This window comes from Streptomyces sp. NPDC091209, from assembly GCF_044757755.1.
GTDB lineage: Bacteria > Actinomycetota > Actinomycetes > Streptomycetales > Streptomycetaceae > Streptomyces.
The window spans coordinates 287,964-343,260 of the sequence record NZ_JBIVVR010000007.1 but is presented as its reverse complement, the minus strand read 5'-3'; the positions used below and the strand labels follow the sequence as shown (position 1 = coordinate 343,260).

The 55,297-nt window shown below is 71.7% G+C and carries 54 protein-coding genes and 6 tRNA genes (1 of these 60 running past the window's edge); 22 read left to right on the top strand and 38 right to left on the bottom strand.

The window, feature by feature from the left end; genetic code table 11:
• Positions 1-864: 864 nt before the first annotated feature.
• Positions 865-936: transfer RNA gene (locus ACIQRL_RS22490), tRNA-Val, on the bottom strand.
• Between the two features lie 81 nt (positions 937-1,017).
• Positions 1,018-1,452, bottom strand: a complete 435-nt coding sequence (locus ACIQRL_RS22485; protein WP_401334070.1) for a TIGR02611 family protein — start codon at positions 1,450-1,452, stop codon at positions 1,018-1,020.
• Between the two features lie 191 nt (positions 1,453-1,643).
• On the opposite strand from ACIQRL_RS22485, the gene ACIQRL_RS22480 reads away from it, so the two are divergent.
• Together ACIQRL_RS22480 and ACIQRL_RS22475 are read left to right on the top strand one after the other, a co-directional pair.
• Complete coding sequence (locus ACIQRL_RS22480) at positions 1,644-2,057, top strand: SsgA family sporulation/cell division regulator (RefSeq protein ID WP_003959770.1); 414 nt, start codon at positions 1,644-1,646, stop codon at positions 2,055-2,057.
• A gap of 547 nt (positions 2,058-2,604) precedes the next feature.
• On the top strand, positions 2,605-3,162 hold the full coding sequence (locus tag ACIQRL_RS22475) for a CGNR zinc finger domain-containing protein (RefSeq protein WP_401334067.1): 558 nt from the start codon (positions 2,605-2,607) through the stop codon (positions 3,160-3,162).
• A 143-nt stretch (positions 3,163-3,305) separates the two neighbouring features.
• On the opposite strand, the gene ACIQRL_RS22470 is transcribed toward ACIQRL_RS22475, so the two are convergent.
• On the bottom strand, positions 3,306-3,458 hold the full coding sequence (locus tag ACIQRL_RS22470; protein ID WP_167455603.1) for a hypothetical protein: 153 nt from the start codon (positions 3,456-3,458) through the stop codon (positions 3,306-3,308).
• Between the two features lie 155 nt (positions 3,459-3,613).
• A complete protein-coding gene (locus ACIQRL_RS22465; RefSeq protein ID WP_401334064.1) occupies positions 3,614-4,054 on the bottom strand; it encodes a hypothetical protein in 441 nt (146 codons plus the stop codon).
• 174 nt (positions 4,055-4,228) lie between these two features.
• On the opposite strand from ACIQRL_RS22465, the gene ACIQRL_RS22460 reads away from it, so the two are divergent.
• The gene (locus ACIQRL_RS22460; protein ID WP_401334062.1) at positions 4,229-4,768 is read left to right on the top strand and encodes a DsbA family protein; all 540 of its coding nucleotides are present in this window, start codon (positions 4,229-4,231) and stop codon (positions 4,766-4,768) included.
• A 90-nt stretch (positions 4,769-4,858) separates the two neighbouring features.
• Here ACIQRL_RS22460 and ACIQRL_RS22455 read toward each other — a convergent pair whose 3' ends face one another.
• From ACIQRL_RS22455 to ACIQRL_RS22445, 3 genes are all read right to left on the bottom strand, one after another.
• On the bottom strand, positions 4,859-5,683 hold the full coding sequence (locus tag ACIQRL_RS22455) for a GNAT family N-acetyltransferase (RefSeq protein WP_401334059.1): 825 nt from the start codon (positions 5,681-5,683) through the stop codon (positions 4,859-4,861).
• Positions 5,684-5,762: 79 nt separating this feature from the next.
• The gene (locus tag ACIQRL_RS22450; RefSeq protein ID WP_401334056.1) at positions 5,763-6,584 is read right to left on the bottom strand and encodes an aminotransferase class IV; all 822 of its coding nucleotides are present in this window, start codon (positions 6,582-6,584) and stop codon (positions 5,763-5,765) included.
• Positions 6,585-6,718: 134 nt separating this feature from the next.
• Positions 6,719-7,765: a chorismate-binding protein gene (locus tag ACIQRL_RS22445; protein ID WP_401334054.1), complete on the bottom strand. Its 1,047-nt coding sequence runs from the start codon at positions 7,763-7,765 to the stop codon at positions 6,719-6,721.
• 156 nt (positions 7,766-7,921) lie between these two features.
• On the opposite strand from ACIQRL_RS22445, the gene ACIQRL_RS22440 reads away from it, so the two are divergent.
• The 5 genes from ACIQRL_RS22440 (at position 7,922) to ACIQRL_RS22420 (ending at position 8,400) form a co-directional block, all read left to right on the top strand.
• A tRNA-Gly gene (locus tag ACIQRL_RS22440) sits at positions 7,922-7,994 on the top strand.
• A 38-nt stretch (positions 7,995-8,032) separates the two neighbouring features.
• A tRNA-Cys gene (locus tag ACIQRL_RS22435) sits at positions 8,033-8,106 on the top strand.
• Between the two features lies 1 nt (position 8,107).
• Positions 8,108-8,179: transfer RNA gene (locus ACIQRL_RS22430), tRNA-Val, on the top strand.
• 34 nt (positions 8,180-8,213) lie between these two features.
• A tRNA-Val gene (locus tag ACIQRL_RS22425) sits at positions 8,214-8,285 on the top strand.
• Between the two features lie 40 nt (positions 8,286-8,325).
• A tRNA-Val gene (locus ACIQRL_RS22420) sits at positions 8,326-8,400 on the top strand.
• Positions 8,401-8,566: 166 nt separating this feature from the next.
• Here the strand turns inward: ACIQRL_RS22420 and ACIQRL_RS22415 are convergent.
• From ACIQRL_RS22415 to ACIQRL_RS22400, 4 genes are all read right to left on the bottom strand, one after another.
• Entirely contained in the window at positions 8,567-8,875 is a 309-nt protein-coding gene (locus ACIQRL_RS22415; RefSeq protein ID WP_401334051.1) for a zf-TFIIB domain-containing protein, read from the bottom strand.
• A gap of 74 nt (positions 8,876-8,949) precedes the next feature.
• Entirely contained in the window at positions 8,950-9,909 is a 960-nt protein-coding gene (locus tag ACIQRL_RS22410; protein WP_401334048.1) for a phosphotransferase, read from the bottom strand.
• Positions 9,910-10,274: 365 nt separating this feature from the next.
• The gene (locus ACIQRL_RS22405) at positions 10,275-10,481 is read right to left on the bottom strand and encodes a hypothetical protein (protein WP_401334045.1); all 207 of its coding nucleotides are present in this window, start codon (positions 10,479-10,481) and stop codon (positions 10,275-10,277) included.
• Between the two features lie 241 nt (positions 10,482-10,722).
• Entirely contained in the window at positions 10,723-10,956 is a 234-nt protein-coding gene (locus tag ACIQRL_RS22400) for a hypothetical protein (protein ID WP_261702819.1), read from the bottom strand.
• A gap of 196 nt (positions 10,957-11,152) precedes the next feature.
• On the opposite strand from ACIQRL_RS22400, the gene ACIQRL_RS22395 reads away from it, so the two are divergent.
• The gene (locus ACIQRL_RS22395) at positions 11,153-12,418 is read left to right on the top strand and encodes a serine/threonine-protein kinase (protein ID WP_401334477.1); all 1,266 of its coding nucleotides are present in this window, start codon (positions 11,153-11,155) and stop codon (positions 12,416-12,418) included.
• 64 nt (positions 12,419-12,482) lie between these two features.
• Here the strand turns inward: ACIQRL_RS22395 and ACIQRL_RS22390 are convergent, their stop codons facing one another.
• From ACIQRL_RS22390 to ACIQRL_RS22350, 9 genes are all read right to left on the bottom strand, one after another.
• Positions 12,483-13,301: a TrmH family RNA methyltransferase gene (locus ACIQRL_RS22390; RefSeq protein ID WP_401334042.1), complete on the bottom strand. Its 819-nt coding sequence runs from the start codon at positions 13,299-13,301 to the stop codon at positions 12,483-12,485.
• Positions 13,302-13,365: 64 nt separating this feature from the next.
• Positions 13,366-14,598, bottom strand: a complete 1,233-nt coding sequence (cobA, locus tag ACIQRL_RS22385) for a uroporphyrinogen-III C-methyltransferase (RefSeq protein WP_401334040.1) — start codon at positions 14,596-14,598, stop codon at positions 13,366-13,368.
• Between the two features lie 164 nt (positions 14,599-14,762).
• The gene (cobT, locus tag ACIQRL_RS22380) at positions 14,763-18,467 is read right to left on the bottom strand and encodes a nicotinate-nucleotide--dimethylbenzimidazole phosphoribosyltransferase (protein ID WP_401334037.1); all 3,705 of its coding nucleotides are present in this window, start codon (positions 18,465-18,467) and stop codon (positions 14,763-14,765) included.
• 345 nt (positions 18,468-18,812) lie between these two features.
• On the bottom strand, positions 18,813-20,024 hold the full coding sequence (gene cbiE, locus ACIQRL_RS22375) for a precorrin-6y C5,15-methyltransferase (decarboxylating) subunit CbiE (protein ID WP_401334034.1): 1,212 nt from the start codon (positions 20,022-20,024) through the stop codon (positions 18,813-18,815).
• A gap of 279 nt (positions 20,025-20,303) precedes the next feature.
• Complete coding sequence (locus tag ACIQRL_RS22370; protein WP_401334032.1) at positions 20,304-20,942, bottom strand: GNAT family N-acetyltransferase; 639 nt, start codon at positions 20,940-20,942, stop codon at positions 20,304-20,306.
• A 175-nt stretch (positions 20,943-21,117) separates the two neighbouring features.
• Entirely contained in the window at positions 21,118-21,948 is an 831-nt protein-coding gene (locus ACIQRL_RS22365; RefSeq protein ID WP_401334029.1) for a MetQ/NlpA family ABC transporter substrate-binding protein, read from the bottom strand.
• 101 nt (positions 21,949-22,049) lie between these two features.
• Positions 22,050-22,787, bottom strand: a complete 738-nt coding sequence (locus ACIQRL_RS22360; RefSeq protein ID WP_401334026.1) for a methionine ABC transporter permease — start codon at positions 22,785-22,787, stop codon at positions 22,050-22,052.
• The gene (locus ACIQRL_RS22355) at positions 22,784-23,875 is read right to left on the bottom strand and encodes a methionine ABC transporter ATP-binding protein (RefSeq protein ID WP_401334474.1); all 1,092 of its coding nucleotides are present in this window, start codon (positions 23,873-23,875) and stop codon (positions 22,784-22,786) included. Before ACIQRL_RS22355 ends, ACIQRL_RS22360 begins: the two co-directional genes overlap by 4 nt.
• Positions 23,876-24,184: 309 nt before the next feature.
• Positions 24,185-24,832: an HAD family hydrolase gene (locus ACIQRL_RS22350; protein WP_401334023.1), complete on the bottom strand. Its 648-nt coding sequence runs from the start codon at positions 24,830-24,832 to the stop codon at positions 24,185-24,187.
• A gap of 69 nt (positions 24,833-24,901) precedes the next feature.
• Here ACIQRL_RS22350 and ACIQRL_RS22345 point away from each other — a divergent pair, with 69 nt between their 5' ends.
• Both ACIQRL_RS22345 and ACIQRL_RS22340 read left to right on the top strand, forming a co-directional pair.
• Positions 24,902-25,261, top strand: a complete 360-nt coding sequence (locus tag ACIQRL_RS22345; RefSeq protein ID WP_401334020.1) for a hypothetical protein — start codon at positions 24,902-24,904, stop codon at positions 25,259-25,261.
• Position 25,262: 1 nt separating this feature from the next.
• Positions 25,263-25,793 carry a hypothetical protein gene (locus ACIQRL_RS22340; protein WP_401334017.1) on the top strand — a complete coding sequence of 177 codons (531 nt, stop codon included), beginning with the start codon at positions 25,263-25,265 and terminating at the stop codon, positions 25,791-25,793.
• A 55-nt stretch (positions 25,794-25,848) separates the two neighbouring features.
• Here ACIQRL_RS22340 and ACIQRL_RS22335 read toward each other — a convergent pair whose 3' ends face one another.
• The 3 genes from ACIQRL_RS22335 to ACIQRL_RS22325 form a co-directional block, all read right to left on the bottom strand.
• Complete coding sequence (locus ACIQRL_RS22335) at positions 25,849-26,352, bottom strand: GNAT family N-acetyltransferase (RefSeq protein ID WP_401334014.1); 504 nt, start codon at positions 26,350-26,352, stop codon at positions 25,849-25,851.
• Positions 26,353-26,410: 58 nt separating this feature from the next.
• A complete protein-coding gene (locus ACIQRL_RS22330; protein ID WP_401334011.1) occupies positions 26,411-26,905 on the bottom strand; it encodes a sigma-70 family RNA polymerase sigma factor in 495 nt (164 codons plus the stop codon).
• A 145-nt stretch (positions 26,906-27,050) separates the two neighbouring features.
• Positions 27,051-28,214, bottom strand: a complete 1,164-nt coding sequence (locus ACIQRL_RS22325) for a glycerophosphodiester phosphodiesterase (protein ID WP_401334008.1) — start codon at positions 28,212-28,214, stop codon at positions 27,051-27,053.
• Positions 28,215-28,622: 408 nt separating this feature from the next.
• Between ACIQRL_RS22325 and ACIQRL_RS22320 the strand changes: the two genes are divergently transcribed.
• On the top strand, positions 28,623-29,294 hold the full coding sequence (locus tag ACIQRL_RS22320) for a lysophospholipid acyltransferase family protein (RefSeq protein WP_401334005.1): 672 nt from the start codon (positions 28,623-28,625) through the stop codon (positions 29,292-29,294).
• A gap of 467 nt (positions 29,295-29,761) precedes the next feature.
• Here ACIQRL_RS22320 and ACIQRL_RS22315 read toward each other — a convergent pair whose 3' ends face one another.
• The 5 genes from ACIQRL_RS22315 to ACIQRL_RS22295 all read right to left on the bottom strand — a co-directional run bounded on the left by ACIQRL_RS22315 (position 29,762) and on the right by ACIQRL_RS22295 (position 35,786).
• Entirely contained in the window at positions 29,762-31,279 is a 1,518-nt protein-coding gene (locus tag ACIQRL_RS22315) for an MFS transporter (protein ID WP_401334003.1), read from the bottom strand.
• Positions 31,276-31,827 carry a TetR/AcrR family transcriptional regulator gene (locus ACIQRL_RS22310; RefSeq protein ID WP_401334000.1) on the bottom strand — a complete coding sequence of 184 codons (552 nt, stop codon included), beginning with the start codon at positions 31,825-31,827 and terminating at the stop codon, positions 31,276-31,278. Before ACIQRL_RS22310 ends, ACIQRL_RS22315 begins: the two co-directional genes overlap by 4 nt.
• A 112-nt stretch (positions 31,828-31,939) precedes the next feature.
• Positions 31,940-32,911: an aldo/keto reductase gene (locus tag ACIQRL_RS22305; protein ID WP_401333997.1), complete on the bottom strand. Its 972-nt coding sequence runs from the start codon at positions 32,909-32,911 to the stop codon at positions 31,940-31,942.
• 112 nt (positions 32,912-33,023) lie between these two features.
• A complete protein-coding gene (argH, locus tag ACIQRL_RS22300) occupies positions 33,024-34,457 on the bottom strand; it encodes an argininosuccinate lyase (RefSeq protein ID WP_401333995.1) in 1,434 nt (477 codons plus the stop codon).
• Between the two features lie 135 nt (positions 34,458-34,592).
• A complete protein-coding gene (locus ACIQRL_RS22295; RefSeq protein ID WP_401333992.1) occupies positions 34,593-35,786 on the bottom strand; it encodes an argininosuccinate synthase in 1,194 nt (397 codons plus the stop codon).
• Between the two features lie 246 nt (positions 35,787-36,032).
• Between ACIQRL_RS22295 and ACIQRL_RS22290 the strand changes: the two genes are divergently transcribed.
• The 3 genes from ACIQRL_RS22290 to ACIQRL_RS22280 all read left to right on the top strand — a co-directional run bounded on the left by ACIQRL_RS22290 (position 36,033) and on the right by ACIQRL_RS22280 (position 38,298).
• Positions 36,033-36,881 (top strand): hypothetical protein, encoded by an 849-nt coding sequence (locus tag ACIQRL_RS22290; protein WP_401333989.1) that lies wholly within the window; start codon positions 36,033-36,035, stop codon positions 36,879-36,881.
• 127 nt (positions 36,882-37,008) lie between these two features.
• On the top strand, positions 37,009-37,596 hold the full coding sequence (locus tag ACIQRL_RS22285) for a pyridoxamine 5'-phosphate oxidase family protein (RefSeq protein ID WP_401333987.1): 588 nt from the start codon (positions 37,009-37,011) through the stop codon (positions 37,594-37,596).
• A gap of 3 nt (positions 37,597-37,599) precedes the next feature.
• On the top strand, positions 37,600-38,298 hold the full coding sequence (locus ACIQRL_RS22280; protein WP_401333984.1) for a L,D-transpeptidase: 699 nt from the start codon (positions 37,600-37,602) through the stop codon (positions 38,296-38,298).
• 103 nt (positions 38,299-38,401) lie between these two features.
• Here ACIQRL_RS22280 and ACIQRL_RS22275 read toward each other — a convergent pair whose 3' ends face one another.
• Complete coding sequence (locus ACIQRL_RS22275) at positions 38,402-39,832, bottom strand: sensor histidine kinase (protein ID WP_401334471.1); 1,431 nt, start codon at positions 39,830-39,832, stop codon at positions 38,402-38,404.
• Positions 39,833-39,948: 116 nt separating this feature from the next.
• Positions 39,949-40,755, bottom strand: a complete 807-nt coding sequence (locus ACIQRL_RS22270; RefSeq protein ID WP_401333981.1) for a response regulator transcription factor — start codon at positions 40,753-40,755, stop codon at positions 39,949-39,951.
• A gap of 234 nt (positions 40,756-40,989) precedes the next feature.
• Here ACIQRL_RS22270 and ACIQRL_RS22265 point away from each other — a divergent pair, with 234 nt between their 5' ends.
• The 5 genes from ACIQRL_RS22265 (at position 40,990) to ACIQRL_RS22245 (ending at position 45,953) form a co-directional block, all read left to right on the top strand.
• The gene (locus tag ACIQRL_RS22265) at positions 40,990-42,351 is read left to right on the top strand and encodes a ferric reductase-like transmembrane domain-containing protein (protein ID WP_401333979.1); all 1,362 of its coding nucleotides are present in this window, start codon (positions 40,990-40,992) and stop codon (positions 42,349-42,351) included.
• Between the two features lie 7 nt (positions 42,352-42,358).
• Positions 42,359-42,868 (top strand): FMN-binding protein, encoded by a 510-nt coding sequence (locus ACIQRL_RS22260; protein WP_401333975.1) that lies wholly within the window; start codon positions 42,359-42,361, stop codon positions 42,866-42,868.
• Between the two features lie 125 nt (positions 42,869-42,993).
• Complete coding sequence (locus ACIQRL_RS22255) at positions 42,994-44,331, top strand: ferric reductase-like transmembrane domain-containing protein (RefSeq protein ID WP_401334468.1); 1,338 nt, start codon at positions 42,994-42,996, stop codon at positions 44,329-44,331.
• Positions 44,332-44,350: 19 nt separating this feature from the next.
• Positions 44,351-45,169 carry an FMN-binding protein gene (locus tag ACIQRL_RS22250; protein WP_401333972.1) on the top strand — a complete coding sequence of 273 codons (819 nt, stop codon included), beginning with the start codon at positions 44,351-44,353 and terminating at the stop codon, positions 45,167-45,169.
• On the top strand, positions 45,162-45,953 hold the full coding sequence (locus tag ACIQRL_RS22245; protein WP_401333971.1) for an FAD:protein FMN transferase: 792 nt from the start codon (positions 45,162-45,164) through the stop codon (positions 45,951-45,953). The genes ACIQRL_RS22250 and ACIQRL_RS22245 overlap by 8 nt, the downstream gene beginning before the upstream one ends.
• A gap of 178 nt (positions 45,954-46,131) precedes the next feature.
• On the opposite strand, the gene ACIQRL_RS22240 is transcribed toward ACIQRL_RS22245, so the two are convergent.
• From ACIQRL_RS22240 to ACIQRL_RS22215, 6 genes are all read right to left on the bottom strand, one after another.
• Positions 46,132-46,668, bottom strand: coding sequence for an arginine repressor (locus ACIQRL_RS22240; RefSeq protein ID WP_401333968.1), 537 nt, complete (start codon positions 46,666-46,668; stop codon positions 46,132-46,134).
• A gap of 23 nt (positions 46,669-46,691) precedes the next feature.
• Positions 46,692-47,897 (bottom strand): acetylornithine transaminase, encoded by a 1,206-nt coding sequence (locus ACIQRL_RS22235; protein ID WP_401333966.1) that lies wholly within the window; start codon positions 47,895-47,897, stop codon positions 46,692-46,694.
• Positions 47,894-48,832: an acetylglutamate kinase gene (gene argB / locus ACIQRL_RS22230; protein ID WP_401333965.1), complete on the bottom strand. Its 939-nt coding sequence runs from the start codon at positions 48,830-48,832 to the stop codon at positions 47,894-47,896. Before argB ends, ACIQRL_RS22235 begins: the two co-directional genes overlap by 4 nt.
• Positions 48,833-48,994: 162 nt before the next feature.
• The gene (argJ, locus tag ACIQRL_RS22225; RefSeq protein WP_401333962.1) at positions 48,995-50,149 is read right to left on the bottom strand and encodes a bifunctional glutamate N-acetyltransferase/amino-acid acetyltransferase ArgJ; all 1,155 of its coding nucleotides are present in this window, start codon (positions 50,147-50,149) and stop codon (positions 48,995-48,997) included.
• On the bottom strand, positions 50,146-51,174 hold the full coding sequence (argC, locus tag ACIQRL_RS22220) for an N-acetyl-gamma-glutamyl-phosphate reductase (RefSeq protein WP_401333961.1): 1,029 nt from the start codon (positions 51,172-51,174) through the stop codon (positions 50,146-50,148). The genes argJ and argC overlap by 4 nt, the downstream gene beginning before the upstream one ends.
• A 989-nt stretch (positions 51,175-52,163) precedes the next feature.
• Positions 52,164-52,556: a DUF5997 family protein gene (locus tag ACIQRL_RS22215; protein ID WP_401333958.1), complete on the bottom strand. Its 393-nt coding sequence runs from the start codon at positions 52,554-52,556 to the stop codon at positions 52,164-52,166.
• An 81-nt stretch (positions 52,557-52,637) separates the two neighbouring features.
• On the opposite strand from ACIQRL_RS22215, the gene ACIQRL_RS22210 reads away from it, so the two are divergent.
• Positions 52,638-53,462, top strand: a complete 825-nt coding sequence (locus ACIQRL_RS22210; protein ID WP_401333956.1) for a LysR family transcriptional regulator substrate-binding protein — start codon at positions 52,638-52,640, stop codon at positions 53,460-53,462.
• Between the two features lie 130 nt (positions 53,463-53,592).
• Positions 53,593-54,072 (top strand): DUF6314 family protein, encoded by a 480-nt coding sequence (locus ACIQRL_RS22205; RefSeq protein WP_401333953.1) that lies wholly within the window; start codon positions 53,593-53,595, stop codon positions 54,070-54,072.
• Here the strand turns inward: ACIQRL_RS22205 and ACIQRL_RS22200 are convergent.
• Both ACIQRL_RS22200 and ACIQRL_RS22195 read right to left on the bottom strand, forming a co-directional pair.
• The gene (locus ACIQRL_RS22200) at positions 54,054-54,647 is read right to left on the bottom strand and encodes a histidine phosphatase family protein (RefSeq protein WP_401333950.1); all 594 of its coding nucleotides are present in this window, start codon (positions 54,645-54,647) and stop codon (positions 54,054-54,056) included. The two genes, ACIQRL_RS22205 and ACIQRL_RS22200, sit on opposite strands and share 19 nt — an antisense overlap.
• Before the next feature lie 464 nt (positions 54,648-55,111).
• Positions 55,112-55,297 carry the 3' portion of a PLP-dependent aminotransferase family protein gene (locus ACIQRL_RS22195; RefSeq protein ID WP_401333947.1) on the bottom strand. 1,251 nt of this gene lie beyond the right edge of the window, so 186 of the gene's 1,437 nt are visible here — the last part of the coding sequence; its start codon lies off the right edge, out of view; it ends in the stop codon at positions 55,112-55,114.

Genomic DNA, 55,297 nt, shown 5'->3' with positions numbered 1-55,297 from the left:
ACTGGCGGCACAGACCGGTTCGGCTCAAGCGCCATGCGCCAGAGCGGTGTTCGCCGACATGCCGACGGCAACGGGACGCCCGTCGGAGCGCCCCGCGGTCGAGGCGAAGGACCCAGGGGCGGGCGTCGAGGCATCGTTCGGCGATGGTGGCGCGACCTGACGGGCCGTCCGATGTGCGTCGAACGTCGAGACGTCCGTACGAGCCCGAGCCGGCCCGTGGGGCATCCCGCCCTCTGGATCAACGCAGCTCAGGCGGCCGACCTGGGCGCCCGGCGGATCCGAGCGCCACCGTACGGCGGCGCTCGTACGCCGTCCCCGAACGCCCGGCCGCCGCACCGAGGTGCCCTCGCGCCGGGCCACTGCCTGGTGACGCCCCCATGATCTACCGAGGCACCCACACCCTCAGACCGCCCGCGCGCGGCATACGCCTCCGGCTTACGGAGGCACCGCCCCCGCGCCAATCCCTGTGGGCCGGACGACGCGATCGGCGCTCTCGGCCCGAAGCGGCACCGTCGATCGCGGCGCTCCCGACGGGTCCACACCACCCCGCCGGCCGCTCCCGCACTCGGGACCCCGGAGCGGGCACAGGGCACCGGGCACCGGGCACCAACAGCGGCGAGGCGGTCGCGATCCGTCGCGCCCTGGGCCCGGAGGTCCGGGCCGCGGACCGGGGCCGCGCGCCTCGTGAGCAGGTCCGGTGGCACCGGGCGGCGCGCGTCGCCGTCGAGGCCGCGCCGCGGTACCGGCCCTCGATCAGGCCGCACCGGCCCGGAGCCGGGCCTTCGGCCAGTCCACCCCGGCCGCGTGACAACGAAGACGGCTCCGGTCCACGGTGTCGTGGGCCGGAGCCGTCTGTCGTATGTGTGGGCGATACTGGGTTCGAACCAGTGACCTCTTCGGTGTGAACGAAGCGCTCTCCCGCTGAGCTAATCGCCCGGGCGCAGGGAGAACATTACCCCATGTCAGGGGTGGCTTCGACCAGCGGAGACGGCTCGCAGGAGGCCCGGGCCGGCCTCGTCACTGCTTGACGTTCCACGGCATCACGAGGCCGAACTTCCAGAGGTACACGCCGACCAGGACGGCGACGATCACGAGGCCGATCGTGGTGAGGATGATGTTGCGGCGCCGGACCTTGGGGTCGAGCGCCCGCTGCGTCGCCTCCGTGACCTTGCGCTTCGTCCAGCGGAGCACCAGCTGGGCCCAGACGAACTCGGTCGCCCAGATCGCCATGCCGCCGAAGATCACCAGCCAGCCGGGGCCGGGCAGCGGAAGCATGATCACGCCCGCCACGACCACCGCGAGCCCGACGACGAAAACGCCCACCTGCCAGCTGACGTGCAGCGCGCGGCGCGCCTTGATGAATTCGGGCGCCCGCGAACCCAGCGCCCGCTCATTCTTCGCCCTGTCGTCCACCCTGGCGACCTCGCCCGGCTCGTCACTCCCCGTATTCATACGACCAAACCCTACCCGAGAGAAACCAGTCACCGGAATGGCCCTATCCGGAGAACGCGCCCTCGGCCGGATGAGTTACATAAAGACACGCAAAACACTCAGAGGGGTTTACAACGGCACCGTAGGTGGCATGTCGATTTCGCCGACGTGCGAATCCCCGAGCGCACACTGAGCGAAAGGCCCTGGCGCTTATGAACACCACGGTCAGCTGCGAGCTGCACCTGCGCCTCGTTGTGTCGAGCGAGTCCTCACTGCCTGTACCCGCAGGACTGCGGTATGACACGGCCGATCCCTACGCCGTGCACGCCACCTTCCACACCGGAGCCGAGGAAACCGTCGAGTGGGTGTTCGCCCGCGACCTCCTCGCCGAGGGCCTGCACCGGCCCACCGGTACCGGCGACGTCCGAGTCTGGCCGTCCCGAAGCCACGGCCAGGGCGTCGTATGCATCGCCCTGAGCTCTCCGGAGGGTGAAGCCCTGCTCGAAGCCCCCGCAAGGGCCCTGGAGTCATTCCTGAAGCGAACGGACGCAGCCGTGCCGCCCGGCACGGAACACCGGCACTTCGATCTCGACACGGAGCTCTCACACATCCTGGCCGAGAGCTGACGCGTCACCACAGAGCCGCCCGGCGCCGTCCACTCGGGGAGACGGCTCGGGCCCAGACAACCGCATAGGGAAGGCATGGCGCCGGCGTCGCGGAAAGTCCGCGGCGGCGGCGCCGCTGCGCGTCCACCGCCCGCCCTTGGGCCGACGCCGTCGGCCCACCCGGCCGACGGCCGGACACCTCCGCCCGCCGGGTTGCCCACAGCCCGGAAGCCCATCCACCCGACCTGCCCCACGATCAGCACCCCTCCGCAGACCTGCCCCACAGCCCGGCACCCCCGCCGACACGCCCCCGCCCGGCTGCACAGAACCCCGCTCCCCGTGAGCATCGCCTCGCTCACGCGCAGAGAGCGCTCCCTCCCCTCCCGCACCGGGGGGCACCTGGCTGCGGGCCGCCCCGCGAACTCTGCCGCCGGCCCCGGCAGGCCCTTCAGGGCACGGGCTCCGCGGTCGGTGCTACCGCGCCCGTCTCCGCCGCGCCGGGAAGCCACTACCATCGGCCAGCATCGGGCGGGCGCCCTCGCCCGACCCCCAGGCCAGGGAGCGAAACGTGCTGATCACCCACGACACCCGGTGCGCACTCGACGCCGTGGTGGATCTGGTCAACACCGCGCCGGAGGACGCGACGGCGGACGGACTCGCCGATGTGCCGTCCCTCGCCGATTTCGTACGAAAGCACGAGATCAGCGATGTCGGTGTGCTGTCGGAGCGTGATCTCGCGGCCGTACGCGCTGTCCGCGGCCTGTTCGCGGGGATCTTCGCCGCGGACGATCCGCGGGTCGCCGCCTCGCTGATCAACGAACTGGTCGCCGCCGCCGGCACCACGCCCCGGCTGACCGACCACGACGGCTACGACTGGCATGTCCACTACTTCGCGCCGGGCGCCTCGGTCGCCGACCACCTCGCGGCCGACTGCGGGATGGCGCTGGCCTTCTTCGTCGTCGCCGGAGAGCAGGAGCGGCTCCGCCGCTGTGAGGCCCCGGACTGCCGACGGGCCTTCGTCGATCTCTCCCGCAACCGCTCCCGCCGCTACTGCGACAGCCGCACCTGCGGGAACCGGCTCCACGTCGCCGCCTACCGTGCGCGCCGCAAGGAAGCCGCCGGCTGACAGGGCTGACAGGGCTGACGAGGATCGCGTGCCCCCGGCCATGGGGGTCGTACACCGTGGGGAAAGAGATGGCCGGCCGACGCCCCGGAGGGGCCGGACTGACGGAGCCCTCGGCGGGTGGCGCCAGGGGCTCCGTGTACAGCTCAGAGCAGCAGCAGGTCGTGCAGCGAAGCCATGAGCAGCAGACAGCCGATCACCGCAAGAAAGATCATCAGCGGCGGCTGGGAGAGCGCGAAGAGACAACCGCGCCGCTCCTCGGGCGGAGCAGCGGTGTCGCTCGTTGTTGTGTCCAGCATCTCGCGGGCGATGATGACGCAGAGGGCACCGGCTCCGCGATCAACACGCCCGGAATATACGGGAGTTCGCTGGATCATGTGACGGGCGCGCTCGAACGTGAACGGTTCCGCGCGTTCCCTGCGACACGCGTGCGATCTTGTGTCGCCTCAGACGGTCATATGCCGTGCTTCTTCAGGATCGCCTCGATGTCGCTGAAGTCGTCCCCGGAGCCCTTCGCCCGAGGTGTCGCGGCCGGCCGCGCGGCGACGCCCTGGCCAAGCGAGGGGGCCGAAGCCGCGGGGGCCACCGCTTCGCGCTCGGCGGCGGCCTTCGCGGCCTTGCGTTCCTTCCGCGTCCCGCCGCCCCGACGCTCGACAGCGCGGGTGATCATGAACAGCGCCCAGGCGCCGCCGAGCACCACGAAGCCGGCCCACGCCGTCGGGCTGAACGCGGTGTCGGCCAGCCAGCCGACCACTCCGGTCATGACCAGCCCGATCGGCACCAGGGAGTAGGCGGCTATGCGAGCGGCCTTCAGGAAACGCTTGCGGTAGGCCGTCACCGCGGCGATGCCCAGGCCGGCGACGGAAACGGCGGAGCAGACGGTCTCTGCGATCATTCCGGTCCTCCAGGCAGGGCTCGGTGGGACGGCGTCTCGTGCGTCCCTTCCATCCTGCACCGCCCCATGCCCGATATGCCATGGTCCGGGCAGACCTCAGGGACATCTCGGGGTCGCCGTCCTCCCCAGGTCCCGGTTGAGCCGCCCCCTCACGGGGCTGGAAGACTGGATCCCATGAACGACTCCTCCGGCTCCTCCGACTCCTCCACCGCGCGCCCGGCCCCCGTCGTCCTGGACGTCTGGTGCGAGCTCCAGTGCCCCGACTGCCGTGGCGCCCTCGCCGACCTGCGCGCGCTGCGTGCCCGCTACGGCGACCGTCTGGAACTGCGGCTGCGGCACTTCCCGCTGGAGAAGCACAAGCACGCCTTCGCCGCGGCGCAGGCCGCCGAGGAGGCCGCCGAGCAGGGCATGGCCTGGCCGTACATCGAGGCCGTGCTGGGTCGCGTCGAGGAACTGGACCGCGAGGGCGAGGCCGTCCTGGTCGAGGTCGCGCAGGAACTCGGCCTGGACGCCGAGGAGTTCGACACAGCCCTCATCGACGGCCGGCACATCCTGATCGTCGACGCCGACCAGGCCGAGGGCAAGGCGATCGGCGTCACCGGCACCCCGACGTACGTCATCGGCGATGAGCGTCTGGACGGTGGCAAGAGCCAGGAGGGCCTGCGCGAGCGGATCGAGGAGATCGCCGACCGACTGCTCGCCGAACAGGCCTGACCCACGCGCGGCCCCGCCCGGCCGACCCGCCCCAAGGGCTCCTTGAGGGCAGAACCGAGGTGCCTCGCGAAGCCTGGGCCCGGGCCCGGGCTAGAGCAGCGTCTTGTACAGGCAGTACTCGGCCGTCTCGTAACCGAGCGACTCGTAGAGCCGCTCGGCGGGGGTGTTCCCCGCGAAGACGTTGAGAGCGATGCGGTTCAGTCCGGCGGCCGTCGCCTGGGCCTCGGCCAGCCGCATGAGCGTCCGGCCGTGGCCGTGGCCGCGCTGTTCGGCGCGGACCCCGACGTCGTAGACGAAGGCGTGCCCGCCCCGGCGCCCCAGCCAGAGTTCGCCCACGGGGACGCCCTCGTGTTCCAGGACGCTCAGCCACATGTCCGCGGTGTCCGGGCCCTGCGGCAGCGCACCGCCGTAATCACGGCTCGCCTTGGCGAGCGCGTCGGCCTCCGGCACACCGCGCCGGATCCATTCCTCGGCGTACCCCTGTCTGCCCGTCCGGTCCCAGATCTCGTACTCGTCCCGGGTCATGGGCCGGTCGGCGCCGCCCGGGGGCAGTACGGGCGCGGGGCCGTCGAGCGCCTTCTCCATGACGCGGTTGCGCAGGACGTAGCCGAGCGCCCGGGTGAGTTCCAGGGCCGCGGCGGCGTCGCCGGGAACGGTCACCTCGATCTGCCGGCAGCCCCAGCCCCGCGCCACCTCCTCCGCCGCCAGCGCGGCCACCGTGCCCCGGCCACGGCCGCGGTCCGGCTCCTCGATGCGGAGCTCGTGGATCCTGGCGACGGACGGGCCCGAGCCGGGATCCGTCGTGAGGTGCACCCGGCCGACGGGACGGCTGTTCACGCACACGTGGTAGCGGCGTGAACGCGTCCCGTCGGCGGCGCGCTGAAGCGGCTCGGTCGGCCGCAGGGTCGTGGTCATCAGGGGTGTTGTACCCGCTGACGCGCGCGCGGTCAGCCGAATTACCGTGCGTCCAGGGGCCGACGGCCCCGGGGACCGGTCAGGGGTCGAGGTCGTCCCCGGCCCGCTCGTCGAAGACACGCATCGCCTTGGCGGTCACCGGGCCCGGCGCGCCCGGCAGTTCACGGCCGTCGACCCGGTGCACCGCCTGCACATCGCGCAGCGTCGAGGTCAGGAAGATCTCGTCGGCGCGCTCCAGGACGTCCATCGGGAGGTCGGTCTCCTTAGCCCCGGTCCATTCGACCGTGAGGGCCCGGGTGATGCCGGCGAGGCAGCCGGAGGCGACCGGCGGGGTGTGGATCTCGCCGTCGAGGACGACGAAGACGTTCGACCCGGTGCCCTCGCAGAGTTGGCCCACCGTGTTGGCGAACAGCGCCTCGGAGGCGCCGTGTTCCCGCGCGCGGGCCAGGGCGACGACGTTCTCGGCGTACGAGGTGGTCTTGAGGCCGGTCAGGGCGCCGCGCTCGTTGCGGGTCCAGGGGACGGTGACGACGGCCGTGGAGTCGGGGCGCGGGGCGGAGGTGCCGAGCGCGACGACGAGCGTCGGACCGTGCTCTCCGCGGTCGGAGCCGAGCGGTCCGTGCCCGCCGGTGTACGTGATGCGGAGCCGGCCGAGCGGCATCGGATTGGCGTCGAGGACGGCGGCGCAGGCGCGGCGCACCTCGCCGGCGTCGGGCTCGGGCAGACCCAGACCGCGCGCCGAGCGGGCCAGCCGGTCGAGGTGACGGGTCAGCGCGAAGGGCCGGCCCTCGACCGCCTTCACGGTCTCGAAGATGCCGTCACCCACGGTCAGTCCGTGGTCGAAGACGGAGACGCGGGCGGCCTCGATGTCCTGCAGCCCGCCGTCGAGCCAAAGCTTCACTGGTCCCTACCTCGCATGCGTGAATGCGCCGGACGCGTCGTCCGGCGTGGCGTTGCGGCCCGGGTTCCCGGCATCGCCCCGGAAGGTTCCCGGTGTCGTCCCGAGAACCGGGTGGGTCCGTGGTCGATCCGTGGTCAGTCCGTGGGAGTCCCGTCACCCGCGTCGTACGTTCCCGACGCTACCGCGAGCAGCCGGGACGCCTTCAGCTCGGTCTCCCGCCACTCCCCCTCGGGGTCGGACCCCCAGGTGATGCCCGCCCCCGTGCCGAAGCGCAGGACACCGTCGGCGCGGTCGATCCAGAACGTACGGATGCCCACGGCCAGCTCGCCGGTGCCGCGGTCGGCGTCGACCCAGCCGATGCCTCCGCAGTACGGGCCGCGCGGCGCGGTCTCCAGGGCGTCGATGATCCGCAGCGCGCTGGATTTCGGGGCGCCGGTGACCGAGCCGGGCGGGAAGGCGGCGTCGAGGAGTGCCGGCCAGCCGACGCCCTCGCGGAGCTCGCCGCTGACGGTGGAGACGAGGTGTACGAGCCCGGGGTGCTTCTCGACGACGCACAGGTCGGGCACGGTCACGGTGCCGGTGGCGCAGACCTGGCCGATGTCGTTGCGGACGAGGTCCACGATCATCACGTTCTCGGCGTAGTCCTTGTCCAGGAGGTCGGCCTCGGTGCGTCCGGTGCCCTTGATCGGGCCGGACTCGACGGACCGGCCCGCGCGGCGCACGAAGAGTTCCGGGGAGGCGGTGGCTATCTCCACACCGTGATCCGGCAGCCGAATCGTTCCCGCGTACGGCGCCGGGTTGCCGCGCGCCAGCAGGGCGGTCAGCGCGTCGACGTCCGCGTCGGGCGGCACGGGCGCGGAGAGGACACGGCAGAGGTTCGCCTGGTAGACCTCGCCGGCCGCGATGTGCTCGCGGATACGTCGCACCCCGGCCGTGTACGCGGCGCGGTCGAGGGACGACTTCCAGTCACCGGACGCCGGGCCGTGCCACCGTCCGGGCACCGGCGCCGGCACCGGCTCCTCTCGTACGTCCTGGAAGCGGGCGCAGGTCAGACGCCCTTCGAAGTCGGCAGAGACGGCCCAGAAGCCGGTCGAGTCCAGGGCCGCGGGATCGCTGGTGACATCGAGGAGACCGGTCGCGACGAGGCCACCGAAACGGGCGAGAGGAGGGAGGTCGAGCACGCAGACGAGTCTAGGGCGGGTGTCCTGCGGGTGCCCTGACCATGTCCTCGGGCGGACAGACCGCAGCACGCTGCACAAACGCGTTTTTGTGCTGGCCCGGGAATCCGCTAGAGTTCAACTCGTCGCCGGGACGCGCAAGCGCCACGGAAACGACAAGCGGACGTAGCTCAGTTGGTAGAGCGCAACCTTGCCAAGGTTGAGGTCGCCAGTTCGAACCTGGTCGTCCGCTCGCAGGAAGTGGGGGATCTTTCCCGAACCCGCACTCCTGGTGGAGTGGCCGAGAGGCGAGGCAACGGCCTGCAAAGCCGTCTACACGGGTTCAAATCCCGTCTCCACCTCCAAGGACGATTAGCTCAGCGGGAGAGCGCTTCCCTGACACGGAAGAGGTCACTGGTTCAATCCCAGTATCGTCCACTGGTCCGCAAGGACTTGATCCGCGAGGATCCCCGCGCGATTAGCTCAGCGGGAGAGCGCTTCCCTGACACGGAAGAGGTCACTGGTTCAATCCCAGTATCGCGCACGCAGTACCAGCAGCAAGCGTGGCTCCGGCCGCGTGACCCGCGCGATTAGCTCAGCGGGAGAGCGCTTCCCTGACACGGAAGAGGTCACTGGTTCAATCCCAGTATCGCGCACCAGCAAAGCCCCCGGCCGTCTCGTACGGCCGGGGGCTTCGTCGTGTCCCGGGCGCGCCGGCCGTGTCCGCTGACGGGACACGCGGGTCCCCCGACGACTGTCCGGACAACGACGGTCCGGACACGCAGAAGGGGGCCCCTCCGCCCGGGAGGAGCCCCCTTCGTTCGTTCAGGACGAGAAGAGCATGTGGCCGAAGCTCTTGTGCCGGTGATGGCTGTCGTGGCCGCCGTAGTGACCACCGTGACCGCCGTGGCCGCCGTGCTGCGGGGCGCCCCAGGCGGGCGCCGGGGCGGACGGGTAGCCCTGCGGGACGCTCGGGGGCGGCGGCGCGGGCTGGGACCACTGCGACTCCACCCGGGTCAGTGCCTCCAGCTCGCCGTAGTCGAGAAATATCCCGCGGCAGCCGCTGCACTGCTCGATCTGGACGCCATTGCGGTTGTACGTGTGCATCGGCGCATGGCATTTCGGACACTGCATGCTCGGCTCAACTCCTCGCCGGTCGGTACTGCTTCCGCCAGGACAGACACTGCCCGGCTTCGGTCGGTTGCACCCTACGTCGCGAAACCTCGGGTCAACTCGGGCGGGACCGCGCTCATTCGGTCACAGGCGTCGACCACGGCCTGCTGCACCTCGTCCAACGGCCGCTCCGCGGCGACGGACTTGGCGACGGCCAGGGCCGCGGTCTGCACGGTGAGGGCGCGGGCCGCGACGTCCAGGGCGGCCCACGGATCGCCGTCGGCGGGAACGGCCGGGCCGCCCGCGCTCCGGTAGGCGGTCAGGAAGCGGAGCCACTCGTCGGTCGGCAGCAGCCCGCAGGCGTACCAGGCCGCCGGACGGGCCAGGTCCCAGGCCGGGACGCCGACGCCCAGGTCGTCGACGTCGATGAGGAGCCAGGGACCGTCCGGCGCTGGGTGGCGTACGAGCTGGCCGAGGTGCAGGTCGCCGTGGCACAGGGTCGTGGTGTGCGGCATCGGGGCCTCTCCGCGCGCCCAGCCGGGCAGGGTCGCCCAGGCGCGCAGGACCGGGCCGGCGCCCGGGTGCGGGCCGGCGGCGCGCAGCCGGGCCGTCGCGCGGGCCGCCTTGACGGGCCCCCGCATGGGCGGCAGCCCGTCCGGGGCGGGAGCCCGGTGCAGTCGGGCCAGCAGGGTCCCGGCCGCCTCCCAGGGAGCCGCGTCGGGGGTGTCGGGGTCGACGGGACCGCCGTACGGCCAGAGGGTCACCCGGCGGCCGAGGAGGTCGGCGGGGGTGGGGTTCAGCGGCGGCAGCAGGACACCGGGGAGGTTCGCGGCCGCGGAGAGCCGGAGGGCGAGCGCGGCGGGGTCCGTGTCCGGGGCGTGGGCCTTGGCGACGAGGTCGGCGTGGCGGACCACGGCGCCGTCGTCCCGGTCCGCGAGGAGCGCGTCCTCGGCACCGCAGGGGCAGGTGCCGCGGGGGCCGGGCACCCTCCTCGCCGGGTGAGCGGCGTGGCGCACCGCGGCGGTGAGCGCGGGCACCAGGCTGTCAGCGGTCACGGATCCCCCTGGGGCTGTACGACGAACCTGTACGACATCTGCCGTGAGGGTACGCAGCCTGGTGCGGAACCCCGGCACCTCGACACCCCTGTGTCCCGGCTCCGCGGCACAACCTGGGGCTCTGGACCCCGGGCCCCGCGACGCCCCCGCACCCCCTGGAGACCCGCACCCCGGAGACCCTCGTCCTGGGGCCTGGAGCGGGCATCGGGACGCAGACAGCGAGAGACCGGCAGCAGGCAAAAAAGATGCCCGCGCAGCTCCCCAGCTGCGCGGGCATCTTGTGCCGTCCGCCGCACCCCCGTCCCCACGGGGTTTCATGGCCGGATGTCCCCGCCCGGACCGCTCTTCCGGGCCTGGGGCGCCGCTCAGCGCCCCAGCATCACGCCCACGGACGACGCCTGTGTGACCACCGCGTCCCAGCCGCCGAAGACGACTACGAGCAGGGCCGCCAGGGGAAGGACCATCGCCGTCGCCACCAAGGGGTGGCGCTGGCCCTGGCGCGTGCCGAACGCGGCGGTGTACGCCCTGCGTCCCTGCGTGCGGAGCTCTGTCCGCGGTGCCGTCTGGGCCATGGTCCCTCTCCTGACCGAGATTCTGTTGTGCCTGGCAGCGGCGGGTGTCTGACCTCGGGGGACGAGTGCTGCACCCGCCGCTTGACCTCAAATCTAGGCGTACGGCGACGTCGGGTCGTCATGCCCTCGTACCGATTGCCGGGCCTCCCGGAGGATGAGCGATGACCTGCGGAGTACTACCGTGGGTGGAGACGCGGACCCAGGTCTCAGGGTCTTCCCGGAGGGGGTGCCCGTTGTGCCCCTACTGTTCTGAGCTGTCCTCCCGGGGAACGGGCTGCTCGACGAGCGCCAGCACCCGAGTCGCCATGAAGCGGGCGGTCCGTACCACTGTTCCGTTTCGAGTGACTTCGCTCACTTCCACGACACCTCGGCGTACCGCCGTCTCCACCCGGCGACCCGCCCTGCTCGCCACCACCTCGTACGTACGCGTCGTGTCCCCCGCGTCCACGACTATCTCCACGCGGTCACCCTTCACGGGCTCAATCCCCCTTCTGTGATGGATGGTTGAGATCACAGGCGGTCCAAAGAGGCCCTGTTCGCAAGCTCCCTGACCACCTCTCAAGTTTCCCACCCGGCACTGACAATCGATCGGGGCGAGAGGGCGCGGCCTCTGCGCGCACCCGGCCGCGGAAACGTAAGCTGTGGCTCGTCAAACGGACCGGGCAGCGGGGATGGACATGGCGATGATGCGCCTGAGGCGCGAGGACCCGCGTGTCGTCGGCTCGTTCAGGCTTCACCGACGGCTCGGCGCGGGCGGTATGGGTGTGGTCTACCTGGGCTCCGACCGGCGTGGCCAGCGGGTCGCACTGAAGGTGATCCGGCCGGATCTGGCGGAGGATCAGGAGTTCCGCTCACGGTTCGCGCGGGAGGTCTCGGCGGCACGGCGGATCAGGGGCGGCTGCACGGCCCGGCTCGTCGCCGCGGACCTGGAGGCGGACCGGCCGTGGTTCGCCACGCAGTACGTGCCCGGCCCCTCGCTGCACGACAAGGTCGCCGAGGAGGGGCCGCTGTCGGCCGCCGACGTGGCCGCCGTCGGTGCCGCGCTCTCCGAGGGTCTGGTCGCGGTGCACGAGGCCGGGGTGGTCCACCGGGACCTCAAGCCGTCCAACATCCTGCTGTCCCCCAAGGGGCCGCGGATCATCGACTTCGGCATCGCGTGGGCGACCGGGGCGAGCACGCTCACGCACGTCGGCACCGCGGTCGGTTCCCCCGGCTTCCTGGCGCCGGAGCAGGTGCGCGGTGCCGCCGTCACCCCGGCCACGGACGTGTTCGCGCTCGGGGCCACGCTCGCGTACGCGGCGACCCAGGACTCGCCCTTCGGACAGGGCAGTTCCGAAGTGATGCTCTACCGGGTGGTGCACGAGGAGCCGCATCTGCACGGGGTTCCGGACGCGCTCGCGCCGCTCGTCCGGGCCTGTCTGGCGAAGGACCCCGAGGAACGGCCCAGCACCCTCCAACTGTCCTTGCGGCTCAAGGAGATCGCGGCCCGCGAGGCCCAGGGCATGGCGGACGCGCGGCCGCCCGCGCCGCGCACGGATCCGGACCGTCCGACGGGCCGCCTGGCCGAGCAGTACGCCGAGCAGCGCACCCAGCGGCGTCCGGGGACCACTCCCCCGCCGCGCACCGGCGGGACGAACGGCGGATCGCGGTCGGGATCGCGGCCGGCACCCGTCCGCAACACCGGCCGCACCGGGAACCGGCCCGCGCCCCGCAGCGGCGCCGGACGGCCGGGTCCGCGCACCACCGGAACCGGCAGGCGGCCCGCCAATCCGCGACTGCTGCGCCAGCGGCTGTTCGTGTTCGTGGTGGTGACGCTGCTGGTCGCGCTCGGTATCGCCGCGGCCCAGGGGTGCCAGGGTCCGTCCCGCGGGCTCGATGACGGCCCGCGCGGCGGCACGCACCAGGAACAGAGAGCTCAGGGGCGCCTGGGGACGTGACGGTCCGTAAGGGCACTGGAGAAGCGGTGTCGGACCGGAGACCGGGCCGTGCCGCGGGTGACCCTCAGCTCTCGGGGCGGCCCGTCGCCACCGCGTAGAAGGCGACCGCGGCCGCCGCGCCGACGTTCAGGGAGTCGACGCCGTGGGCCATCGGGATGCGGACCCATTCGTCGGCCGCCATCAGGGCCCGGGTGGACAGACCGTCGCCCTCCGCGCCGAGCATCAGCGCGACCCGGTCCATCTTGTGCGGGGCGGCCTCGTCGAGGGACCTGGCCTTCTCGTCCGGGGTGAGGGCGAGCAGGTTGAACCCGGCGTCGCGCACCGATTCCAGGCCCTTGGGCCAGGTGTCGAGACGGGCGTAGGGGACCGAGAAGACCGCGCCCATCGAGACCTTCACCGAGCGGCGGTAGAGGGGGTCGGCGCAGTCCGGGGAGAGCAGTACCGCGTCCATGCCGAGGGCGGCGGCGGAGCGGAAGATGGCGCCGATGTTGGTGTGGTCGTTGACCGACTCCATGACGACGACCCGGCGCGTGGACCGGAGCAGTTCGTCGGCGGTCGGCAGCGGCTTGCGCTGCATCGAGGCGAGCGCTCCCCGGTGCACGTGATAGCCGGTGACCTGCTCGGCGAGCTCCGGGCTGACCGCGTAGACGGGTGCCGGGAGCTCGTCGATGACGTCGCGCATGACGTCGACCCACTTGGCGGACAGCAGCATCGAGCGCATCTCGTAGCCGGCGTCCTTGGCCCGTCTGATGACCTTCTCGCCCTCGGCGATGAACAGGCCCTCGGCGGGTTCGCGCTTGCGGCGCAGTTCCACGTCGGTCAGGCCCGTGTAGTCGCGCAGACGCGGGTCGTCGGGGTTCTCGACGGTGATGAGATCGGCCACAGGGTGATACTGCCTTGTCCTGGGTGCGGTGCCAACGGCTGGGAACGGGTTGGGTTACCCGGGGTTACTCGGGAAGTCCGGGGCCGACGTTCACGACCTCGCCGATGACGATGACCGCGGGCGGCCGCACGTCCTCGGTACGAACGGTCTCGGCGACGGTGGCCAGGGTGGCGTCGACCCGGCGCTGTGCCGCGGTCGTGCCCTCCTGGACGAGGGCGACGGGGGTGTCGGCCGGCTTGCCGTGGGCCACGAGGGTGTCGGCGATCCTGCCGATCTTGTCGACGCCCATGAGGACGACGAGGGTGCCGCGCAGCTTGGCGAGGGCCGGCCAGTCGACGAGGGAGCGCTCGTCGTCGGGGGCGACATGACCGCTGACCACGGTGAACTCGTGGGCGACACCCCGGTGGGTGACCGGGATGCCCGCCGCGCCCGGCACCGAGATCGAGCTGGAGATGCCGGGGACGATCGTGCAGGCGATGCCCGCCTCGGCGAGCGCCTGGGCCTCCTCCATGCCCCGGCCGAAGACGAACGGGTCGCCGCCCTTCAGCCGGACGACGGACTTGCCCTGCTTCGCGTGCTCGATGAGGGCGTTGTTGATGGCCTCCTGGGCCATGAACCGGCCGTACGGGATCTTCGCCGCGTCGATCACCTCGACGTGCGGCGGCAGTTCGGCGAGCAGGTCGCGGGGGCCGAGGCGGTCGGCGATGACCACGTCGGCCTCGGCGAGCAGCCGACGGCCGCGCACCGTGATCAGGTCGGGGTCACCGGGACCTCCGCCGACCAGGGCGACGCCGGGGGTACGGGTGCGGTGGTGCGGGGCGACGAGGGTGCCGTCGCGCAGGCCCTCGACCACGGCGTCGCGGATGGCGGCGGTGTGGCGGGGGTCGCGGCCCTTGGCGTTCGTGGTGAGGACGGCGACGGTCACGCCCTCGCTGTGGCCGGTGGCCGGGGTCCACGCGGTCGCCGCGTCGGCGTCGTCCGAGCGGACGCACCAGACGCGGTTGCGCTCCGCCTCGGCCGAGGCGTCGGCACTGGCCGTCGGGTCGCTGGTGGCGATCAGCGCGTACCAGGCGTCGGCGAGATCGCCCTCCTCGTACGGGCGCCTCGTCCAGGTGATCTCGCCCGCGTCCGCCATCGCCTCGACGGACGGGGTCGCCTCGGGTGACACGAGGTGGACGTCCGCGCCCGCCGCGATGAGCGCGGGGAGCCGGCGCTGGGCCACCTGGCCACCGCCGAGGACGACGACGCGACGGCCGGCGAGGCGGAGGCCCACGGGGTAGGCGGGGTGTTCGGCCATGGAGGTGCGGCTCCTCGTACGGGCAGGCGGTGCGGTGGGCGCGCTGCGGCTCTGGAGCGGCCCTGACGTGGGGTGTTCAGTAGGGGTCCGGCCCGGGGGTCCAGACTACGGCGGGGCCGGGTGGGCAGCTCGGAACGCCTGCCCACCCCACCGGTGCCGTCGGACTACTTCTCGGTCACCCCGGCCGAGTCGAACGTCGCGACCTCGTGCATCGCACGCGCCGCGCTCTGGACGATGGGCAGGGCGAGCAGGGCGCCGGTGCCCTCGCCGAGGCGCAGGTCGAGGTCGATCAGGGGGCGCAGGCCCAGCTTGTTCAGGGCGGCCACATGACCGGGCTCCGCGCTGCGGTGACCCGCGATGCAGGCGGCCAGGACCTCGGGCGCGATGGCGCGGGCCACCAGTGCGGCGGCGCCGGCGCTGACGCCGTCCAGGATCACGGGCGTACGCAGGGACGCGCCGCCGAGGAGGAGTCCGACCATGGCGGCGTGTTCGAGGCCGCCGATCGCCGCGAGGACGCCGATCGGGTCGGCCGGGTCCGGCTGGTGGAAGTCGATGGCACGGCGGACGACCTCGGTCTTGCGGGCCAGGGTCTCGTCGTTGATGCCCGTACCGCGGCCCGTCACCTCGGCGGGGTCGGCGCCGGTGAAGACGGAGATCAGGGCCGCCGACGCGGTCGTGTTGGCGATGCCCATCTCACCGGTCAGCAGCGCCTTGTTGCCCGCGGCCACCAGGTCGCGGGCCGTCTCGATGCCCACCTCCAGCGCCGCGATGGCCTCTTCGCGGGTCATGGCGGGGCCCGTCGTCATGTCGGCGGTGCCCGCGCGGACCTTGCGCGGCAGCAGACCCGGCGTGGCCGGCAGGTCGGAGGCGACGCCCACGTCGACGACGCAGACCTCGGCGCCCACCTGGTTGGCGAACGCGTTGCAGACCGCGCCGCCGCCCAGGAAGTTGGCCACCATCTGCCCGGTGACCTCCTGCGGCCAGGGGGTGACGCCCTGCGCGTGGACGCCGTGGTCGCCCGCGAAGATCGCGACGGCGGCGGGCTCCGGGATCGGCGGCGGGCACATCCGGGACAGGCCCGAGAGCTGCGCGGAGATGATCTCCAGCATGCCGAGGGCGCCCGCGGGCTTGGTCATCCGCTTCTGGCGCTCCCACGCCTCACCGAGCGCCTTGGCGTCCAGGGGGCGGATGTTGGAGACCGTCTCGGCGAGCAGGTCGTGCGGCTCCTCGCCGGGCAGGGCACGGCGGCCGTACGTCTCCTCGTGGACGACCCAGGACAGGGGGCGGCGCTTGGACCAGCCGGCCTGCATCAGCTCGGGCTCCTCCGGGAACTCGTCGACGTACCCGACGCACAGGTAGGCGACGACCTCCAGGTGGTCGGGCAGGCCCAGGGCGCGGACCATCTCCCGCTCGTCGAAGAAGCTGACCCAGCCGACGCCGAGCCCCTCGGCGCGGGCGGCGAGCCAGAAGTTCTCCACGGCGAGCGCGGCGGAGTACGGGGCCATCTGCGGCTGGGTGTGCCGGCCGAGGGTGTGGCGTCCGCCGCGGGTCGGGTCAGCGGTGACGACGACGTTCACCGGGGTGTCGAGGATGGCCTCGATCTTCATTTCCTTGAACTGCTTGGCCCGGCCCTTGGGAAGCGACTGGGCGTAGGCCTCGCGCTGGCGCTGGGCGAGCTCGTGCATGCTGCGCCGGGTCTCGGCGGAGCGGATGACGACGAAGTCCCAGGGCTGGGAGTGGCCCACGGAAGGAGCGGTGTGCGCGGCCTCCAGGACGCGCAGGAGCACGTCGTGCGGGATCGGGTCGCTGCGGAAGCCGTTGCGGATGTCACGGCGCTCGCGGATCACACGCAGGACGGCCTCGCGCTCGGCGTCGTCGTAGCCGGGGGCCGCCGGACCGGTGGACTCTCGTACGTCTTCCACCACGGCCGTGCTCTCTTCCTGGTCGGCGACCTGGGTGTGCAGGTCCTCCGCTTGCTGTGCGACTACGGGTTCCGGCTCCGCGGTGAGCGGTTCCGGTACGGGGGCGGGCTCGGGCACGGCCTCCGCTTCCCGGGGGGCGGGCACGGGCGCCTGGGCGACCGGCTCGGCCGCCGCCCCGGAGGTCTCCTCGACCGGGTCGGGCGCCATGACGACCACGGCCTGCGCGGGTTCCTGGGCCGGCTGCTCCTCCTCGACGGGCAGCGGCGGCACGGTCAGGGCGTGCGGCGGGGTCGGGGCCAGGTGCGGAGTCGTCGGCACCTGGCCGTCCACGGGCACGAACCGGCCGAGGCTCTGGTCGGCCTGGGGCACCAGGGGCGCGCCGGGGAAGCCGGGGGCGCCCGCCGTGTCCAGGGCGCTCGCGTAGTACGGGTCGCCGTGGACCGGGGGGTGCTGGTCGCCGTGGGAGTGTCCCGCGGCGGGGTGGGAGGCGTCGGCGTGCGCGGCCACGCCCACCGGTACGGCGTGCGGGGCCTCCGTCGTGCCGGGTCCGGAGAAGGCGACGCCGTCGTGGGGCAGGGCCGCGTCCTCGGAGAGCGCGGCGCCGTTCTCGGCGAACGCGGGCCGGTCCGTGGACGGCTCGGCCTGGAACTCGTCGAGGCCGATGCCGTGTCCGCCCGGCGAGGCCTCCGCCGAGCGCGCGGAGAGCGCCGACAGCGCGGACTCCGGGACCTCGAAGACGTGCGGGGCCCCGGCACCGACGGACTGCTCGGTCCCCGGCAGCGAAGCCTCGTCCGCGAATCGGACCGCCGGTTCCGGCAGGTGGACGGGGGCGTCCGTGAACCCGGCCCCGTGGGCTCCGGGCTCGGCCGGGTCGTCGTACATGTCCTGGCCGAGGGGCTGCGCCGGGAGCTGAGCGGCGGCGAGGTCCTCCTCGGCGGGGGCGCGGTGCTGCCCGGGCACGACATCGCCGGCGTCCTCGGGGACCGGCACCGGTGCGGCCTCGTGCGCGAACGCCTCGACGTCGCCGGGGGCCTGCCCGGCGGCGACGTCGGTGTCGGCGGTGTCCGGCGTACCGAGGGTCATCGGGGCGTCCGGGAACTCCGGAGCGTCGAGAACGTGCGGGGCGGGCGTGCCGTCCGTGGCGGGCACGGGCCCGGGAGCCTGTCCGTCCGCCTGGTCCTCGAGGTCGAGCGACATCCCGTCGGCCCCCGGCATCGGCGCCTGGGCGGCGTCGGGTGCCGTGGCCGGGTCGTGCGGAACGGGCGCCGCCGCGAAGCCGGGCGCCTGCTCGGCCTCGGCGGCCTGCGGCGCCTCGGCGACCGGTCCGGCCGCCACGCTCAGCCCGGACCCGGGCAGCGGTCCCGTCTCCGGGACGGCCGTTTCCGCCGCCGTGGCCGGGCCGCCCACCGGCGGAGTCCCCCACGCCACCGCGCCCTGCGGGAGCGCCTCGCCCAACTGGGGCACGTCCAGGTACTCGGGACCGACGGTCGGCGGGCCCGCGTGCCGCAGCGGGGTGACCGGGCTGGCCATGGAGCCGGTGCGGGAGCCCGCGGGTCCACGGTCGGCCAGCGAGCGCACCGGGCTGGAGGAACCGTCCGGCGTGGGCGGGCCGAGGTGCAGCGGACGGCGCGGCGGCACAGGCTGCGGGACGGGCGCCGAGCTCGGCGCGCGGACGGCGCCGAGGTCGATCGCACCGCTGTCCCGTCCGTCCGTCTCGTGCGGACCGGGCTCGTCGGTGAAGGGCATCGGGGCCGGCGGCGGCACCTCGTTGCCCCAGGCGCCCTGCGCACCGGGCGCGCCCGGCATCAGAAGCAGGTCGTCGTCCTCGACGGGGTTCTCGGAGGGGTCGAGGAAGGTGTACGCGCCCGGCGAGGTGACGCCCGGCTGCTCCACCATGCCTGCGCTCTCCGGCAATCCCTCGCCCGGGACCTGGCCGGTGTCGGTCATGCGTACCCCTCGCCCATCGGTTAGTGCTTCCAAGTCCAGCTCGCCCGGAACGGCGCACCGACCGCCCCACAGTGAAGAACGAGCGTGCGTGCCCAGCGGCACGAACGACCGGCCAACAAAGACGACAAAGCCATTAACTGGCATTGTCCCGGTCATCCCGCCCTCGCGACAGCGTGATCCGCGAGTGCCCGCTGTGGACTGCGCCACGTTGCGCGTCCTCCGGTTCTGCCGTACCACACACGCCTCAAAACGGGCGGGTTTTCCGGACATTGGCCTACGAAAGGCCGACCCCCCGGGAGCGGTACAACGATCGGCCAGCCTACCGCGCGCAGTACGACAACAGGATCACGGGGCGCGATCCGGCAGACGGCCGCTGAGCAGGAACGCGACGCTCCGCTCCTTCTCCGTCCAGGCCCTCGTATCGAGTTCGACGGACTGAATGAGAGCGCACTCGACGTCATAGCCGTGCTCGCTCAGATCGCGGCCGATGAGTTCGGCGGCGTCCCGGGTGGCGGCGTGCGCGACGATCCGCTGCGGCCGGCGGTCGGCGACGGCGGAGACGACCGCCGCTCCCCCGCCGCCGACGCGGACGACATCGGGTTCGGGCAGGTCTTCCAGGATGTGCGGGGCGCTGCCGTGCACGATCTGCATCTGGACGCCGTACCGGCGGGCCGAGTGCTCGGTGCGGGCGCAGGAGCCCGGACTGCGGTCGACCGCGATGACGGCCGCTCCGGTGCGGGCGGCCTCGATGGCGAAGGCGCCGCTGCCGGCGCCGATGTCCCAGACGAGGTCGCCGACGCGCGGTCCCAGCCGGGCGAGTTGGGCGGCCCGCAGCAGATCCGTCTCGCCTTCGCCGAGCGCGCCGCCGTACGCCCCGGCGGGCAGCGCCCAGCCGCGCGGCCCGCCGGCGGGCTCCCGGCCGGCGATCCAGCCGCCGCCCTCGACGGCGGCGACGAAGCCGCCGATGACGATCACGACGTTGGGGTCGCGCCAGGTGTGGTCGGCCGCCTTGTCGGAGGTCAGGATCGTGACCTGTTCCCGGGTGGTGCCCAGTTCCTCACAGATGACGAAGGTCCGGTGCACTCCTTCGAGCAGCAGACCGAGTTCGGCGGGTCCGGCGCCGGGTGAGGTGAGGACCGCGACTTTGGTGTGGGCTCGACATACATTCACCGCGCGTCGCAGGGTGCGACTGTGTGCGACGACCACTTGTGCGTCGTCCCAGGGCATTCCGGCACGGGCGAAGGCGGCGGCCACCGCGGACACGGCGGGCACGACTTCGACCTCCAGGCCGAACTCGGGCGCGCGCAGGGTCCGTACGACGCCGAAGAATCCCGGGTCCCCGTCGGCGAGGACGACGGCGGTGCCCCGGTGGCTCGCGATCCGGCGGGCGGCGAGGGCGACACTGCCGAGCCGGATGCGTTCGGCGCCCTCGGGCACTTCGGGGAGCGCGAGATGGTGGGCCGCGCCGGCCACCAGCGTGGCGGCACCGAGAGCGGAGCGCGCCGCGACGGTCGGCGGCGAGCCGTCCCAGCCGATCACCGTGACCCGGTCGGCCATCGTCGTCAGTCTCCAGAAGGTCTTCGCAGGTCGTCAGGTGCAGCCCGGGCGGGCTTGGTGAGGGTACCTGGTGCGGCCCTGCGGCGCGGTGCCGGTCGGCGTGGCGCGGGACAGCTCCCGCCGCGCGCGGATCACACGTCCGGTCCGGGGCGCCGGGGTCCGGTGAACCGAGTCCGGTACACCCCTATGACTCGACGCGCCCGTACATGACTCACCACGAGCGTTCCCGTACGGAGGGGGAGCACGGCGCGTGGAATGCCGTACGGCTGCCCGGCCCGCTCAGTTCCAGTCGCTGAACGACGTGAAACCGCCGGTGTCGGCGAGGCGCCCGCCCATGCCGTCGAGGTCCTCCGGTACCAGACTCCACACGATGAAGTCGGTGCGCAGGTCGACCCAGGCGCCGTCCTCGGTCCGGGTGCGCGCTATACAGGCATTGCGCAGCACGCCCTCGCTGATGCAGCCGATCTTCTGGGCGACCTGCTGCGAGGCGGTGTTGCCGGCGGCCGTGCGCAGTTCGATGCGCTCGAACTTCTGGTCGCGGAAGAGCCAACGGGCGGTGGCGAGCGCGGCTTCGGACGCGTAGCCCTCGCCGCGCGCCCAGGGGGCGATGATGTAGGAGAGCTCGGTGGAGCGAACGCGCCAGTTCGTCTTGCCGAGTTGGATGATGCCGACCAGGCGCTGGGTGAGGAACTCGGTGACGGCGAGGTCGAGTCCACGCCCCTCCGTGCGTTCCGTGGGCGCGTAGTCGGTGATCCAGTCGCGGGCACCGCCCTCCGAAAACGGCTGGGGGATCGACGTCCAGGCCGCCACCATCTCGTCGTTCATCATCTCGGCCAGCGGGGAGACGTCGTCCTCGTCGAGCGCACGCAGGACCAACCGCTCCGTGCTGATGGAGATGTCGGGGAAGGTGCTCGTCATGCGACGCTCCGTAACCGTCGGGGACTCCGGACCTGATATACCGTCTGGTCCGCTGAACTGCCCAGCATGCAGCATGAAACCACTGAACGGCACAACGGGGTCCACTCCGGGTAATGGAGTGGACCCCGTGTGGTGACGAGGGAGGCCGCGGGCCGTAAGTGGCCCGGTTCCCCGGCTACTTGAACGACGGGATGACGGAGCCCGCGTACTTGTCCTCGATGAACTTCTTGACCTCGGGCGAGGTGAGGAGCTTCGCGAGCTTCTTCACGCGCGGGTCGCTCTCGTTGCCCTTCTTGACGGCGAGGAAGTTGCCGTACGGGTTGTTCGTCGCCGACTCCAGGACGAGGGCGTCCTTGGCGGGCTTGAGGTGGTCCTCGATGGCGTAGTTGCCGTTGATCACCGCGGCGTCGACGTCGTCCAGGGAGCGCGGGGTCTGGGCCGCCTCCAGCTCCTTGAACTTGAGGTTCTTCGGGTTCTTCGCTATGTCCTTGGGCGTCGCGCTGTTGCCCGCCCCGTCCTTGAGCGTGATGATCCCGTTGGCCGCGAGCAGCTTGAGCGCGCGGGCCTCGTTGACCGTGTCGTTCGGGACGGCGACCGTCGCGCCGCTCTTCAGGGCGTCGACGCTCTTCACCTTGTGGGAGTAGAGGCCGAGCGGCTCCAGGTGCACCGTGACGACGGGCACGATGTGGGTGCCGTTCTTCTTGTTGAAGTCGTCGAGGTACGGCTGGTTCTGGAAGTAGTTGGCGCCCACGGACCCGTCCTCGGTCGCCGTGTTCGGCGTCACGTAGTCGGTGAACTCCTTGACCTCCAGGTCCAGGCCCGCCTTCTTCGCCAGGTGGTCCTTGATGAACTCGAGGATCTCGGCGTGCGGGACCGGGCTGGCCGCGACGACCAGCGGGCCGCTGGTGTCGGAGGCGGAGTCCTTGCCGGAGCCGCAGGCGCTGAGCCCGAGGGTGAGGGCTCCGGCGGCGAGGACGGCGGTGGTGATCTTGGCGGTGTTACGCACGAAAAGTGCCTTTCCTTATGGGGTGAAGCTGCCCCGTCTTGGGTGAACGGGGAAATCTGCGGGTGGGAGAACCGGGGGCCGGACGCGGGGCCCGAGGCGTTTCAGGCGACCTTGCCGACGTCGGCCGCCGCGGGCTTCGCGGCCTTCAGCAGCCGCAGCTTCGGAGCGGCGCCGGACTGGCCGCCGCGCCGGTGCAGGGTGCGGGCCGCGTAGTCGCCGGCGAACTGGATGGCCGAGATGACGACGGCGAGGATGCCGACCGTGATCCACATGAGTCCGGACTCGAAGCGCTGGTAGCCGTAGCGGATCGCGATGTCGCCGAGGCCGCCCGCGCCGACGGTGCCGGCCATCGCCGAGTAGCCGATGAGGGCGACGACCGTGGTGGTCGCGGAGGAGATCAGCGAGGGAAGCGACTCCGGTACGAGGACCCTGCGGACGACGGTCCAGGTGTTGCCGCCCATCGCCTGAACGGCCTCGACGAGCCCGCCGTCCACTTCGCGGACAGCCGTCTCGACCAGACGCGCGAAGAACGGGATGGCACCGACCGCGAGCGGGACGATGGCCGCCTCGCGTCCGATCGTCGTTCCGGTGATCGTGCGCGTGAAGCTCATCAGCGCGACCATCAGGATGATGAACGGCAGCGAGCGGGCGACGTTCACGACCTGCCCGATGACCTTGTTCACGACCACGTTCTGCAGCAGGCCGCCGCGGTCCGTGAGAACCAGCAGGATGCCCAGGGGAAGGCCGCCGAGCACGGCGATCAGCGTGGACCAGCCGACCATGTAGAGCGTGTCCCAACACGCCTGGGACAGCAGCGGCTGCATCTCCGACCAGGTCACAGGGCACCTTCCTTCACCAGAACGGGCTCCTGGCCCTGAATGTCGATCTGCAGGCCCTGCTCGCGCAGGAAGCCGATCGGCACGACGTTCTCCTCGTAGCGGCCGGGCAGTTCGATGCGCATCCGGCCGACCTGCTTGCCCGCGACGGTGTCCATCGCGGCACCGAGGATCGAGATGTCGATGTTGTAGGTGCGCGAGAGCTGCGAGATGACGGGCTGGGTGGCCGACTCCCCGTGGAAGGTGACGTCGATGACGGTGCGGTCGTCGCCCGAGGCCTCGCCGCTGACCGGGAAGAGCGCGGAGGCCAGCTCGGAGCCGGGCGTCGCGAGGAGTTCGCTGACGGTGCCGGACTCGACGATGCGGCCGTTCTCCATCAGCGCGGCCGAGTCGCAGACCGTCTTGACGACGTCCATCTCGTGGGTGATGAGCAGGACGGTCAGGCCCAGCCGGCGGTTCAGGTCGCGCAGCAGCTGGAGGATGGATCGGGTGGTCTCGGGGTCGAGGGCGCTGGTCGCCTCGTCGGAGAGCAGCACCTTCGGGTCGCCGGCCAGCGCGCGGGCGATGCCGACGCGCTGCTTCTGACCGCCGGAGAGCTGCGCGGGGTACGCCCTGGTCTTGTCGGAGAGACCGACCAGGTCGAGGAGTTCGAGTGCCTTCGAGGACCGCTGCTTCCCCGAGAGGCCGAGGATTTCGAGCGGCAGCTCGACGTTGTCCTGGACGGTCCGCGAGGACAGCAGGTTGAAGTGCTGGAAGACCATGCCGATCCGGCTGCGCGCCTGACGGAGCTCCCGGCCGGCCCGCGGGCCGCGCCCGGCGAGAGCGGTGAGGTCCTGCCCGGCCACGGTGACCGTGCCGGAGGTCGGACGCTCCAGGAGGTTGACGCAGCGGATGAGCGAGGACTTGCCGGCGCCGGACTGGCCGATGACGCCGTACACCTCGCCTTCGCGGACATGCAGATCGACGCCGTCGAGGGCGGTCACTTCACGGCCGCGCGAGCGGTAGACCTTGGTGAGGCCCGTTGTCGTGATCACTGGGAATTCCGTCACTGTCGAGTGCGGGGCGTGGGTGTGCGCCGGGCACGGGTGCATTCGGTCGGAACGCGGCACGGTTCTCGCGATGGCGATGGAACCGGAAGGAGAACGTGTGCGCGGGGCAGCCCGGTCACGTACGCGGTACGGACACAGGGCGCGGCGATCCCGCTTCGGGGCGCGGGATCAAGCGGTGGTGCGGGGGCCCTCTAGCAGGCGCACATTCGACACATACAACGAGCACCGGGCGTCGTGGTCGCCTCGGTCGCAAGGATGCGGCAGCTCGTCGTGGTCATGGAATGAAGTAAAGCAGACCGGAGGCCGGGGGCCGCCATCGCTGTCCGAATAGCGGACAGCCATGGACCTCTCTCAGCCTCGGGCGGAGATCTCCACTCCGGCGTCCGTCACCAGTACGGACAGGGCCGACAGGTCCTCGACGACGAGGTCGGCGTCCAGCTCGTGGGCCTGGTGCGTTGTGGCCAACGCCACGGTGGTCATGCCGGCGGCGCGGCCCGCCCGGAGCCCGGCCGGGGCGTCCTCGAAGACGACGCAGCGGGCCGGATCGACGCCCAGTTCGCGGGCGGCGAGCAGATAGGGCTCGGGGTCGGGCTTGCCCCGGGTGATGTCGTCGGCGGCGATCAGCGTCTTGGGACGGATCCCGACCTCGTCGAGCCGGGCGTCGGCGAGCCGGCGGGTGGCGGAGGTGACGACGGCCCAGCGTTCGGCGGGCAGCGCGGCGAGCAGCGCGAGGGTGCCGGGCAGCGGCACGACCCCGCCAGGCACGTCGTCGACCTCGAGCTGCTCGATGCGGGCGAGCGCCTCGGGGACGACATCGGCGGGCAGCAGGTCGGCGGCTATCTCGACGGCGGGGCGGCCGTGCAGGGCGATCCTGGCGAAGTCCTCGGCGGTGATCCCGTACTCCTCGGCCCACTGGGCCCAGCAGCGGTTCACCGACTCGAGGGACGAGACGAGGGTTCCGTCGTTGTCGAACAGGAGGGCTTCAGCGTGGATCTTCATGGCGTCGACCCTACGGGGCAGCCCGGGGGCGAGCGCATCAGGCCTTTTGGCCCGTAATAGGGTCACGGCATGTTTGTTGCCCTGACGGTCGCGACGGCCGTCGCCGCGCTCGCGCTCGCCGCCTGGTGCGGCTGGGCCGCCCACCGCGATCAGCCCACCAAGGACTGGCACTTCATCGGCATGGCCGTGGTGTCGCTGCTCGCCCTGGTCCAGCTGGTGATCGGCGTCGTCCAGCTCGCGCGCGGCGAGAAGGCGGAGCAGGGCACGACGATCTTCGTGGCGTATCTGCTCGGCGCCTTCGCGTGCATTCCCGCCGCGGGGTTCATGTCGCTGGCGGAGCGCACCCGCTGGGGTTCGGTCACGGTGGCGGCCGGCGGCGTCGTCCTCGCCGTGCTCGAAGTACGGCTCTACGACATCTGGGGAGGCTGAGATGACGGCCACGGAGGAGAACACGACCGTGCCTCGGAACGAGCAGGACGAACAGGACGAACGCGACGAGCGGGGCGAGCGGGACGCGAAGCCGTCGGCGGGGTCCGCGGACAAGAAGCGCACCCGGCTCATCAGCGGCCCCGGCATCCTGCTGCTGTGGCTGTACGGGGTGATGGTGGTCGGCGCCGTCTCACGGTCGGCCGTGCAGATCTCCACGCAGTTCGACAAGGCACCGCTGGCCTACTCGCTGTCCGCGGTCGCCGGTCTCGTCTACGGATTCATCACGTACTCGCTCGTGCGCGGCGGTGAGACGGCGCGCAGGGCGGCGCTGGTGTGCTGCGCCGCCGAGCTCGTGGGTGTCCTGACCGTCGGGACCTGGACGCTGGTCGAGCCGTCCGCCTTCCCCGACGCCACGGTGTGGTCGGACTACGGCATGGGCTATCTCTTCATCCCGGTCCTGCTGCCGCTGTCGGCGATGTACTGGCTGCGCAAGGCCCGTACGACCGCCGACTCGCGACCGCAGCCGAAGTAGGCCGCGTTCGGACCGCGGCTGAAGCAGGCCGCGTTCAGGCGCTGGTGCGCGCGGCTCAGGCGCTGGTGGCGTACGCGCCGGTGTCGGCGCCCTTGGCCAGCGTCACCCGCGTCATGCGCTCGCCCACCCGCTCCTGCGAGACGGGCGCGTAGCCGTGCTTGCGGTACAGGCGCAGGTTGCGCTCGCTGCGGTGGCCGGTGAACAGCTCGAAGGACTTGGCGGTCCCCTCCGCGCCGAGGCGGGTCTCGATCGCGTCGAGCAGACGTCCGCCGAGGCCGTGCCGCTGCATGCGCGGATGCACGATGAGTTTGCCGATGTGGGCCGTGCCGTCGGCGTCGACGGCGCCGCGAACCGAGGCCACCACCTCGTCGCCGAGCCGGGCCACCAGGACGGTGCCGCCCGCCAGTTCCGCCCTCAGCGAGTCGAGCGGCTGCGTGAGCGGCTCGATGCCGTAGTCGCCGTACAGCTCGGCCTCGCTCTGATAGCAGAGGTACTGCAGCTTCAGGATCTGTTCCGCATCCTGCTCGGTCGCCGCCGAGATGGTCACGCTCATGCCCATGTGTGCATGCCTCCCGCTCACCTGTTCCACCGGTCGTCCCCCACTCCTATCCCCGTCGTCAGCGGGCCGCAACCTCCGTCGTCAGCAATCGCCGCAGACATCCAAGACATCTGGAACGTTCCGGACCAAGACTGCCCTGTGACATACCCAACTCACCTGCGATCTCCCGGTAGGTGAGGTCCTCCGGGGAGAACAGGGCGGCCAGCAGATCCGGGCAGCGGCCGGGCAGCCGGCGCAGGGCGTGGTGCAGTTCGCGACGGCGGGCGGCGGTCATCGCCTGCTGTTCGGGGCCGGGGGTGCGCTCGTCCGCGGGCTCGGTGGCGTACGGCCGCTCGACGCGGGACCTGCGGCGGCTGCGGCGGGCCTCGGAGCGCACGGCCCGGCGCAGCCAGCCCTGCGGGTCGGCGGGCGGTCCCGCCGTGTCCAGGCGCTCCAGCAGGCGCAGCCAGACGGCCTGTTCCAGGTCGTTCCGCTCGGCGCCGGAGGCGTGGGCCTCCGCCGACGCCTCGGCGGCGAGCAGCGGCCGCAGTGTGGAAACCAGCTCGTGGGTCATGTGCGGCACGACGCGGCCGCCCCGGCACGAGGTTGCCGGGGCGGCCGGTTGTCATCCCATCCGGGGTGACCGGGTCACGCGTTGACGGATACGGACACCTGTCTCGCTCCTCGGACGCGTGCGTCGACGGCCCGGTCCGGCGCGGTCATCCCTTGAGGAAGTCCGCGCGGGCCAGCACCGCGGTGTCCGCGTTGTCGGAGAAGACGCCGTCGATGCCCGTCTCGAAGTACACCTTGAAGGCGCCGAAGGGATCCCCGTAGGCGTCCACGGCGGTGCCCTTGCGGAAACTCGTGGGCAGGAAGGGGTTCTCGTTGCGCATGGTGTACGGGTGCAGGATCAGGCCCGCGCGGTGCGCGTCGGCGACGAGCGTGGTCGCGCTGGTGAGGTTGCCGTCCGCGTCCTTCGGGATGACCAGGTCGAGCGTGGGGCCGATGCCCTGCGCGTACGAGGCGATCCACTTCAGGCCCTCGGGGGTGACGAGGTCGGCGACCGTGCGGGGGTCACCCGCGGCGACGAAGTCCCAGGGGCGGGTGTTCGCGGCGGACAGCAGGACCACGAGCGGGTTGCCGACGAGCTTGTCCAGCCGCTGGATGCTGCTCGGCTCGAAGGACTGGAGGATGACCGGCGAGTCCTTCTTGTCCTTGCCGTACTTGCGCAGCAGCTTGGCGACCCGCTCCTCCAGACCGAGGCCGAGCGCCCGGAAGTAGGTGGGGTGCTTGGTCTCGGGGTAGATCCAGACCTGCTTGCCGCGCTTGCGGGTCTGCTCGTCCTGCCAGCGGAGCACCTCTTCGAAGGTGGGGATCTCCCAGCGGCCGTCGTAGAGGGTGTTGTGCGGGCGGTTGGCCGGGATGCGCTCGACGGCGCGCAGGGTCTTCAGTTCGGCGAGCGTGAAGTCCTCGGTGAACCAGCCGGTGGTGGGGACCCCGTCGAGTGTCTTGGTGGTCCTGCGGCCGGCGAACTCGGGGTGCGCCGAGACGTCCGTGGTCCCGCCGATTTCCGGTTCGTGACGGCATACGAGGTGGCCGTCCCTGGTGGGCACCAGGTCGCCGGCCTCGACGACGTCGGCGCCCAGGTCGAGGGCGAGCTGGTACGAGCCGAAGGTGTGCTCCGGCCGGTAGCCGGCGGCTCCGCGGTGGCCGATGACGGTCGGTCTGGGCAGGTTCCGGTAGCCGCCGCCCCCGTGCCGTTCGTCCGCGCTCGCCCCTCCAGGAAGGCCGAGCACCGCTCCGCCCGCCCCGAGTACCGCGGCTCCGAGCAGCGTCCGCCGCGCCGTGCCCCGCTCCTGACCGTTCGACTCCTGCGCCCCCATGAGCGCTCCTCCCGCCGTAGGTGCCCTGCCTGTCGAAGCGGGACGATCGTAGGTGCCCTCGGGTGACGGCAGGGAGGCCCGCGGTGGAACAGTGGGTGCCCCGGGATGTCGTACGGGATGCGGAACCTGACGGTCCGTCGGCATCGGCCGGGCGGTCGGGGGTAGGCGTGAGACTGCGGCGAAAGGGCGGCGATTCATGACGGGATCACCCGTTCGCCGGTACGGCACGCGACGTCCGTCACATCGCGCGGCCCCGGCGTGCGCCCCTCACAGGCACGCAACCGCAGGTAAACGTAGGTCAACAGTGCGTATCCAGTCGATGAACCCGATGTGCAATCATCCGCGAACCGCGAGTATCGTCCTCACCTGCACATACTCCATACCGATCCCTTGACACCGGAGGGCCCGTTGTCCCGCTTCGCGCTCATCAAGGCAGTGCTCGGACCGATCATGCGCCTGATGTTCCGCCCACAGGTGGAAGGCGTGGAGCACATCCCGGGCGACGGTCCGGTGATCCTGGCCGGCAACCACCTCACGTTCATCGACTCGATGATCCTCCCGCTGGTCTGCGACCGGCAGGTGCTCTTCATCGGCAAGGACGAGTACGTCACGGGCAAGGGCCTCAAGGGCCGCCTGATGGCCTGGTTCTTCACCGGCGTCGGCATGATCCCGGTGGACCGGGACGGCGCCAACGGCGGCGTCGCCGCTCTGATGACCGGCCGCCGTGTCCTGGAGGAGGGCAAGGTCTTCGGGATCTACCCCGAGGGCACCCGCTCCCCCGACGGCCGTCTGTACCGCGGCCGCACCGGCATCGCCCGGCTCACCATGATGACCGGCTCCCCGGTGGTCCCGTTCGCGATGATCGGCACGGACAAGCTCCAGCCGGGCGGCGCGGGCATCCCGCGGCCGGGCAAGGTCACGGTCCGCTTCGGTCCCGCCATGGAGTTCTCGCGCTACGAGGGCATGGACCGCGACCGGTACGTGCTGCGCGCCGTGACCGACTCCGTGATGACCGAGGTCATGCGGCTCTCCGGCCAGGAGTACGTGGACATGTACGCCACCAAGGCGAAGGCCGCCTAGCGCTTCCGCCGCGCGAAGGGTGCCCGGCGCTTCGCCCGGCCGCCCCGTCAGATCGCACACGGGTGGCCCCGACCGGCAGTTACCGGTCGGGGCCACCCGTTGTACGTGGTTCCGGCAGGTTCGCGCGAATCCCCCGAATCGGGTCGCGCCCGGGGGTAGCGGGCGCCCCGTACTTCGGCGCATCGTGCTTCGGCGCCCCGTGCTTCGGCGCTCCGTGCTTCGGCGCCCCGACCCCGACCGGCCGACACAGAGCGGTCCGACCCGGCTTGCGGGACATGGCCGACCGACCACGGCTTGCGGACCCCGGCCGACCGACCACGGCTTGCGGGGCCCGGCCGACCGACCACGACCGGCCGCCCTGGGCCGATCCGACCCAGGGCGATCCGACCCCCGGTCGGCCGACCCAGGTGGACCGGCCCAAGTGGACCGACCCAGGTGGACCGACCCAGGTGGACCGAACGGCGTTCCTACGTCTCCAGTTTCTGGCCGCGCAGCAGGAACCACGCCGCCACCGCGGTGGCGAGCAGGACCGCCGCGCCCGCGCCGGACGCGAGCGCCAGACCGTCCACGAAGGACTCCCTGGCCGCGGTGAGCATGGTCTCGGCGGTGTGCTCGGGCAGACTCCCGGCGGCCTCCATCGCGCCGCCCAGCGAATCGTGCGCCTCGGCCGGGGTGCCCGCGGGGCCGGTGAAGCCCGCGTAGACGCCGGTCACGACGGAGCCGAGCAGAGCGATGCCGAGCGCCGCGCCGAGTTCGTACGCCGTCTCGGAGACGGCGGAGGCGGCGCCCGCCTGGTCCTTGGGCACGGCGGAGAGGATGACGTCGGCGGTGACGGTGAACGAGAAGCCCGCGCCGATGCCGACGACCAGCAGGGCCGCGCCGAGCAGCGGATAGCCGGTGGACCGGTCGAGCACGGTGAGCGCGCCGAGCGCGAGGCCCACCGCGGCGAGTCCGGCGGAGACGACGGTCCGTACGGAGAACCGTCGCGCGACCCGCCCCGCGATCAGACCCGCCGCCACCGCGCCCACCGCGGCGGGGACTTCGGCGAGTCCCGCCTCGAACGGGCCCCGCCCCTGCACGAGTTGCAGGTACTGGGAGAGGAAGAACACGAGTCCGGACATGCCGAGCACGGTGAACAGGTCGGCGAGCACGGCACCGGAGAATCCCCGGTTGCGGAACAGTCGGACGTCCAACAGCGGCATCGGAAGCGTCAGTTGGCGGCGCACGAACCAGAACAGCGCTCCGGCGCCCAGCAGGCCCGCGGCGAACGCCTCGCCGCTCGGTCCGTGCGCGGCGAGCTCCTTCACCGCGTACACCACGCCGATCACACCGACGAGCGAGAGCGTGACGCTGATCAGGTCCCAGGGTCCGGGGTTCGGGCTCTTCGACTCGGGGAGCAGCTTCCGGCCGACCAGGACGAGCACCACCATCACCGGAAGGTTGATGAGGAAGACCGAGCCCCACCAGAAGTGTTCGAGGAGGAAGCCGCCGACGACGGGACCGACCGCCGTGCCCGCGGAGGCCGTCGCACCCCAGATGCCGATGGCGAGGCTGCGCTCGCGCGGGTCGTGGAAGATGTTGCGGATCAGGGCGAGGGTGGCGGGCATCAGGGTCGCGCCCGCGACACCGAGCAGCGCCCGCGCCAGGATCATCAACTCGGGCGTCGTGGCATAGGCGTTGAGCACGGATATGAGACCGAACGCGGTCGCGCCGACGAGCAGCAGCTTCTTGCGGCCGATGCGGTCGCCGAGGCTGCCCATGGAGACGAGCAGACCGGCGATGACGAAGGAGTAGACGTCACCGATCCACAGGAGCTGGGTGCCGGAGGGCTTCAGGTCCTCACTGATGTACGGGGTCGCGAGGCCGAGGACGGTCGCGTCGACGGCCACCAGCAGCACGGCGAGGACGAGGACGCAGAGCGCGAGCCAACGGCCCGGGCGCTTGTGCATCTCCGTCACGATTGCCGGCCGCAGGGTGCTGGTCATGGTTCCTCTCTCCGGAGCGCGCCGCCGAGCAGCAGCTCGACGATCATGTGGTGGAAGTCCTTGGCGGCGACCCGGCCCTCGGCAACGGCCCAGGCCGCCGAGGCCATCAGCCCGTAGAGCGCCTCGGTGAGCCAGGCCGGGGTGAGGTCGATGCGGAACTCGCCGCCCGCCTGGCCGCGCCGGAACAGCGCGGCCATCCGGGCGTCGAGCCGGGCCCAGCCCTCGTGCTGCCCGTCGCCCTCGAAGAGCTGGTTCTCCGTGTAGAGGAAGGCGAGCAGTCCGGCCACCTTCTCCAGCTCCTTCACCAGGCGGCGTACGGCTTCCTGGGCGGTGCCGTCGTCGAGCCGGGCCGCGTCCAGGGCGGCCTCGCACTCCTCGATGCCGAGCGCCTCCAGCGCGCGGACGAGCGCGTCGCGGCCGGCGAACTGACGGTGCAGCGTGGCCCGGCTGATCCCGGCGGCCTTGGCGACCTCGTCCATGGTCGCGGTGGATTTCCGGGTGAGCAGGGCGGCTGCGCTGCGCAGCACGTGGTCACGGTCGACAGCCATGAGACAATGATACCGCAGATGAGACATGCTTGTCTCATTCAGGGCGTGCGTGTCTCACACTCTCCGTGTTCAGAGGTTTCTCGAAGCCCTTCTTGCGTACCCCCTGGCACGCTCAGTGCCAGGGCAGCCGCCCGCGTCGTTCCCAGTACGCCCGCGGTTCCTCCACCAGGGCGGCGAGCCGGGAGAGCTGGTCGTCGTCGAGGTCGACGACCGCCGCGTGCAGGTTCGAGGCGAGCTGGTTGACGGTGGCCGCCCCCGACAGCACGACACCCGCCCAGGGCTGCCGCAGGATCAGCGCGAGGGAGACCGCGTCGCAGCCGAGGGAGGTCTCAGCGGCGACGGCGCGCACAGCGTCCGGCGCATGGGGCGCGGCGAGCCGGCCATTGGCCATGCCCTCCTTGACGATCACCGTGAGTCCGGCGTCGTGGGCCTCGGCGAGCGCAGGGCCGGCCGAGGTCTCCAGGAGGTTGTACGTGGACTGGACCGTACGGAAGAGCGGGGCGCCGTCGACCGTGACGGCGAGCGCGGCGCGGATCGCCTCCGGCTGCGCGGGCCCGCTGGTGGAGAAGCCGATCGACAGACCCCCGGCGGCCGCCTGGGCGAGGGCCGCGTGCAGTTCCTTGTCGGTGAGGGCCGGGCTGTCGGGGGTCACCGAGTGGATCTGGTAGAGGTCGAGCCGGTCGCCGAGCAGTTCCGCGGTCTCGGCGCGCTGCCGCTCGTACATGGCGAGGCCGTGGTCCTTGACCTCGTGCGCTTCGGCGTCGGTGCGCCAGTCCGCCGTGTACCGGTAGCCCCATTTGCTGCCGACGACGATGTCGTCGATGTCGGGGCGGCCGCTCAGCCAGTCGGCGAGGAACTCCTCGGAACGGCCGTAGGAGCGGGCCACGTCGAAATAGCGCACGCCTTGGGCGTAGGCGGCTTCGAGGAGTTCGTGGGTGCGCTCGCGCAGGGCGTCCACACTGCGCTCGGCCGGCAGGTCCTCCTCGCGGCCGAGGTTGATGTAGCCGGGGCGGCCGACGGCGGCGAGCCCCAGGCCGAGGTGGGCGGTGGGAGTCGTGGCTGAGGCGAGACGTGCGAAGGGCATCGCGGCTCCGTTCGGTCGGCTCCTTTACGGCTCCCGGCCAACGTAACCCGCGACACCCTCCGTCGTACGGCACCCGCCCCGTGCGCGGACCGTGTCCGCTCCGCCGGACGGGCTACTTCTTGTGCTTCGCCACGGCCCACGCCTGCTGGGCGGCGACGTCCGTCCTGATCTCGGCGAGCTGGACGGCGACCGCGCTGGGCGCCGTACCGCCGCGGCCGTCACGGGAGGCCAGCGCGCCGGGGACGTTGAGGACCGACCGGACCTCGGGCGTCAGATGCGCGGAGATCTTGGCGAACTGCTCGTCGGTCAGCCCGTCCAGTTCCTTGCCGTCGGCCTCGGCGACCTTCACGCACTCGCCGGCGACCTCGTGCGCGACACGGAACGGCACACCCTGCTTGACCAGCCACTCGGCGATGTCGGTGGCGAGCGAGAAACCGGCCGGGGCCAGCTCCTCCATGCGCTCACGGTGGACGGTCAGCGTCGCCATCATGCCGGTGAAGGCGGGGAGAAGGACCTCCAGCTGGTCGCAGGAGTCGAAGACCGGCTCCTTGTCCTCCTGGAGATCGCGGTTGTACGCGAGGGGCAGCGCCTTGAGCGTGGCCATCAGCCCGGTCAGATTGCCGATCAGCCGGCCCGACTTGCCGCGCGCGAGCTCGGCGATGTCCGGGTTCTTCTTCTGCGGCATGATCGACGAGCCCGTGGAGAACGCGTCGTGGAGGGTGACGAAGGAGAACTCCTTCGTGTTCCAGATGATGACCTCCTCGGCGATGCGGGAGAGGTTCACGCCGATCATCGCGGTGATGAAGGCGAACTCCGCCACGAAGTCGCGGGAGGCCGTGCCGTCGATCGAGTTGGCGACACTGCCGTGCTCGAAGCCGAGGTCCCTGGCCACCGCCTCGGGGTCCAGACCGAGGGAGGAACCGGCCAGGGCGCCGGAGCCGTACGGCGAGACGGCCGTCCGCTCGTCCCACTGGCGCAGCCGTTCCGCGTCCCGGGACAGGGACTGGACATGGGCCAGGACGTGGTGCGCGAACAGCACGGGCTGGGCGTGCTGGAGGTGCGTGCGGCCGGGCATCGCCACGTCCGGGTGCGCCTCCGCCAGACCGATCAGTGCCTCCTGGAGATCGGCGATCAGACCGCCGATGATCCGGGCGTGGTCGCGCAGGTACATGCGGAAGAGGGTGGCCACCTGGTCGTTGCGGGAGCGGCCGGCGCGCAGCTTGCCGCCGAGGTCGGGGCCGAGACGCTCCAACAGGCCGCGCTCCAGGGCGGTATGGACGTCCTCGTCGGCGATCGTGCCCACGAAGGAGCCGTCGGCCACAGCCGACTCCAGCAGGTCGAGGCCCTCGATCATCCGGGTGAGCTCGTCCTCGGTGAGCAGGCCCGCACCGTGCAGCACACGCGCGTGGGCACGCGAACCGGCGATGTCGTACGGCGCGAGGCGCCAGTCGAAGTGGACCGACGCGGACAGCTTGGCCAGGGCCTCGGCGGGACCGTCGGCGAAACGTCCGCCCCAGAGCCGGACGTCACCGCTGTTGCTGCTCACTTGCGTTACTCCTCGAAAGGTGTGGATGTGCCACCGCCTCCCCACGCGCGAGTGAGGAGGCGGTCGTCAGGCTAGTGCGGTCGGCAGGCTTCTAGGCGGCGGACACGACACGGTCCGCGCCAAGTCCCGTACGGCTTACGCCAGATCCCGCTTGGCGGCGATCTTCGACGACAGGCTGTAGATGTCGATGAAGCCCTTGGCCGCGGCCTGGTCGAAGGTGTCGCCCGTGTCGTACGTCGCGAGGTCGAAGTCGTAGAGCGAGGTCTCGGAGCGCCGGCCCGTGACGACCGCGCGGCCGCCGTGCAGGGTCATCCGGATGTCGCCGTTGACGTGCTGGTTGGCCTCGTCGATGAAGCCGTCGAGGGCGCGCTTGAGCGGGGAGAACCACTGGCCGTCGTAGACCAGTTCGCCCCAGCGCTGCTCGACCTGCCGCTTGTAGCGGGCGAGTTCGCGCTCGACCGTGACGTTCTCCAGCTCCTGGTGCGCGGTGATCAGCGCGATCGCGCCCGGAGCCTCGTACACCTCACGGGACTTGATGCCCACGAGCCGGTCCTCGACCATGTCGATCCGGCCGATTCCCTGGGCTCCGGCGCGCTCGTTGAGCTGCTGGATGGCCTGGAGCACGCTGACGGGCTTGCCGTCGACGGCGACCGGGACGCCGTGCTTGAAGGTGATGACGACCTCGTCGGCATCGCGGTGCTCGGCCGGGTTCGAGGTGTACTCGTAGATGTCCTCGATCGGCGCGTTCCAGATGTCCTCCAGGAAGCCCGTCTCGACCGCGCGCCCGAAGACGTTCTGGTCGATGGAGTACGGGGACTTCTTGGTGGTGGCGATGGGGAGCTGCTTCTGCTCGCAGAAGGCGATGGCCTTGTCCCGGGTCATCGCGTAGTCACGGACCGGGGCGATGCACTTGAGGTCGGGGGCGAGGGCGACGATGCCGGCCTCGAACCGCACCTGGTCGTTGCCCTTGCCGGTGCAGCCGTGGGCGACCGTGGTGGCGCCGTGCTTCTGGGCGGCGGCGACGAGGTGCTTGACGATCGTCGGCCGGGAGAGCGCGGAGACCAGCGGATAGCGGTCCATGTAGAGGGCGTTGGCCTTGATCGCCGGGAGGCAGTACTCGTCGGCGAACTCGTCCTTGGCGTCCGCGACCTCGGCCTCGACAGCGCCGCACGCGAGCGCGCGCTTGCGGATGACGTCCAGGTCCTCGCCGCCCTGGCCGACATCGACCGCTACGGCGATGACCTCGGCGCCCGTCTCCTCGGCGATCCAACCGATGGCGACGGAGGTGTCCAGACCGCCTGAGTAGGCGAGTACGACGCGCTCGGTCACGGGATTCTCCTCACAGTGCATTCTCTGACATGCATGAGTATGCAGCACTCTGCATGATTCGTCAATCGCAGCCCGCCCAGCCACGCTCGGCCGAGGAATCTTCACCGAGGGTTGAACAGCCGCACCCTCTGTCGCGTACCTCCCGCTGAACGCAGGCGCCGCGTTCGCGTACGGCAGACACACGAACGACGACCGACCAGTCGAACAAAGGCGGTCGTCCGCCCCCGACCCGAGTGAGGATTCCGCATGTCCAGGGCTCTTCCGAAGTACAACAAGCGGCGCGTCGTGATGATCGGCGGAGCCTCCGCCGTGGTGCTGTCCGCGGCGGTGATCGCCGGCAGCGCCCTGGCGGGCGAGACCCACGGGAGCGGCGCGCAGAACGCCACGACCAAGGCCGCCGCCGCGGGCACGGTGAACTGCCCGGCCGTCGCGCCGAGCCTGCCCGCGATCCCCGCCACCGCGAAGGCCGAGGTCGACCGCAACCTCACCCTGCTGGACACCCAGATCGCCGAGGCGAACAAGCGACTGGTCGACACCGTCGGACAGGGCGGCCCGAACTTCGTCCAGAACGCGATCCTCGGCCCCCTCAAGGACAAGCGCGTCGCCACCATCAACCGGATCGCGACGGCCGTCGGACGCACGGCGGCCAAGCCGCAGGGCCTGGACTCGCTCGCGCCCTGCACGCTCAACGGCGTGGGCGGCGCGGCCGCGGGCGGTGCTGCCACCGGCGCCGCCGCCCCCAGCGCGACGGCCACCGCGCAGGCGGGCGGGGCAGCGGGCGGAACGGGCGCGGCCACCGCGGCCGGCACCATCACCTGCCCGGACGTCGCGTCGCAACTGCCCGCCGTCCCGGCCTCCGCGAAGGCCGAGGTCGACCGCAATCTGGCGCTGCTGAACACCCAGATCGCCGAGGCCAACACCCGGCTGGCGAACACCGTCGGACAGGGCGGCCCGAACTTCGTCCAGAACGCGATCCTCGGCCCCCTGAAGGACAAGCGGACCTCCACGATCGACCGCATCGCGATCTCCATCGGCCGTACCGCCGCCAAGCCGACCGGCCTGGACACCCTCGCCGCCTGCACGCTCACCAAGTGAGGTGACGGACGACGTGGCCGCCCCGCCGCCGACCGGGCGGCCACGGGGTTCCGGCGGTGCCCCTGAACGCCGCCGGAACCCGCAATTCATTAGACAGGCGAAAGGCTTTCCCCGATAATCGTTAGACATGGGAAAGACCTATGAGTGCATCGACGGCCGCCTCCGTACGTTCATCGAGGCGCAGCCCCTCTTCTTCACCGCGACCGCACCCCTGTCCGAGGACGGCACGGTCAACCTCTCCCCCAAAGGGCTCAGTGGTTCGTTCGCCGTCCTCGACGAGCGGACCGTGGCGTATCTGGACTTCGCCGGGAGCAACGCGGAGACGATCGCGCATCTGCGCGAGAACGGCCGGATCACCCTGATGTGGTGCGCCTTCCAGGGCCCGCCCAACATCGTCCGGGTGCACGGCCGCGGTGAGCCGGTCTTCCGTGACGATCCGCGCTTCAAGGAACTCCTCGCCCGTTTCACGGCCATCGATCCGGCTCCGCACGGGCTGCGCGCGATCATCGTCGTGACCGCCGAGCTGGTCCGCGACACCTGCGGCTACGCGGTCCCCTTCATGTCGTACGACGAGGACCGCGATCTGCACGCGCGGCGCTTCGTGCGCGAGGACGACACCTCGCTGAGCGATTACTTCACCAAGAAGGAGCACATCGCGACGAGCCTGGACGGACTGCCCGGGCTGCCGCTGCCGTTGCCCCCCAGTACGGTCTGAGCCATGCGCCTCGGAGCCGTCGCCCTCGCGTCCGCGTCCCTGCTCGCCCTGGCCCCGGGCGGGCCGCCGCCCCTCGCCGACCTTCCCGCGCGGCTGGCCGACACCGGCGGCGGAACCCAGCTGATCACCGCCGAGGCACCGCGCGCGGACGCGACCTCGGGGAGGCTCACCTGGTGGGACCTGCGGGACGGGCGCTGGGCGCGGGCCGGCTCCGCCCCCGCGCGGTTCGGGGCGCGCGGGCTGGTCGAGGGCCGGGCGCGGACCCAGGGCACGAACACCACGCCCACGGGGCTGTACGGGCTGCCGTACGCGTTCGGGACCCGGGCCGCGCCCGTGGGGACCTCGATGCCGTACCGCCCTGTGGGTCAGGACTCCTGGTGGTGCCAGGACAACGCGTCCCGGTCGTACAACCGGTGGACCGAGCCGCGCCCCGGGGACTGCCGGGCCGAGGAGTCCGAGCACCTGATCGCCTACGAGAAGCAGTACGCGTACGCCCTCGTCATCGGGTTCAACTACGACCGGCCGGTGCGTGGGCGTGGCGCGGGGATCTTCCTGCACGTCAACGGGAGCGGGCCCACGGCCGGTTGTGTGTCCGTTCCGGCGGACGCGATGCGGCGGATCCTCGCCTGGGCCGATCCGTCGCGGAACCCGCACATCGCGATCGGCACGGCGAACGGGGCGACGGCGGTCACCCGGTACTGACGGAACGACGTTCCGTCAGTACCGGCCGAACCGGCCGAACCGGCGGGCCGGCGGGAGGTTGACGGGGTCGGGGCCGGTGGAGTGGGGTCCGGGAGGGCGGGGTTCAGGTTGCGGGGAGGTGGACCGTGAACGTGGTCGCTCCCGGGTGGCTTTCCAGAGCGACCGTGCCGCCGTGTGCCTCGACCACGGCGGCCACGATCGACAGGCCGAGCCCCGCTCCGCTGCCCGTGCCGTCGGCGCGGCGGCGGTCCGCCCGGGTGAAGCGTTCGAAGACACCGGGCCGCACGTCCTCGGCAACCCCGGGTCCGTCGTCGTGGACCTTCAGGACGGCCTCCGTGCCGGTCTCCTCCAAGGACACGGTCACCCGGGTGCCGACAGGCGTGTGCACGCGCGCGTTGGCCAACAGGTTGGCCAGCACCTGCTGGAGCCGGTGGGCGTCGCCGGTGACCATGACCGGTTCCTCGGCCAGCTCCAGGACCCAGCGGTGGCCGGGGCCCGCCGCGCGGGCGTCGGTGACCGCGTCGAGGACGAGGTGGGTGAGGTCGACGGGAAGGCGTTCCAGGGGGCGGCCGGCGTCGAGTCGGGCGAGCAGGAGCAGGTCGTCGACCATCTCGCCCATGCGGGCCGACTCGGCGGCGATCCGTTCGAGGGCACGGGTCACCTTCGGCGGCACCGGGCCGGGGTGCAGCAGCGCGAGCTCGGCGTGACCGCGGACCGAGGCGACCGGGGTACGCAGCTCGTGACTGGCGTCGGCGGCGAAGGTGCGCAGCCGCTCCTCGCTGGCGTGCCGCTTGGTGAGCGCGTCCTCGACATGGCCGAGCATGCGGTTGAAGGCACCGGCGACGCGGCCCACCTCGCTGCGCGGGTCCGATGCGGGCGCCCGCGGGGGCAGGGCCACCTCGCCGCTGGCGAGCGGGAGTTCACTGACCCGGGTGGCGGTCGCGGCGACCCGGTTCAGCGGGCGAAGCGACCAGCGGACCCACAGCGCCCCGGCGACTCCGGCGACCACGAGGGCCACGCCGAAGACCAGGGCGGCGACGAGTTCCAGGCGATGGACGGCCGCGTCGACCGGCTCCGTGGGAAGCCCGGTGATCAGCACGTCACCGTCCTTGCCGTACGTCGCCAGCACGCGGTAGTCGCCCAGGGCCGAGAGATCGACGGTGTGGGCGCGACCGTTCGCCGGGAGCGCGGCGAGAACCGCCTCGTCGCGGGCGGTGAGCTCCACGTTCCGGGCGGCCGTGCCGGTGCCGGGCGACACCACCGCCGCGTTCGTGACGTCCCCGCCGACCAGGCGGGCGCCGAACGTACCGGTGCTCTGCCGGCGCGTGTCGCCGCCCTGTTCGTCGCCGTCGTGGTCGGACAGCCTCGTCGAGCCGTGCTCCAGGCTCGCCGGGAACCGGGCCCCGGCGTCCTGCAACTGCTGGTCGAGGCGGCCGGTCAGGAAGCCGTCCAGTTCGTACACCGCGGCGACGCCGACGGCCGCGCAGCTGACGGCGAGCAGCACCACGAGCCCGGCGGTGAGGCGGGCGCGCATGGTGCGCGGTCGCGGCAGCGCGCGCGGGGCCGCCACCAGGCGGAGCCACCAGCGCCTGATCACGGCCCTGAACCCGGCCATGGCCCTGGCCACGGTCCTGGCCCGCGTGCTCGCGCTCACCGGCCCGCCGCGGGCTTGATGACGTACCCGGCGCCCCGGACCGTGTGGATCATCGGCTCACGGCCGGCGTCCACCTTCTTGCGCAGGTAGGAGATGTAGAGCTCGACGACATGGGCCTGGCCCCCGAAGTCGTAGGACCAGACGCGGTCGAGGATCTGGACCTTGCTGAGCACGCGGCGCGGGTTGCGCATCAGGAAGCGCAACAGCTCGAACTCGGTCGGTGACAGCTCGACCAGGTCGCCGCCCCGGGTCACCTCGCGGGCGTCCTCGTCCATCACCAGGTCCCCGACGACCAGCCCCGGGCCCTCGTCGATCCGGCGGGCCATGCCGGCGCGGCGCAGCAGTCCGCGGAGCCGGGCGACGACCTCCTCCAGGCTGAACGGCTTGGTGACGTAGTCGTCGCCGCCCGCCGTGATACCGGCGATACGGTCCTCCACGGCGTCTCGCGCCGTGAGGAAGAGGACGCACACGCCCGGCAGCACGGTGTGCAGGTCGCGCAGCACGGCGAAGCCGTCCATGTCCGGGAGCATCACGTCGAGGACGACGGCGTCGGGCAGCAGCTCGCGTGCCTCGGCCGCCGCCGAGGCACCGTCGGCCGCGGTACGGACCTCCCAGCCCTCGTAACGCAGCGCGCCGGAGAGGACCTCGGCCAGGTCCGGATCGTCGTCGACGACGAGGACACGCACGGGGGTCCCGTCGGGCCGGGTGAGCGAGGGCGGCCTTCCGGTGCCTGGGGACCGGACAGCACCGGTGCCGGTGTCCTGGTCACCGGGGGTGCCGGGGTCTGGGGTGGGAGTGTTCATGTCGCCTACCAGCATCGCCCCTCCCGACGGCCGCACCGTGCCACGCGGCCTCTGAGTTTCCTCTGAGTCACCTCTCCTCGGAGGTCCCCTGTTTCCTCGGCCTTCCCATCCTCCTCCCCTTCCCCGTCACTCTCAGTTTGCTGTGAGTCCGCTCCGAACGGGCCGATTCAGAGCCTCCTCAGAGGTTCCGGACGCACAGTTTGGTCCCGGACTGCCGGACAGAAGGACGGACATATGACCACGGTGTACGAGCGGGCGGCGAACCCGCGCAGGACGCGAGGACGCGGGCGACCGCGGCCCTCGCCCGCCGGGCCGCTGCTGGCCCTGCTCTGGGCGGGAGCGGCAGCGGTCCTCGCCCTGTGGTGGACCGACACCCGGTCGGTGGTGGGTCTCGCCGGCTGGCTGACGGACGCCGGCCGGATCGCCGGACTGCTGTGCGGGTACAGCTGCGCCGTCCTGGTGGCGCTGATGGCCAGGGTCCCGCTCCTGGAGCGGCGCGTCGGCTCCGACCGGGTGGCCCGCTGGCACGCCATGGCCGGCCGCTACACGGTCTGCCTGCTGGTCGCGCACGTCACCCTGATCCTCTTCGGCTACGCCGCCCAGGACGGCACGGGCATCGTCCACGAGACGCTCAGCGTGGTCTTCGACTACCCGGACATGCTCAAGGCGACGACCGGCACCGTCATCCTGTTCGCCGTCGGGATCACCTCGGCACGCGTGGGCCGCCGCCGGATCAGCCACGAGTTCTGGTACTACGTGCACCTGCTGACGTACGTGGCGGTCTTCCTGACCTTCTTCCACCAGCTCGCGCTCGGCTCCGACTTCGTCGGCAACCAGGTGGCGCAGGCCGCCTGGTACGCGCTCTACCTCGGTACGGCCGCGCTCGTCGTGTGGTTCCGGCTGCTCGCCCCCATACGGCTCAACCGGCGCCACCGGCTGCGCGTGGAGTCCGTGTACCGGGAGTCCCCCGGGGTGTTCTCCATCGTGATCCGCGGAGAGGGTCTGGACGAACTGAACGCGCGGGCGGGCCAGTTCTTCCGCTGGCGGTTTCTCGCCGACGGCATGCGGTGGACCTCGACGCCGTACTCCCTGTCCGCGCCGCCCCGGCCGGACCGGATGCGGATCACCGTGAAGGCGCTCGGCGACCACAGCGCGGCCGTGGGGCTGCTGCGGCCGGGCACCCGGGTGTGGGCGGAGGGCCCGTACGGCTCACTGACCGCCGACCGGAGCACCTCGTCGAAGTCGTTGCTGATCGCGGGCGGCGTCGGCATCACACCACTGCGTGCCCTTTTCGAGGAGTTGCCCGGCCAGGTCACGCTCCTCTACCGGGCGCGCACGGCGGAGGACCTGGCGCTGGGCGGCGAGCTGGAGGACATCGCCCGGTGGCGCGGGGCCCGCGTCCTGTACGCGGTGAACGCCGCCGACGGCTCGCGCCCGCGGCTCACCGCCGAGTCGCTGCGCGAGGCCGTGCCGGACATCGCCGAGCACGACGTCTATCTCTGCGGACCTCCCGCGATGGCGCGGGACCTGTACGGGGAGCTGCACACCGCGGGTGTCCCCGACCGCCGTATCCACCACGAGTCGTTCGAGCTGTGAGGCCTCCGTGCACGCCCTGAAGAAGAACCGTCCGCTGCGCCGGGTGACGCTGGCGGCCGCCACCACGGTCACCGCCGTCGTCATGCTGCTCTCGCTGAAGCCGCACACACCGCCGGCACCGGCCGAGGCGTCCTCGTCCCTGGCTCATTCCCCTTCCTCCTCTTCCTCCTCCTCGGGAAGCTCGTCCGGGGATTCCTCAGGCACCTCTTCCGGCACGTCAGGGGGCTCGAAGAGCAGCGTGACCAAAACCGTCACCGGCGATACGGTGCAGACCCGTTGGGGTCCGGTCCAGGTACGGATCACGTTGAAGCAGGGCCGGATCACGGAGTCCACCGCGGTGGCCTATCCTTCGGACAATCCCAAGGATCAGGAGATCAACAGTTACGCGATTCCCCAGCTCAGGCGGGAGACACTGGCCGCCCAGAGTGCTCAGATCGACTCGGTGTCCGGGGCCACCTACACCAGCGGCGGATACAAGCAGTCGCTCCAGTCCGCATTGGACTCGGCGGGCCTCTGAACGCACGGGCGTCGCGGACCGTATCTCTGGGCCAGGGAGCCACTCCCCTCACCCCGTCTCTCCAGGACGAACACGGAGGAACCGTGTCCACGATCGCCGGTGGCCGCGCCGCGCGGCGCCAGACCATGCGCCGAATCCGCCCTCGCCGCTCGCCCGCCGTCCCGCTGCTGCTCGCCGTCTGGGCAGGAGCCGCCGCGGTCATCTGGCTGTGGTGGATGAACACCCCGTCCATCGCGGACAACAACAGCAGGATCCTCAACGCCGGCCGTATCACCGGGCTGCTCGCCGGGTATCTGATGGCGCTCGTGGTGCTGCAGATGGCCCGCGTCCCCGCCCTCGAACGCCGCGTGGGATCCGACCGGGTGGCGCGCTGGCACGCCATGACCGGCCGCTACACCATCTGCCTGGTCCTCGCCCACCTCTTCCTGACGATGTGGGGCTACGCCCTGCAGTCCGGCAAGGGGCTCGGCGGGATCGTGCAGCAGACCATCGACTCGGTCAACCAGCTCCCTGACATGGGCAAGGCCGCGATCGGCACGGGTCTGCTCGTGCTCATCGGGTTCATCTCGGTGGGCTGGCTGCGCCGGCTGATCCCGTACGACACCTGGTACCACGTCCACCTGCTGACGTACGCCGCGGTGTTCCTGACGTTCTGGCACCAGCTCTCCACCGGCAACGACTTCGCGGTGGAGCCCGTCGCCAAGACCGTCTGGTACGGGCTCTACGGATCGGTGACCGCGCTGGTCATCTGGTACCGAATCCTTTCTCCGATCCGGTTGAACCTGAAGCACCGGATGCGGGTCCAGGCGGTCATCGAGGAGACGCCCGGCATCGTGTCGGTGCTGATCAGCGGACGCAAACTGCACCGGATGGGCGCGGAGGCCGGACAGTTCTTCCGCTGGCGCTTCATGGCACCCGGCATGCGTTTCAGCTCCCACCCGTACTCGCTCTCGGCGGCGCCCCGCCCCAACATGCTGCGCATCACCGTGAAGGCGATCGGCGACCACAGCGCCGCGCTGCGTGATCTGGAGCCGGGCACCCGGGTGTGGGCCGAGGGCCCGTACGGCGCGCTGACCGCCGGCAAGCGCAGTCGCGGCAAGGTGCTCCTGGTGGCGGGCGGTGTCGGCATCACCCCGATGCGGGCGCTGTTCGAGACCCTCCCGGGCGCGTCCGGTGACCTGACGCTGCTCTATCGCGCCAACACCACCCAGGATCTGGCCCTGTGGGACGAGCTGGCCGCCATCTCCAAGGAGCGCGGGGCGCGTCTGATGTACGCGGTGAACAGCCCCGACGGCGAGCGCCCGGACATCTCGGCGGACTCCCTGCGTCGCAAGCTGCCCGACATCGACCGCCACGACGTCTTCATGTGCGGGCCGCCCGGCTTCGCACAGCAGGTGTACGACGCACTGCGCGGCGCGGGGGTCCCCGCCCGCCGCATCCATCACGAGTCGTTCGAGATGTGAGCGACGGGAGTCAGGAACGATGAAGAAGAATCACCCCATCCGGCGCTTCGTGCTCGCGAGCGCCGCCACCGTGTCCGGAATCGTGCTCCTGCTGGCGCTCAAGCCGGCGTCCGACCCGGCCGCCGCGGCGGCGCAGGCAGGTGCCGCGCCCCAGCAGACGGCGGCCGGGCAGCAAGCGGCACAGGGCGCCACGGCCCAGCAGTCGGGTACCACGACCGTCACCGGTGACGTCGTGCGGACCGAGTACGGGCCGGTGCAGGTGCGGCTGACCATGAGCGGCGGCAAGATCACCAAGGCGGACGCGGTCCAGGCCCCCAAGGGCGGGACGAGCGACCAGAAGACCGCCCTCTCCGTGCCCAAGCTCAACCAGGAAACCGTCACGGCGCAGAGCGCCGAGATCGACGCGGTCTCGGGGGCGACCTACACCAGCGGCGGCTACAAGAAGTCCCTGCAGTCGGCCCTGGACAAGGCGAAGACCGCCGCCGGCACGTCGGGGTCCGCCGGCTCCTCGGGGTCCGCAGGGAAGGCCGGGGCGTCCTCGTCCGCGGCGGCCCCGGCAGCGCAGGCGCGCGTCGTCACCGGGACCGTGGAAGAGACCCAGTACGGCCCCGTCCAGGTCAGGCTCACCCTCACCGGCAACAAGATCACCAAGGCCGAGGCGGTCCAGGCTCCCAAGGGCGGTGTCAGCGACCAGAAGACCGCGCTCGCGGTGCCCAAGCTCAACCAGGAAGCCGTCGCGGCGGGCAGTGCCCAGATCGACGCGGTCTCCGGCGCCACCTACACCAGCGGCGGCTACAAGAAGTCCCTGCAGTCGGCTCTGGACAAGGCCGGTGTCTGAGCCGGCGGAGGACGCACCGCAGGCGCTGCGCCATGCCGAGGAAGTGATGGGCACCGTCTTCTCCTTCGACGTGCGCGGCGGAGAACCCGAAGCCGTGCGGGCGGCGTTGGAGGAGGCGATCGTCCAACTCCACCGTGTGGACGAGGTATTCAGCACCTACCGCGAGGACAGTCAGATCTCGCGGCTGGTACGCGGAGAGCTCACCGTCGAGGAGTGCGACCCGGAGGTCGCCGAGGTGCTCGATCTGGGCGCCGAGGCGGAACGGGTCAGCGACGGCTGGTTCAGCACACGGTACGAGGGACAGCTCGACCCCACGGGGATCGTCAAGGGCTGGGCGGCCGAACGCGCGGCCCTGCACCTCGCCGCGGCCGGGGCGAGCGGGGTGAGCGTCAACGGCGGCGGCGATGTCCAGCTCTGCGGCATCCCCGGGCCGCACCGCCCCTGGCGGGTGGGCGTGTCCGACCCGCTCCGTCCGGGCTCGCTCGCCGCGGTGGTCTCCGCGGCCGGAGTCGACGAGCTGGCGGTCGCGACCTCCGGCACCGCCGAACGCGGCGCCCACATCGTCGACCCGCGCACCGGCACGTCCGCGGTCACCGACCTGCTGGCCGTGACCGTGGTGGGCCCCCGTCTGACCTGGGTGGACGCCTGGGCGACGGCGGCCTTCGCGATGGGCTCACGGACCGGCCTCGACTGGCTGGAGTCGCTCCCGGACGTGGAGGCGCTGCTCATCACGGCGGGCGACGAGGTCAGATGCACGGGAGGGCTCGCCCAGCGCCTCGGGTGACCGGCGCCTGCGACGGCGCGGACGACCCGGCCGGCCGCACGACCGACCGGTCCCACCGAGCCGGCACCCGCACGAGCACCCGCGTCAGGACATCGCATGGCATACGACGGTGGAGGCGCGCCCCGCTCGGGGCGCGCCTCCACCGTCGTACTCGCCTTCGTGGTCACCGTCGTACGTGTCAGTGATCGTTCTGGGCCAGCCGCAGCAGATGGTCGGCCAGTGCCTGCCCGCCCGTCGGACCGCGGCTGATCAGCAGGAGGGTGTCGTCCCCCGCGATCGTCCCGAGGATGTCGTGCAGCTCGGCCTGGTCGATCGCCGAGGCGAGGAACTGCGCGGCCCCGGGCGGGGTGCGCAGGACCACGAGATTCGCCGAGGCCTCCGCGGAGATCAGCAGCTCCATGGAGAGCCTGCGCATCCGCTCTTCCTTCGCCGACTCCCCCAGCGGCACCCGCGGGGTGCGGAACCCGCCCTCGCTGGGCACCGCGTAGATGAGGTCGCCGTCGTTGTTGCGGATCTTCACCGCGTTCAGCTCGTCGAGGTCCCGGGAGAGCGTCGCCTGCGTGACGTTCAGCCCGTCGTCGGCGAGAAGCTTCGCCAACTGGCTCTGCGAGCGCACCGGTTGCCGGTTGAGGATGTCCACGATCCGGCGGTGGCGTGCGGTGCGGGTCTGCGGCACGGCAGGCCCTGCGTGCTCGTGGTCCTGCGCCTGACTCATCGTCGTCGTCCCATTTCCCGGGATCACCCGTCCCCGTTGGCTGCGTCGAGGATGCCGGGAAGGGCCTGGAGGAACGCGTCCACTTCGTCATCGCCGAGGTTCAGCGGCGGCATCAGCCGTACGACATCGGGGGCGGGCGCGTTCACCAGGAAACCGGCGTCCTGAGCCGCCCGCTGCACCTGGGGCGCGAGCGGCTCGGTGAGCACGATACCCAGGAGCAGCCCCGCACCCCGGACATGGTCGATCAACGGATGGCCGGAACCGTCGCCGCCCTCGATTCCGTCCCGCAGTTTCCCGCTCGCGCGCTTCACGTTCTCCAGGAGTCCCTCGGACTCGATCGTGTCGAGCACGGCGAGTCCGGCGGCGCAGACGACGGGGTTGCCGCCGAAGGTCGTGCCGTGGTGGCCGGGCCCCAGCAGCCCGGCGGCGCGGCCGAAGGCGACGGTGGCGCCGAGCGGCAGTCCGCCGCCGAGGCCCTTGGCGAGCGTGACGACGTCGGGCAGGACGCCTTCGTGGGCCTGGTACTCGAACCAGTGGCCGGTGCGGCCGATGCCGGTCTGCACCTCGTCCAGGACGAGCAGGGCGCCGTGGGCGGCGGTGATCGCGCGGGCGGCCTTGAGATAGCCGGGGGGCGGTACGACCACGCCGTTCTCGCCCTGGATCGGCTCGATGATCACCAGCGCGGTGTCCTCGGTGACCGCCTGGGCGAGGGCCTGCGCGTCGCCGTACGGAACATGCGTGACGTCGCCGGGCAGCGGCAGGAACGGCTCCTGCTTGGCGGGCTGGCCGGTGAGCGCGAGGGCGCCCATCGTCCGCCCGTGGAAGCCGCCGGTGGTGGCGACCATGTGGGTCCTGCCGGTCAGCCGGCCGATCTTGAAGGCGGCCTCGTTGGCCTCGGCGCCCGAGTTGCAGAAGTACACCCGGCCCTCGCGCCCGAAGAGCTGGAGCAGCCGTTCGGCGAGCGCGACGGGCGGCTCGGCGACGAAGAGGTTGGAGACATGGCCGAGGGAGGCGATCTGCCGGCTCACGGCTTCGACGATCGCGGGGTGGCCCTGTCCGAGCGCGTTGACCGCGATACCGCCGACGAAGTCGAGGTACTGGTTGCCGTCGGCGTCCCACACCTTGGTTCCGGCGCCGCGGACGAGCGGCAGGCGCGGGGTGCCGTAGTTGTCCATGAGCGCGCCCTGCCACCGGTCGGTGAGCTCCGCGTTGCTCGCGCTGCCGGTCATTCGGCGTCCCCCGCTTCCTCGTCGTCCGGCACGACCATCGTGCCGATGCCTTCGTCGGTGAAGATCTCCAGCAGGATCGAGTGCTGGACCCGGCCGTCGATGACGCGGGCGGTCGTGACGCCGTTGCGTACGGCGTGCAGACAGCCCTCCATCTTCGGCACCATGCCGCTGGCCAGCTCGGGAAGGAGCTTCTCCAGCTGTGTGGCGGTGAGGCGGCTGATCACCTCGTCGCTGTTCGGCCAGTCCTCGTAGAGGCCCTCGACGTCCGTGAGGACCATGAGGGTTTCGGCACCCAGTGCAGCAGCGAGTGCCGCAGCCGCCGTATCAGCATTGACGTTGTAGACATGTCCGTCGTCCTGGCTCCGGGCGATCGAGGAGACGACCGGGATACGGCCGTCGGCGAGCAGCGCCTCGATCGCGCCCGTGTCGATCGCGGTGATCTCGCCCACCCGCCCGATGTCGACCAACTCGCCGTCGATCGTGGGCTGGTGCTTGGTGGCGGTGATGGTGTGCGCGTCCTCGCCGGTGAGACCGACGGCGAGCGGTCCGTGTTCGTTGAGGAGTCCGACCAGTTCGCGCTGGACCTGTCCGGCCAGCACCATGCGGACGACGTCCATCGCGTCCTCGGTGGTGACGCGCAGGCCCGCCTTGAACTCGCTGACGATGCCGTGCCGGTCGAGGGCGGCGCTGATCTGCGGACCGCCGCCGTGCACGACGACCGGCTTGAGACCGGCGTGGTGCAGGAAGACGATGTCCTGGGCGAAGGCAGCCTTCAGCTCGCTGTCGATCATGGCGTTGCCGCCGAACTTGACGACGACGGTCTTGCCGCGGTGCCGGGTCAGCCAGGGCAGCGCCTCGATGAGGATCTGCGCCTTGGGCAGAGCGGTGTGCTTACGGGTAGTAGACGTTCGCTCTTCTGGGTGATTGACCGTCATAGCCGACTTTCGGAAGAATCTCGGATCAGCCGCCGGGCGGGCGGTGTTGGCCTGCGGAGACAACATAAGACTCATCCCGGACTCGTCCGGGGCGAGCGGTCGCCTGTGAAACAGGAACCCTCGTCGGCGACGACGAGGACCCGCGACAACCAAGCGGGCACGTCAAGATGAGTACGCGCTGTTCTCGTGGACGTAGTCGGCCGTCAGGTCGTTGGTCCAGATCGTCACAGACTCGTTGCCTGCCGCGAGGTCCGCGACGATGTGGACTTCGCGGTAGCGCATGTCGACGAGTTCGCGGTCCTCGCCGACCCCGCCGTTCTTGCAGACCCACACGCCGTTGATGGCGACATTGAGTCGGTCCGGTTCGAAGGCGGCCTTCGTGGTGCCGATCGCGGACAACACGCGCCCCCAGTTGGGGTCTTCGCCGTGGATCGCGCATTTGAGGAGGTTGTTGCGGGCGATGGAGCGGCCCACCTCGACGGCGTCGTCCTCGGTCGCGGCGTTGATCACCTCGACCTTGATGTCCTTGCTGGCGCCCTCGGCGTCGCGGATGAGCTGCTGACCGAGGTCGTCGCAGACCGCGCGGACCGCCTCGGCGAACTCCGCGTACTCCGGGGTGACTTCACTGGCCCCGGAGGCCAGCAGCAGCACGGTGTCGTTGGTGGACATGCACCCGTCGGAGTCGACGCGGTCGAAGGTCGTACGGGTGGCGTGGCGCAGCGCGCGGTCGAGAGTCGCACTGTCCACGTCCGCGTCGGTGGTGAGCACGACGAGCATGGTGGCCAGCCCCGGGGCGAGCATGCCCGCGCCCTTGGCCATGCCGCCGACCGTCCAGCCGGCCTGTGTCACGACCGCCGTCTTGTGCACGGTGTCGGTGGTCTTGATGGCGATGGCGGCCTTCTCGCCGCCGTGCGGGCCGAGTTGGGCCACCGCCAGGTCGATACCCGGAAGCAGCTTGTCCATCGGCAGCAGCACGCCGATGAGGCCGGTCGAGCACACGGCGACGCTGCCCGCGCCCGTGTCACCGAGCGCCTCGGCGACCTTCTCGGCGGTGGCGTGGGTGTCCTGGAAGCCCTTGGGTCCCGTACAGGCGTTGGCACCACCGGAGTTGAGGACGACGGCGGTCAGCTCGCCACTCTTGAGGACCTGTTCGGACCACAGGACCGGCGCGGCCTTCACGCGGTTGGAGGTGAAGACGCCCGCGGCGGCGCGGCGGGGCCCGTTGTTGACCACGAGGGCCAGGTCCGGGTTGCCGTTCGCCTTGATCCCGGCGGCGATCCCGGCCGCGGTGAATCCCTGTGCTGCCGTGACGCTCACGGTGCGACTCCGATCGTGGAAAGTCCCAGCTCCTCGGGGAGGCCGAGGGCGAGGTTCATGCTCTGGACGGCACCGCCCGCGGTGCCCTTGGTCAGGTTGTCGATGGCGCTGATCGCGATGATGCGGTGTGCGGCGGCGTCGTACGCGACCTGGACCTGAACGGCGTTGGAACCGTAGACGGACGCCGTGGCGGGCCACTGCCCCTCGGGAAGGAGGTGGACGAAGGGCTCGTCGGCGAAGGCCTTCTCGTAGGCGGCCCGTACGGACGCGCCGGTGACCTCGGGCTTCGCCTTGGCGCTGCAGGTGGCGAGGATGCCGCGGGGCATGGGCGCGAGGGTGGGCGTGAAGGAGACGGTGACGGGCTCTCCGGCGGCCGCGCTGAGGTTCTGGATCATCTCGGGGGTGTGCCGGTGGACGCCCCCGACTCCGTACGGGGTCATCGACCCCATGACCTCGCTGCCGAGCAGGTGCGCCTTGGGCGCCTTGCCGGCGCCCGAGGTCCCGGAGGCCGCGACGATCACGGCCTCGGGCTCCGCCAGCCCGGCGGCGTAGGCCGGGAAGAGGGCCAGCGAGGCGGCCGTGGGGTAGCAACCGGGCACCGCGATGCGCTTGGACCCCTCCAGCGCGGCGCGGGCGCCCGGCAGTTCGGGGAGGCCGTACGGCCAGGTCCCGGCGTGGGCGGAGGCGTAGAACCGCTCCCAGTCGGCCGGGTCGTTCAGCCGGAAGTCGGCGCCCATGTCGATCACGAGGACGTCGGGGCCGAGCCGCTCGGCGACCGCGGCGGACTGTCCGTGGGGCAGCGCGAGGAACACCACGTCGTGACCGGCCAGCACCTCGGGGGTGGTCTCCACGAGGACGCGGTCTGCGAGCGGCAGCAGATGAGGCTGGAGCGCGCCGAGCCGCCCGCCCGCGTTGGAGTTGGCGGTCAGGGCGCCGATCTCGATCTCGGGGTGCGCCAGGAGCAGACGCAGCAGTTCCCCGCCCGCGTACCCACTCGCTCCCGCCACCGCCGCGCGCATCGCCATGGAACCCTCCTCTTGGATGGCATGACTATACGTTTCGCTGCACGTTTATGCAATCCTCCGGGCTGGGCCGTCGCGGGTGCCTGCGCCCGAGTGCGGAGGGTCGATGCCGACCGGGCCGACCGGGGTGCGCGCTCCCCCGGCTCCGCACCCCTCCACCCGGACACCACATGATCGGTCCCGGAGGAAAAGCACGGGGACAGCGGATGAATTGCGATCAAAGCCTGGCAACCGGCTCATCGGGCGTCACCGCATTGGAACGATCCCCCGCATCCGTTTCCGCCGAGGCGAGGCAGAGGAGGAGAGCCGTGTGCGGGGCCCGGGGGCACTTGCCGCCTGCTCCGGCTCCGGCTCCGGCTCCGTGGACCGTTCGATGGACTCCCGGCGGTCCGTGGTGACCTTCGCCGGGGCGTCGCCGCTGGAGGCCGAGGCCTTGCGGCGGACCAGGGAACGTACGCGGGAGCGCGTCGGGGCGCTGGGACTCGCGGATGGGCGCGTCGAGGCACACGGCGGCGCTGTCACGGTCACAGGTCGCACCGCCGCCGAGAAGCGTCTGACGGAGCTGGGCGCGCCCGGCCGACCGGTTTTCCGTCCCGTCCTGGAGGAGGAGACGTTTTTCCCGTCCCGTCCTGGCGGAGGAGACGCTGGGCTCGACGCGGGTGCCGCAGCCTTCTCCCCGTACCGGTGCCGACCCCGCGTCCGGTCGTGCCGTCACGGACGGCCTGCGCCCGCGTACCACCGGATCGGCGCGTGCCGGTGCCGTGACGGCTCCGGCCGCGGGGGGCTCAGGACGCGGCGCTCGGCCTCGTCGGCGCCCATGTTGTCAGGTCGATGGTCGCCGCCCGGACAGCCGCGGGCCCGTCCCGAAATCCCGAGAACCCTTGGAGGACCGACCTTGTCGGCCAGGGCTCACCGCACGGCGCGACCGGCTCCTACGGGCGCGGCGCCCCGGGGATCGAAGGCTGAGACGGATCCCCGGCGGACACCCCGGGTCAGGAACGCTTGGCGTCCCGCTCCGCGTTCTTCTCCTTGATGCGTACCGTTTCCTTGCGGGTCTCGGCCTGGGTGGCACGCTCGCGGCGCAGCCACGAGGGCTCCTCGGTCTTCAGCGCCTCGATCTGCTCGGTGGTGAGGGCCTCGCTGACGCCGCCGCGGGCGAGTCCCGCGATGGAGACACCGAGCTTGGCCGCGACGACCGGCCGCGGGTGCGGGCCGGTGCGGCGCAGCTCCTGGAGCCACTCGGGCGGGTCGGTCTGCAGCGCGTTCAGCTCGGCACGGGAGACGACACCCTCCTGGAACTCGGCGGGGGTGGCCTCGAGGTACACACCCAGCTTCTTGGCCGCGGTGGCGGGCTTCATCGTCTGGGCGGTCTGGTGCGAACTCATGGGTCAAGGGTATCGAGCGCCCGGGCCCCCGCCGACCATCGCGGGTGCGGCGCCCATGGCCACGCCGGGTAATCTGACGTGGTGACCGGCTCCGAAGCATCCCCCTCGTTCAGGCTCGCCTACGTTCCGGGGGTGACGCCCTCGAAGTGGGTGCGGATCTGGAACGAGCGGCTGCCGGACGTACCCCTGGCCCTCGTCCCGGTGTCCGCCGCCGAGGTGTACGACGTCCTGCGGCGCGGCGACGCCGACGCGGGCTTCGTCCGGCTGCCGGTCGACCGGGCCGACCTGAGCGCGATTCCCCTCTACACCGAGACGACGGTCGTCGTGGTGCCCAAGGATCACATCGTGGCGGCGGTCGAGCAGGTCTCGGGCGAGGACCTCGCGGACGACATCGTGCTGCATCCCCTCGACGACCCGCTGGACTGGGAGCGGCTGCCGGGCAAGCCCGCGCTGGAGCGGCCCGCGAGCACCGAGGACGCCGTCGAGCTCGTCGCGGCGGGTATCGGGGTCGTGGTGGTTCCGCAGTCCCTCGCCCGCCTCCACCACCGCAAGGACCTCACGTACCGGACGGTCACGGACGCTCCCGAGTCCCGCGTCGCGCTGGCCTGGCCCGAGGACCGGACCACCGATCTGGTGGAGGACTTCATCGGCATCGTGCGCGGCCGCACGGTCAACAGCACGCGCGGACGCGCCCAGACCCCGGCCGCGGCACAGCAGAAGGACCGGGGCGCGGCCAAGTCCACCCCCCGCAAGTCCGACTCGGGCGGCGGCGCACGGCGCACACCCGCGCAGGGCAAGGCGGGCGGCAGGAGCGGCGGCAGGGCCACGGCCAAGAATCCCCGCAGCAGCGGTACCGGGGGCCCGAAGGGCGGCGCCAAGCGAGGCAAGCCCCGCCGCAGTTCCTGAACCGGTTGCGGCTCCGGCTCCGGCCGGCGATCCGAAGGCGATGAAGGCGATGAAGGCGCCCCTGGACAGGATGAGGCTGACGCGCGGCACTGGGTCGCGCGGCTCCGCCCGGGACGGAGAAACGGACGGCATGGGTGAGTTCTGGCCGGTGAGGGACGTACTGACGTACCTGACCGGGAGCTGGCGTGTGGAACGCACCGTGCGGGATCTCGCGAGCGACGCGGAGGGACGCTTCACCGGCACGACGGCGTTCGGGCCGGTGGAAGACGCGGGGCCACCGGCGCAAGCGAGGCCGCCCGCGCCAGCGGGGCTGCTGCACCACGAGTCCGGCACCTTCGTCTGGCAGGGCGTCGCGCGGCCCGCCGAGCGGACCCTGCGGTTCCTGCCGGGCGAGAACCCCGGGACCGCGCTCGTACGGTTCTCCGACGGCCGCCCGTTCCACGACCTGGACCTGACGAGCGGGCGGTACGTCGCCGACCATCCGTGCGCGGCGGACCTCTACCGGGGCGAGTTCACCGTCCGGGACGAGCACCACTGGCGGTCCGTCTGGCGGGTGCGGGGGCCCGCGAAGGATCTGGTGCTCACCACCGGCTACACGCGCCTGGACTGAGGGGCCGCCCCGTCGAAGCGCAGATTCCAGCGGCCCGACCGGCCCGTCACGGTGATCGCCGACAAGGGGCGGACATCGATGTTCCAGTACGTCGACGGCGGCGCCTTCAGCGCGTAGACCAGCGCGGCCCGGACCACCGACGGCTCGGCCACCGCGACGATGCTGCCGCCGTCGTCCCCCGGCCGGGTGTCGAGCCAGGCGCCGACGCGGGCGATGAAGGACAGCAGGCTCTCGCCACCGTGCGGTGTGGAGCGCGGGTCGGCCAGCCAGGAGTCCACGGCCTCGGGCTCGCGGGCCATGGCCTCGCCCAGGGTGAAGCCCCGCCAGCGGCCCATGTCGCAGTCGCGCAGCGCGAGTTGGACCAGGGGTGCGTAGCCGAGGACGTCACCGGTGGCCCGGCTGCGGGGCGTCGGCGCGCAGTAGCGAAGCTCGGCCGCCGCCAGCGGCAGCAGCCCGGCCGCGGCGCGCTGCACTTCTTCCCAGCCCGCCTGGTCCAGCGGCCGGTCGTCCTCGAAGCGCTCCGCGAGCAGCGAGGAGCTGCGCGCGGCGGCGACGAACGTGACCCGAAGATGCATGCGCAGATCGTGGAGCGCGGGACTCCGCAGGTCAAGGGGGTCACGCAGAGTATCCGAATATTCACTGGGGCATTGGCTTCCGGCCTGTGCTCCGGCTGTCCGGGCGCCATGGATTCGATCTTCCCGGCGACGCGGTCCGGGCAAACGGCCCGGACAGCGCGAACTCGATCCGCGCCTTTCGGCGCGACCCGACAGATCCCGAGGCCGGAGCTCCACCCGGGCCAGGGATCGACTCCAGGGGAGCCAGCGTTCGGCTCCACCGGGTTCAGGGTTCGGCTCTCCACTGGAGCCAGGATTCGGCTCCACCGGGGTCGGGGCTCGGCTCCACCGGAGCCAGGATTCGGCTCCACCGAGGTCGGGGCTCGGCTCCACCGGAGCCAGGATTCGGCTCCAGCGGGGGCAGGATGCGGCTCCGCCCGACACAGGGATCGACCCGCCCGGCGCGGAGTCCGGCCGCGTCCGGTTCAGGTCCGCACCTCGTCGTACGCCTCCGTCAGCCTCCGTACGCCCTCCGTGATCTCCTCCGTCCCCGCGACCGCCGCGAAGCTCAACCGGATCTGGGCGGCCGGGGGTTCGGCGCTGTAGTAGGGGCGGCCGGGGGTCACGGCCACGCCCGCGCGCAGGGCGGCGGCGACGAGCGCGGACTCGTC

Coding starts and splice junctions, on each gene's coding strand:
- ACIQRL_RS22485 (WP_401334070.1), bottom strand. CDS start 1,452: ATGAATACGGGGAGTGACGAGCCGGGCGAGGTCGCCAGGGTGGACGAC.
- ACIQRL_RS22480 (WP_003959770.1), top strand. CDS start 1,644: ATGAACACCACGGTCAGCTGCGAGCTGCACCTGCGCCTCGTTGTGTCG.
- ACIQRL_RS22470 (WP_167455603.1), bottom strand. CDS start 3,458: ATGCTGGACACAACAACGAGCGACACCGCTGCTCCGCCCGAGGAGCGG.
- ACIQRL_RS22465 (WP_401334064.1), bottom strand. CDS start 4,054: ATGATCGCAGAGACCGTCTGCTCCGCCGTTTCCGTCGCCGGCCTGGGC.
- ACIQRL_RS22460 (WP_401334062.1), top strand. CDS start 4,229: ATGAACGACTCCTCCGGCTCCTCCGACTCCTCCACCGCGCGCCCGGCC.
- ACIQRL_RS22455 (WP_401334059.1), bottom strand. CDS start 5,683: ATGACCACGACCCTGCGGCCGACCGAGCCGCTTCAGCGCGCCGCCGAC.
- ACIQRL_RS22415 (WP_401334051.1), bottom strand. CDS start 8,875: ATGCAGTGTCCGAAATGCCATGCGCCGATGCACACGTACAACCGCAAT.
- ACIQRL_RS22405 (WP_401334045.1), bottom strand. CDS start 10,481: ATGGCCCAGACGGCACCGCGGACAGAGCTCCGCACGCAGGGACGCAGG.
- ACIQRL_RS22395 (WP_401334477.1), top strand. CDS start 11,153: ATGGACATGGCGATGATGCGCCTGAGGCGCGAGGACCCGCGTGTCGTC.
- cobA (WP_401334040.1), bottom strand. CDS start 14,598: ATGGCCGAACACCCCGCCTACCCCGTGGGCCTCCGCCTCGCCGGCCGT.
- cobT (WP_401334037.1), bottom strand. CDS start 18,467: ATGACCGACACCGGCCAGGTCCCGGGCGAGGGATTGCCGGAGAGCGCA.
- cbiE (WP_401334034.1), bottom strand. CDS start 20,024: ATGGCCGACCGGGTCACGGTGATCGGCTGGGACGGCTCGCCGCCGACC.
- ACIQRL_RS22370 (WP_401334032.1), bottom strand. CDS start 20,942: ATGACGAGCACCTTCCCCGACATCTCCATCAGCACGGAGCGGTTGGTC.
- ACIQRL_RS22355 (WP_401334474.1), bottom strand. CDS start 23,875: ATGCACCCGTGCCCGGCGCACACCCACGCCCCGCACTCGACAGTGACG.
- ACIQRL_RS22350 (WP_401334023.1), bottom strand. CDS start 24,832: ATGAAGATCCACGCTGAAGCCCTCCTGTTCGACAACGACGGAACCCTC.
- ACIQRL_RS22345 (WP_401334020.1), top strand. CDS start 24,902: ATGTTTGTTGCCCTGACGGTCGCGACGGCCGTCGCCGCGCTCGCGCTC.
- ACIQRL_RS22340 (WP_401334017.1), top strand. CDS start 25,263: ATGACGGCCACGGAGGAGAACACGACCGTGCCTCGGAACGAGCAGGAC.
- ACIQRL_RS22335 (WP_401334014.1), bottom strand. CDS start 26,352: ATGGGCATGAGCGTGACCATCTCGGCGGCGACCGAGCAGGATGCGGAA.
- ACIQRL_RS22330 (WP_401334011.1), bottom strand. CDS start 26,905: ATGACCCACGAGCTGGTTTCCACACTGCGGCCGCTGCTCGCCGCCGAG.
- ACIQRL_RS22325 (WP_401334008.1), bottom strand. CDS start 28,214: ATGGGGGCGCAGGAGTCGAACGGTCAGGAGCGGGGCACGGCGCGGCGG.
- ACIQRL_RS22315 (WP_401334003.1), bottom strand. CDS start 31,279: ATGACCAGCACCCTGCGGCCGGCAATCGTGACGGAGATGCACAAGCGC.
- ACIQRL_RS22310 (WP_401334000.1), bottom strand. CDS start 31,827: ATGGCTGTCGACCGTGACCACGTGCTGCGCAGCGCAGCCGCCCTGCTC.
- ACIQRL_RS22305 (WP_401333997.1), bottom strand. CDS start 32,911: ATGCCCTTCGCACGTCTCGCCTCAGCCACGACTCCCACCGCCCACCTC.
- ACIQRL_RS22290 (WP_401333989.1), top strand. CDS start 36,033: ATGTCCAGGGCTCTTCCGAAGTACAACAAGCGGCGCGTCGTGATGATC.
- ACIQRL_RS22285 (WP_401333987.1), top strand. CDS start 37,009: ATGGGAAAGACCTATGAGTGCATCGACGGCCGCCTCCGTACGTTCATC.
- ACIQRL_RS22280 (WP_401333984.1), top strand. CDS start 37,600: ATGCGCCTCGGAGCCGTCGCCCTCGCGTCCGCGTCCCTGCTCGCCCTG.
- ACIQRL_RS22275 (WP_401334471.1), bottom strand. CDS start 39,832: ATGCGCGCCCGCCTCACCGCCGGGCTCGTGGTGCTGCTCGCCGTCAGC.
- ACIQRL_RS22270 (WP_401333981.1), bottom strand. CDS start 40,755: ATGAACACTCCCACCCCAGACCCCGGCACCCCCGGTGACCAGGACACC.
- ACIQRL_RS22265 (WP_401333979.1), top strand. CDS start 40,990: ATGACCACGGTGTACGAGCGGGCGGCGAACCCGCGCAGGACGCGAGGA.
- ACIQRL_RS22255 (WP_401334468.1), top strand. CDS start 42,994: ATGCGCCGAATCCGCCCTCGCCGCTCGCCCGCCGTCCCGCTGCTGCTC.
- ACIQRL_RS22250 (WP_401333972.1), top strand. CDS start 44,351: ATGAAGAAGAATCACCCCATCCGGCGCTTCGTGCTCGCGAGCGCCGCC.
- ACIQRL_RS22240 (WP_401333968.1), bottom strand. CDS start 46,668: ATGAGTCAGGCGCAGGACCACGAGCACGCAGGGCCTGCCGTGCCGCAG.
- ACIQRL_RS22235 (WP_401333966.1), bottom strand. CDS start 47,897: ATGACCGGCAGCGCGAGCAACGCGGAGCTCACCGACCGGTGGCAGGGC.
- argB (WP_401333965.1), bottom strand. CDS start 48,832: ATGACGGTCAATCACCCAGAAGAGCGAACGTCTACTACCCGTAAGCAC.
- argC (WP_401333961.1), bottom strand. CDS start 51,174: ATGGCGATGCGCGCGGCGGTGGCGGGAGCGAGTGGGTACGCGGGCGGG.
- ACIQRL_RS22215 (WP_401333958.1), bottom strand. CDS start 52,556: ATGAGTTCGCACCAGACCGCCCAGACGATGAAGCCCGCCACCGCGGCC.
- ACIQRL_RS22205 (WP_401333953.1), top strand. CDS start 53,593: ATGGGTGAGTTCTGGCCGGTGAGGGACGTACTGACGTACCTGACCGGG.
- ACIQRL_RS22200 (WP_401333950.1), bottom strand. CDS start 54,647: ATGCATCTTCGGGTCACGTTCGTCGCCGCCGCGCGCAGCTCCTCGCTG.